Annotated in this window: 66 protein-coding genes and 1 pseudogene; 58 read left to right on the forward strand and 9 right to left on the reverse strand. The window is 44.3% G+C overall.

Annotated elements, in window-relative coordinates:
- Positions 1–44: 44 nt before the first annotated feature.
- The 5 genes from CHI14_RS29735 to CHI14_RS15340 all read left to right on the forward strand — a co-directional run bounded on the left by CHI14_RS29735 (position 45) and on the right by CHI14_RS15340 (position 3,122).
- Positions 45–302, forward strand: a complete 258-nt coding sequence (locus CHI14_RS29735; protein WP_283163836.1) for an AbiH family protein — start codon at positions 45–47, stop codon at positions 300–302.
- Positions 303–505: 203 nt separating this feature from the next.
- Positions 506–1,240, forward strand: a complete 735-nt coding sequence (locus CHI14_RS15325; protein WP_170948151.1) for a DUF4145 domain-containing protein — start codon at positions 506–508, stop codon at positions 1,238–1,240.
- 421 nt (positions 1,241–1,661) lie between these two features.
- Positions 1,662–2,216, forward strand: a complete 555-nt coding sequence (locus CHI14_RS15330; protein WP_095289386.1) for a hypothetical protein — start codon at positions 1,662–1,664, stop codon at positions 2,214–2,216.
- Positions 2,217–2,594: 378 nt separating this feature from the next.
- Positions 2,595–2,780 carry a hypothetical protein gene (locus CHI14_RS15335; protein ID WP_095289387.1) on the forward strand — a complete coding sequence of 62 codons (186 nt, stop codon included), beginning with the start codon at positions 2,595–2,597 and terminating at the stop codon, positions 2,778–2,780.
- Between the two features lie 36 nt (positions 2,781–2,816).
- Positions 2,817–3,122, forward strand: a complete 306-nt coding sequence (locus CHI14_RS15340) for a hypothetical protein (protein ID WP_095289388.1) — start codon at positions 2,817–2,819, stop codon at positions 3,120–3,122.
- Positions 3,123–3,331: 209 nt separating this feature from the next.
- Here CHI14_RS15340 and CHI14_RS15345 read toward each other — a convergent pair whose 3' ends face one another.
- From CHI14_RS15345 to CHI14_RS15355, 3 genes are all read right to left on the reverse strand, one after another.
- Positions 3,332–5,011 carry a type 2 periplasmic-binding domain-containing protein gene (locus tag CHI14_RS15345; RefSeq protein ID WP_095289389.1) on the reverse strand — a complete coding sequence of 560 codons (1,680 nt, stop codon included), beginning with the start codon at positions 5,009–5,011 and terminating at the stop codon, positions 3,332–3,334.
- A 108-nt stretch (positions 5,012–5,119) separates the two neighbouring features.
- On the reverse strand, positions 5,120–6,727 hold the full coding sequence (locus CHI14_RS15350) for a response regulator transcription factor (RefSeq protein ID WP_095289390.1): 1,608 nt from the start codon (positions 6,725–6,727) through the stop codon (positions 5,120–5,122).
- Positions 6,728–6,945: 218 nt separating this feature from the next.
- Complete coding sequence (locus tag CHI14_RS15355) at positions 6,946–8,739, reverse strand: cache domain-containing sensor histidine kinase (protein WP_095289391.1); 1,794 nt, start codon at positions 8,737–8,739, stop codon at positions 6,946–6,948.
- Between the two features lie 186 nt (positions 8,740–8,925).
- Between CHI14_RS15355 and CHI14_RS15360 the strand changes: the two genes are divergently transcribed.
- The 5 genes from CHI14_RS15360 (at position 8,926) to CHI14_RS15385 (ending at position 12,948) form a co-directional block, all read left to right on the forward strand.
- Positions 8,926–9,876, forward strand: coding sequence for an ABC transporter permease (locus CHI14_RS15360; RefSeq protein ID WP_095289458.1), 951 nt, complete (start codon positions 8,926–8,928; stop codon positions 9,874–9,876).
- Positions 9,877–9,894: 18 nt separating this feature from the next.
- The gene (locus CHI14_RS15365; RefSeq protein WP_095289392.1) at positions 9,895–10,767 is read left to right on the forward strand and encodes a carbohydrate ABC transporter permease; all 873 of its coding nucleotides are present in this window, start codon (positions 9,895–9,897) and stop codon (positions 10,765–10,767) included.
- A gap of 175 nt (positions 10,768–10,942) precedes the next feature.
- Positions 10,943–11,485: a stalk domain-containing protein gene (locus tag CHI14_RS15370; RefSeq protein WP_095289393.1), complete on the forward strand. Its 543-nt coding sequence runs from the start codon at positions 10,943–10,945 to the stop codon at positions 11,483–11,485.
- 122 nt (positions 11,486–11,607) lie between these two features.
- Complete coding sequence (locus tag CHI14_RS15375) at positions 11,608–11,850, forward strand: hypothetical protein (protein ID WP_095289394.1); 243 nt, start codon at positions 11,608–11,610, stop codon at positions 11,848–11,850.
- A 456-nt stretch (positions 11,851–12,306) separates the two neighbouring features.
- Positions 12,307–12,948 (forward strand): FusB/FusC family EF-G-binding protein, encoded by a 642-nt coding sequence (locus tag CHI14_RS15385; RefSeq protein ID WP_095289395.1) that lies wholly within the window; start codon positions 12,307–12,309, stop codon positions 12,946–12,948.
- A gap of 91 nt (positions 12,949–13,039) precedes the next feature.
- Here the strand turns inward: CHI14_RS15385 and CHI14_RS15390 are convergent, their stop codons facing one another.
- Positions 13,040–13,621, reverse strand: a complete 582-nt coding sequence (locus CHI14_RS15390; RefSeq protein ID WP_095289396.1) for an NAD(P)H oxidoreductase — start codon at positions 13,619–13,621, stop codon at positions 13,040–13,042.
- A gap of 338 nt (positions 13,622–13,959) precedes the next feature.
- On the opposite strand from CHI14_RS15390, the gene CHI14_RS15395 reads away from it, so the two are divergent.
- From CHI14_RS15395 to CHI14_RS15515, 25 genes and pseudogenes are all read left to right on the forward strand, one after another.
- The gene (locus tag CHI14_RS15395; RefSeq protein ID WP_164764330.1) at positions 13,960–14,262 is read left to right on the forward strand and encodes a winged helix-turn-helix transcriptional regulator; all 303 of its coding nucleotides are present in this window, start codon (positions 13,960–13,962) and stop codon (positions 14,260–14,262) included.
- Between the two features lie 58 nt (positions 14,263–14,320).
- Positions 14,321–14,836 carry a hypothetical protein gene (locus CHI14_RS15400; protein ID WP_095289398.1) on the forward strand — a complete coding sequence of 172 codons (516 nt, stop codon included), beginning with the start codon at positions 14,321–14,323 and terminating at the stop codon, positions 14,834–14,836.
- 200 nt (positions 14,837–15,036) lie between these two features.
- On the forward strand, positions 15,037–15,609 hold the full coding sequence (locus CHI14_RS15405; protein ID WP_095289399.1) for a hypothetical protein: 573 nt from the start codon (positions 15,037–15,039) through the stop codon (positions 15,607–15,609).
- Positions 15,610–15,687: 78 nt separating this feature from the next.
- Positions 15,688–16,230: an AAA family ATPase gene (locus CHI14_RS15410; RefSeq protein ID WP_095289400.1), complete on the forward strand. Its 543-nt coding sequence runs from the start codon at positions 15,688–15,690 to the stop codon at positions 16,228–16,230.
- A 60-nt stretch (positions 16,231–16,290) separates the two neighbouring features.
- Positions 16,291–17,271, forward strand: coding sequence for a serine hydrolase domain-containing protein (locus CHI14_RS15415; RefSeq protein WP_095289459.1), 981 nt, complete (start codon positions 16,291–16,293; stop codon positions 17,269–17,271).
- A gap of 66 nt (positions 17,272–17,337) precedes the next feature.
- On the forward strand, positions 17,338–17,712 hold the full coding sequence (locus CHI14_RS15420; protein WP_095289401.1) for a hypothetical protein: 375 nt from the start codon (positions 17,338–17,340) through the stop codon (positions 17,710–17,712).
- Positions 17,709–18,470 carry a class I SAM-dependent methyltransferase gene (locus tag CHI14_RS15425; protein ID WP_095289402.1) on the forward strand — a complete coding sequence of 254 codons (762 nt, stop codon included), beginning with the start codon at positions 17,709–17,711 and terminating at the stop codon, positions 18,468–18,470. The genes CHI14_RS15420 and CHI14_RS15425 overlap by 4 nt, the downstream gene beginning before the upstream one ends.
- A 37-nt stretch (positions 18,471–18,507) precedes the next feature.
- Complete coding sequence (locus CHI14_RS15430) at positions 18,508–18,942, forward strand: GNAT family N-acetyltransferase (RefSeq protein WP_249281129.1); 435 nt, start codon at positions 18,508–18,510, stop codon at positions 18,940–18,942.
- A 73-nt stretch (positions 18,943–19,015) separates the two neighbouring features.
- The gene (locus CHI14_RS15435) at positions 19,016–19,492 is read left to right on the forward strand and encodes a GNAT family N-acetyltransferase (protein ID WP_249281130.1); all 477 of its coding nucleotides are present in this window, start codon (positions 19,016–19,018) and stop codon (positions 19,490–19,492) included.
- A 36-nt stretch (positions 19,493–19,528) separates the two neighbouring features.
- Positions 19,529–20,014 carry a GNAT family N-acetyltransferase gene (locus tag CHI14_RS15440; RefSeq protein ID WP_249281131.1) on the forward strand — a complete coding sequence of 162 codons (486 nt, stop codon included), beginning with the start codon at positions 19,529–19,531 and terminating at the stop codon, positions 20,012–20,014.
- 247 nt (positions 20,015–20,261) lie between these two features.
- Positions 20,262–20,765, forward strand: a complete 504-nt coding sequence (locus CHI14_RS15445) for a CHAP domain-containing protein (protein WP_095289404.1) — start codon at positions 20,262–20,264, stop codon at positions 20,763–20,765.
- A gap of 90 nt (positions 20,766–20,855) precedes the next feature.
- Positions 20,856–21,398, forward strand: a complete 543-nt coding sequence (locus CHI14_RS15450; RefSeq protein WP_095289405.1) for a GNAT family N-acetyltransferase — start codon at positions 20,856–20,858, stop codon at positions 21,396–21,398.
- 59 nt (positions 21,399–21,457) lie between these two features.
- Positions 21,458–22,078, forward strand: a complete 621-nt coding sequence (gene yqeK / locus CHI14_RS15455; protein WP_095289406.1) for a bis(5'-nucleosyl)-tetraphosphatase (symmetrical) YqeK — start codon at positions 21,458–21,460, stop codon at positions 22,076–22,078.
- Between the two features lie 49 nt (positions 22,079–22,127).
- Positions 22,128–22,520, forward strand: coding sequence for an NIPSNAP family protein (locus tag CHI14_RS15460; protein WP_095289407.1), 393 nt, complete (start codon positions 22,128–22,130; stop codon positions 22,518–22,520).
- A 190-nt stretch (positions 22,521–22,710) separates the two neighbouring features.
- Complete coding sequence (locus CHI14_RS15465) at positions 22,711–23,256, forward strand: HAD-IIIA family hydrolase (RefSeq protein WP_095289408.1); 546 nt, start codon at positions 22,711–22,713, stop codon at positions 23,254–23,256.
- Between the two features lie 498 nt (positions 23,257–23,754).
- Positions 23,755–26,196 carry a DUF6242 domain-containing protein gene (locus CHI14_RS15470; RefSeq protein WP_170948152.1) on the forward strand — a complete coding sequence of 814 codons (2,442 nt, stop codon included), beginning with the start codon at positions 23,755–23,757 and terminating at the stop codon, positions 26,194–26,196.
- 4 nt (positions 26,197–26,200) lie between these two features.
- Positions 26,201–28,936: an InlB B-repeat-containing protein gene (locus CHI14_RS15475; RefSeq protein WP_212676998.1), complete on the forward strand. Its 2,736-nt coding sequence runs from the start codon at positions 26,201–26,203 to the stop codon at positions 28,934–28,936.
- 341 nt (positions 28,937–29,277) lie between these two features.
- Positions 29,278–29,751: pseudogene (locus CHI14_RS30845) on the forward strand (NUDIX domain-containing protein).
- A gap of 4 nt (positions 29,752–29,755) precedes the next feature.
- Positions 29,756–30,073, forward strand: coding sequence for a hypothetical protein (locus CHI14_RS15485; RefSeq protein ID WP_141236687.1), 318 nt, complete (start codon positions 29,756–29,758; stop codon positions 30,071–30,073).
- Positions 30,074–30,155: 82 nt separating this feature from the next.
- A complete protein-coding gene (locus tag CHI14_RS15490) occupies positions 30,156–30,515 on the forward strand; it encodes a hypothetical protein (RefSeq protein WP_249281132.1) in 360 nt (119 codons plus the stop codon).
- A gap of 130 nt (positions 30,516–30,645) precedes the next feature.
- Complete coding sequence (locus CHI14_RS15495) at positions 30,646–31,683, forward strand: glycine-rich domain-containing protein (RefSeq protein ID WP_095289412.1); 1,038 nt, start codon at positions 30,646–30,648, stop codon at positions 31,681–31,683.
- A 15-nt stretch (positions 31,684–31,698) separates the two neighbouring features.
- A complete protein-coding gene (locus tag CHI14_RS15500) occupies positions 31,699–32,199 on the forward strand; it encodes a DUF6985 domain-containing protein (protein WP_095289413.1) in 501 nt (166 codons plus the stop codon).
- 15 nt (positions 32,200–32,214) lie between these two features.
- Positions 32,215–32,754 (forward strand): hypothetical protein, encoded by a 540-nt coding sequence (locus CHI14_RS15505; protein ID WP_349290379.1) that lies wholly within the window; start codon positions 32,215–32,217, stop codon positions 32,752–32,754.
- 408 nt (positions 32,755–33,162) lie between these two features.
- Positions 33,163–33,294 (forward strand): hypothetical protein, encoded by a 132-nt coding sequence (locus tag CHI14_RS30670; protein WP_283163830.1) that lies wholly within the window; start codon positions 33,163–33,165, stop codon positions 33,292–33,294.
- 60 nt (positions 33,295–33,354) lie between these two features.
- Positions 33,355–33,642: an SHOCT domain-containing protein gene (locus tag CHI14_RS15515; RefSeq protein ID WP_095289415.1), complete on the forward strand. Its 288-nt coding sequence runs from the start codon at positions 33,355–33,357 to the stop codon at positions 33,640–33,642.
- 131 nt (positions 33,643–33,773) lie between these two features.
- On the opposite strand, the gene CHI14_RS15520 is transcribed toward CHI14_RS15515, so the two are convergent.
- Positions 33,774–34,742 (reverse strand): cation diffusion facilitator family transporter, encoded by a 969-nt coding sequence (locus tag CHI14_RS15520; protein ID WP_095289416.1) that lies wholly within the window; start codon positions 34,740–34,742, stop codon positions 33,774–33,776.
- 341 nt (positions 34,743–35,083) lie between these two features.
- Here CHI14_RS15520 and CHI14_RS15525 point away from each other — a divergent pair, with 341 nt between their 5' ends.
- The 7 genes from CHI14_RS15525 (at position 35,084) to CHI14_RS15555 (ending at position 40,631) form a co-directional block, all read left to right on the forward strand.
- The gene (locus CHI14_RS15525) at positions 35,084–35,761 is read left to right on the forward strand and encodes a response regulator transcription factor (protein WP_095289417.1); all 678 of its coding nucleotides are present in this window, start codon (positions 35,084–35,086) and stop codon (positions 35,759–35,761) included.
- Positions 35,758–37,134 carry a sensor histidine kinase gene (locus tag CHI14_RS15530; RefSeq protein WP_095289418.1) on the forward strand — a complete coding sequence of 459 codons (1,377 nt, stop codon included), beginning with the start codon at positions 35,758–35,760 and terminating at the stop codon, positions 37,132–37,134. Before CHI14_RS15525 ends, CHI14_RS15530 begins: the two co-directional genes overlap by 4 nt.
- A gap of 65 nt (positions 37,135–37,199) precedes the next feature.
- Complete coding sequence (locus tag CHI14_RS15535) at positions 37,200–38,324, forward strand: ABC transporter permease (protein ID WP_095289419.1); 1,125 nt, start codon at positions 37,200–37,202, stop codon at positions 38,322–38,324.
- On the forward strand, positions 38,321–38,998 hold the full coding sequence (locus tag CHI14_RS15540; RefSeq protein ID WP_095289420.1) for an ABC transporter ATP-binding protein: 678 nt from the start codon (positions 38,321–38,323) through the stop codon (positions 38,996–38,998). The genes CHI14_RS15535 and CHI14_RS15540 overlap by 4 nt, the downstream gene beginning before the upstream one ends.
- A gap of 154 nt (positions 38,999–39,152) precedes the next feature.
- A complete protein-coding gene (locus tag CHI14_RS15545) occupies positions 39,153–39,704 on the forward strand; it encodes an NUDIX hydrolase (protein ID WP_249281133.1) in 552 nt (183 codons plus the stop codon).
- A gap of 43 nt (positions 39,705–39,747) precedes the next feature.
- A complete protein-coding gene (locus CHI14_RS15550; protein ID WP_095289421.1) occupies positions 39,748–40,260 on the forward strand; it encodes a DUF4275 family protein in 513 nt (170 codons plus the stop codon).
- Between the two features lie 77 nt (positions 40,261–40,337).
- The gene (locus CHI14_RS15555; RefSeq protein WP_095289422.1) at positions 40,338–40,631 is read left to right on the forward strand and encodes an RNA polymerase alpha subunit C-terminal domain-containing protein; all 294 of its coding nucleotides are present in this window, start codon (positions 40,338–40,340) and stop codon (positions 40,629–40,631) included.
- A 21-nt stretch (positions 40,632–40,652) separates the two neighbouring features.
- Here CHI14_RS15555 and CHI14_RS15560 read toward each other — a convergent pair whose 3' ends face one another.
- Positions 40,653–41,591 (reverse strand): hypothetical protein, encoded by a 939-nt coding sequence (locus CHI14_RS15560; RefSeq protein WP_095289423.1) that lies wholly within the window; start codon positions 41,589–41,591, stop codon positions 40,653–40,655.
- Positions 41,592–42,008: 417 nt separating this feature from the next.
- Here CHI14_RS15560 and CHI14_RS15565 point away from each other — a divergent pair, with 417 nt between their 5' ends.
- The 6 genes from CHI14_RS15565 to CHI14_RS15590 all read left to right on the forward strand — a co-directional run bounded on the left by CHI14_RS15565 (position 42,009) and on the right by CHI14_RS15590 (position 47,443).
- Positions 42,009–42,617, forward strand: a complete 609-nt coding sequence (locus CHI14_RS15565; protein WP_095289424.1) for a histidine phosphatase family protein — start codon at positions 42,009–42,011, stop codon at positions 42,615–42,617.
- Positions 42,618–42,697: 80 nt separating this feature from the next.
- Complete coding sequence (locus CHI14_RS15570; RefSeq protein ID WP_095289425.1) at positions 42,698–43,354, forward strand: pyridoxine/pyridoxamine 5'-phosphate oxidase; 657 nt, start codon at positions 42,698–42,700, stop codon at positions 43,352–43,354.
- A gap of 77 nt (positions 43,355–43,431) precedes the next feature.
- On the forward strand, positions 43,432–44,001 hold the full coding sequence (locus tag CHI14_RS15575) for a GNAT family N-acetyltransferase (protein ID WP_095289426.1): 570 nt from the start codon (positions 43,432–43,434) through the stop codon (positions 43,999–44,001).
- A gap of 230 nt (positions 44,002–44,231) precedes the next feature.
- Positions 44,232–45,188: a radical SAM protein gene (locus tag CHI14_RS15580; RefSeq protein ID WP_095289465.1), complete on the forward strand. Its 957-nt coding sequence runs from the start codon at positions 44,232–44,234 to the stop codon at positions 45,186–45,188.
- A gap of 243 nt (positions 45,189–45,431) precedes the next feature.
- The gene (locus CHI14_RS15585) at positions 45,432–46,424 is read left to right on the forward strand and encodes a phosphodiester glycosidase family protein (protein ID WP_249281134.1); all 993 of its coding nucleotides are present in this window, start codon (positions 45,432–45,434) and stop codon (positions 46,422–46,424) included.
- Between the two features lie 2 nt (positions 46,425–46,426).
- Positions 46,427–47,443: a bifunctional glycosyltransferase family 2/GtrA family protein gene (locus CHI14_RS15590; protein WP_095289427.1), complete on the forward strand. Its 1,017-nt coding sequence runs from the start codon at positions 46,427–46,429 to the stop codon at positions 47,441–47,443.
- 151 nt (positions 47,444–47,594) lie between these two features.
- Here CHI14_RS15590 and CHI14_RS15595 read toward each other — a convergent pair whose 3' ends face one another.
- From CHI14_RS15595 to CHI14_RS15605, 3 genes are read right to left on the reverse strand one after another with little or no spacing between them, the layout of a single operon-like run.
- Positions 47,595–49,052, reverse strand: a complete 1,458-nt coding sequence (locus CHI14_RS15595) for a PTS transporter subunit EIIC (protein ID WP_095289428.1) — start codon at positions 49,050–49,052, stop codon at positions 47,595–47,597.
- A gap of 30 nt (positions 49,053–49,082) precedes the next feature.
- Positions 49,083–49,589, reverse strand: coding sequence for a PTS sugar transporter subunit IIA (locus CHI14_RS15600; RefSeq protein WP_095289429.1), 507 nt, complete (start codon positions 49,587–49,589; stop codon positions 49,083–49,085).
- Positions 49,586–50,470: a PRD domain-containing protein gene (locus CHI14_RS15605; protein ID WP_249281135.1), complete on the reverse strand. Its 885-nt coding sequence runs from the start codon at positions 50,468–50,470 to the stop codon at positions 49,586–49,588. Before CHI14_RS15605 ends, CHI14_RS15600 begins: the two co-directional genes overlap by 4 nt.
- A 376-nt stretch (positions 50,471–50,846) precedes the next feature.
- Here CHI14_RS15605 and CHI14_RS15610 point away from each other — a divergent pair, with 376 nt between their 5' ends.
- The 10 genes from CHI14_RS15610 to CHI14_RS15655 all read left to right on the forward strand — a co-directional run bounded on the left by CHI14_RS15610 (position 50,847) and on the right by CHI14_RS15655 (position 56,870).
- On the forward strand, positions 50,847–51,557 hold the full coding sequence (locus CHI14_RS15610) for an AAA family ATPase (protein ID WP_095289430.1): 711 nt from the start codon (positions 50,847–50,849) through the stop codon (positions 51,555–51,557).
- A 44-nt stretch (positions 51,558–51,601) separates the two neighbouring features.
- Positions 51,602–52,561, forward strand: a complete 960-nt coding sequence (locus tag CHI14_RS15615) for a translation factor GTPase family protein (protein WP_212676999.1) — start codon at positions 51,602–51,604, stop codon at positions 52,559–52,561.
- 14 nt (positions 52,562–52,575) lie between these two features.
- Positions 52,576–53,058, forward strand: coding sequence for a DinB family protein (locus tag CHI14_RS15620; RefSeq protein WP_095289432.1), 483 nt, complete (start codon positions 52,576–52,578; stop codon positions 53,056–53,058).
- Positions 53,059–53,178: 120 nt separating this feature from the next.
- On the forward strand, positions 53,179–53,667 hold the full coding sequence (locus CHI14_RS15625) for a cysteine hydrolase family protein (protein ID WP_095289433.1): 489 nt from the start codon (positions 53,179–53,181) through the stop codon (positions 53,665–53,667).
- Between the two features lie 192 nt (positions 53,668–53,859).
- Complete coding sequence (locus CHI14_RS15630) at positions 53,860–54,375, forward strand: hypothetical protein (protein ID WP_095289434.1); 516 nt, start codon at positions 53,860–53,862, stop codon at positions 54,373–54,375.
- Positions 54,376–54,425: 50 nt separating this feature from the next.
- Positions 54,426–54,887: an NUDIX domain-containing protein gene (locus CHI14_RS15635; RefSeq protein WP_095289435.1), complete on the forward strand. Its 462-nt coding sequence runs from the start codon at positions 54,426–54,428 to the stop codon at positions 54,885–54,887.
- Between the two features lie 32 nt (positions 54,888–54,919).
- Positions 54,920–55,561, forward strand: a complete 642-nt coding sequence (locus CHI14_RS15640) for a hypothetical protein (protein WP_095289436.1) — start codon at positions 54,920–54,922, stop codon at positions 55,559–55,561.
- Between the two features lie 11 nt (positions 55,562–55,572).
- Entirely contained in the window at positions 55,573–55,872 is a 300-nt protein-coding gene (locus CHI14_RS15645) for a hypothetical protein (protein WP_095289437.1), read from the forward strand.
- Between the two features lie 52 nt (positions 55,873–55,924).
- Complete coding sequence (locus CHI14_RS15650; RefSeq protein WP_095289438.1) at positions 55,925–56,407, forward strand: GNAT family N-acetyltransferase; 483 nt, start codon at positions 55,925–55,927, stop codon at positions 56,405–56,407.
- Between the two features lie 61 nt (positions 56,408–56,468).
- Entirely contained in the window at positions 56,469–56,870 is a 402-nt protein-coding gene (locus CHI14_RS15655) for a hypothetical protein (RefSeq protein ID WP_095289439.1), read from the forward strand.
- Positions 56,871–56,882: the final 12 nt, after the last annotated feature.

Raw genomic sequence — 56,882 nt, forward strand, 5'->3', positions numbered from 1 at the left:
ATTCAGCACCTAGGCAAACTTAATATAGCGATTTAATCAGAATTATCACGTTAGTTTATTTTTTTAAGAAGCTTTCACAAGTTACTCAAATTCATATTATTGGAACCTCGCTTGGTGGCGTCGATATGCCGTACTTTAACGAAATTAAAGAGAGTACAGAAGAAAATACTATTTGGAATATATACTGCCACTATCCACAAGATATGAGTATATTCGTAGAGAAAATAAAATCTTTAGGGGTAAATGAAGAAAATATTATAGCATTAGACACTTCAAAATTTTTCGATTTTAAAAAACCTTAACGGAATATTAGATAATTCAACACTTAAGGCAAGTACGTCATATAACATAATATTCACGCTGCTGGGATTTGCTCTTGGATCGGCATTCGCCGGATACTCAGCATGCGCTGAGTCCTGAATACAGGAAGGTTAGGTGAAATTGCCAAGAGTTTAAGATTTTCGCTTTCAATTTTTATTTACAATATTAAATGGAGGTTGATAATATGGGTGAAACTATTATTGCAAAAGTATATTGTAGCTATTGTAATGGAGTTAGAAATCATACTTCGGTTATAGAACCATATAAGAGGAAATCTGGGATTGATGAAGATACTCAATGGGAGGAAAGCTACTATATTGCAAAGTGTATGGGATGTGATACTGTTGCTTTCATCAAAGAGTATGGTGATGAGGAAATGTGGGAAGAGAATCATCTTGGGGAGAGAGAATATTGTACAGAGGTTACTGTATATCCAGAGAAGCCTAAAACGGAGGATTCTATCCTAACATTCCCTACACTACAGCTAAATGCAAAAGATTTTGAAAAGCTTCCGGAGGATATTCTAGAATTGTACAATCAAATAATTTATGTCTACAACTTAAAGTACTACTTACTTTGTGCATTTGGTTTACGAACCCTCATTGAAGCTATATGCAAACAAGTTGGTGTAACTGACGGCACATTATTTGATGACAATAAAATTCCAAGGTTACAAAAAGACAGAATGACAGAATGTAGATCTCAAAGTCTTGAAGGTAGGATCTATGGACTTTATCAGAAAGACTATATTCTTTGGAAGCATGCATTGATTCTTCAAAAAGTTCGAGACGTTGGAAATTCAGCGGCCCATGAAATAAAAACTCCAACTAAAAAAACAGTAAAGGATAGTATTGGAATAATTGAGAAAGTACTTGAAGATATTTATGATTTAGATAAATATCAAATCACCTCTACGTAGTTTAATCTAGATAAGATTCTAAATAAGTATGTAACTTAAGTAAATTCTCCTAGTATTATATTCACACATTAGGCATATGACCACCGTCCGGCAGTGGGATCTCGGGTAAGCAGAAGCCAACCAGACTCACCTGGTGTTCGTCAGGAAATGTGAATACGGGAACGCTATGGGAAAGGGAATAACGATTTTTTGTGCTTGCCTTACCGGCAATAGAAGAGGATGAGGTAGGGAATCTTACCTATGAAACTTATTTTCACCTACTAAAAAGCCTACTTTCCTTTTTCACGTAAAAGCAAACTTGAAGAATTTTCAAAGTGGTTATTAAAATCAGAAAAGGTATTGGTAATTACGTCATCTAATATAATATTCTCGCTTTAACATAAGCCCTTTAAACTAAAGAACATAAAAAGGAGTATATTAAATGCAAAATATTTTGTCTGAAACGTTAACCTTCACTTCTATAGTAGCAATATTAATTGCAATTATCAAAGGAGTATCATTAATAAAAAAACCAAAAATAGAAAAACAAATATTAGTTGATGAGCAAAAGATTATACTACATATTACGCAATTCGTTATATTAACTTTATTTTGTTCAGTATTTATATTAAGTTTTTTAGAGCAATATACAGGTGATAAGATATCGAATTATAAAAACGACAGTAACGCAATGCTGCAAATCCTCTCTAGCGGATTAATGCTTGGATTTTTAGTGGCTTATATTATTTATCTTATATATACTCTGGCGATTATGAACTCAAAAAAACATTACATTAATCATTCGAAATATGGAAAAATATATATAATAAAGTCATTAGATGCTGAAAGAATACTCCTCTCTAATTTTGATTATGAAACAGAGGGCAGATTCCAATTAATATTAAAAAAAGATGATGTATTTGAATATAAAATTTTAAGAGATGGTAAGAAACATTTGAAAATAAGAAAGAGAACAACAGAAAACAAAAATAAGTAGAACTGTATTCAATTAGCTTTGTACTTGATATAACGATATTTTCACGCTATGGAGTATCCTTTCCTTGATGGTGTAAAGATTAATTTAACGCAGCGTATTGATGTCGATAATGCAGATTTTTTTAGAGAATAATTGCTCTTATGGGGTCAAAAGAGACTGTGTTAGGAGAAAAAAGAATACTTGGAGAACAGAAGCATTTTGTCGCTGTTAAGGAGATTAATCAGTTGTTTATTTTAATTCGGAATTCGCATTAAAACACTAATATTTTCTTGTACAATTAGTACGAAATGAGAAAATATACTTCATTCTGAAAAGATTAATGCATTAAAATGACTGCTAACATCTAGTGCAGTTTAGACCCATCAGAGAGGTGCAAGTATGAGCCGGTTGCTTGACTTATTGGAAGAGGAACGGCGCAAGCTTAATCAGCTTGGTGAGGCATCCTTGAAGCAAGCGATTCCGTTGTGGGACAATCCCGCGGTTCAGGAACAGAGCCGAAGGGTGGATGAACTGGTGGCACAAGTGAGTGAAATGAAAGCGAAGCATAACCGAGTGGTACGTTAATGAGCGAAGTACATAATGCGTGGGGGAGGAGAAGCTATGGATTTTCCACCGTGGATGCAGCGAGCGATTCAGGCCAGGCTGGATGAGGTATCTGCCCAAATCGAGCATGACCCTGAACTTAATCGGGTACGTGGGGAAACTAACGAAGCATTTGAAGCTTTGTTTGCTGGCAAGGATGTTGAGCTAACAACTGAATATGCTGAATGGGAGAATCGTTACATTGTTAGCAAAGGCATAGAGAATGAACGGTTGTATATGCATGGGCTGCGAGATGGTGTTCAGTTAACGGTATCCTTGCTAGGCCAGTCGATGTTGGTGGAGAAAGGGCATGAATCTGACTAACGCTAGTTGATTTACGGACTTAGCAGTGTGAGAAGCCCGTGCATGCTTACATAGATTAACTTGGTAAGCATGCACGGGCTTGATCCACTAAAGCGAACCCATAAGTTATGGGGGAGCGACCCCGTTCTTCACTTAAAAACCCGAGCTGAAGCGTGAATAACTCGCTTCGGCTCGGGTTTTAATGCTTTACTTTTCACAACATCAAATTCCTACTTTGCACTTACCGACTTAAACCAATCATTCACTTCTTGCGTGATCTGATCTCCGCCATTGGATTTCCAGTTGGCGACGAATTGGTCAAAGGCATCGATCGGCAGCTTGCCGTAGATGATTTTGTTGAAGGTTTCCATCTCGGACTGGCGAAGCAGGTTCCATTTGGAGACCATGGTTGGTGTGGCTGCGCCGGTGAAGTAGTTTTGTTTGCGGATGTCGAGCTGCGACATCACGACTTTGGCAGCGGCCCAGTTTTCAGGTTTGCGGAACTCGGCCATTTGTTTCTCGTATGGGGTCTCGGGCTTCTCGCCATCAGCCAGCTTCACGAGGGTTTTCATGTACAGATCCGGAATACGAGCCGGACCAGTCAGGAACGGGAATTCGTTGGAGAAGTCTTTGATCTTCTCTTTGTCACTGGTCGGTTGACCGTCTACGATGTCCCAGTCATATCCTTTGGCAAAGCCGTACTCATATGGACTGCCCGCAGCCGGGTTGGCCAGGTTATCAAGCAGGTAGTTGTAGTATAGGAAAATGGCTTCCGGATGCTTCGCATCCTTGTTGATCATGATACTCGCGTTGACGCCGGAGTTTTGCCACTTTGTACCGATCTTGCCGTCTGGACCAGCCGGAATAGGGTAGGCTTTGTATTTCGCTCCAGGCACATTCTTGAGCAGGTCCGGTGCAGGCCAGTCGGGTACCCAGTTTGCGCCAGGCAGGATACCAGCTGTACCCGCAGTCCAGCTTTCAGCAGACTTGCCTTCGTCCCACAGCGCGGAGTCGGTGTGGATATACCCTTTGTTCATCCATTCATTCAGCTTCGCAAGGGCTTGTTTGGCACCGGGATTAATGGAGCCGTACTCCAGATTGCCGTTTGCGTCTTTGTTCCATTGTTCCTGGATCGTGCCGTAAGCTCCGAACAACCAGTCGAGCGAGCCCATCCAGGTGTTGGTGTTATTTTTCAGCGAGATCGCCAGTGGGAATACTTTATCCGGAGACAGGCCGTCCGGGTTCTCGTTTTTGAATTTGTCCATGATATTCTCAAGATCTGCGATGGTCTTAGGTGCTTCGAGGTTCAGCTTCTCCATCCAGTCTTCTCTGAGCCAGAGCAGGGTATCGTCGTTATCGGTGTACTCTAGGATCGGCATGTTGTATCTCTTGCCATCCTTGGTGAACGGGTACCACAGCTCGGGATGCGCTGCAGCGTGATCCTTCAGGATTTGGTTGGCGTACTTGTCGAACAGTTCATCGATGGCGATGAATTGACCGGAGTCGATCAACTGATTGGTGAGTACCGCGTTCGTTGGAACGGATACGAAATCAGGTAATTTCTCGCCTGAAGCAATGGCCAGCTGCAGCTTCTGTCTGTATTGATCGTCATTAGCCGGATACCATGAATCCTTATGCTTCATGCCCAGCGTTTCGAGCATCCAGCGATCGTGAACGTTGTTCTCTTTGGTGTCACCTTGCACATATTTCTTCGGCATACGAACCGAACTGAACTCAATGGGTGGGTCGTATTTTCCTTTGGCAAAAGCAGCTTCAGCTTCGGCTGACCCGACTGTCGCCGGCGTATCGTCCGTACCATTCTGACTGGCTGAATCGCCACTGCCGCACGCAGTGATGGTGATGAGTGCGATGACCATGAGCAAGGACCACCATGTTTTGAATTTGATCATTGTTCAATCCCCCTACGGTGTATGATCTTTACAAGTGTAACTGTACCAATTCAGGCGGGAGGGCATCTATATGAGTTTGTTAGTTTCGATAGGACTCTATTATGCTGTTTAATGTTGGTCTCTATATTCCTGCGGGGTTACGCCGAATTGACGCTTGAACACTTTGATAAAATACGCCGGGTCCATATAGCCAATCTCCAGGCTGATTTCATATACTTTTTTGGTGGTCGTGACCAGCTTGTGGCAGGCCCGATCCATGCGCAGTCGTGAGATATATTCACTGATACCTTCGCCCGTTTCGATCTTGTAAATCTTGGACAGATGGGTCGGGTGCAGATTGACATGATCGGCGAGCACACGCAAAGAGACATCCAGATGCAGGTTTTTATCCGTAAACTCCTGAACCTTCTTCACATACTCGGACCGGATATCCTTGATCTCGTTGGACGTGCCTTCCTTGAGCTTGGCGAGTACGCCGAGCGACCATTTGCGTAATTTGCCGATGGTAGAGAATGCCTCTCCGCTCTGAAGATACTCAATATCACTGCCCATGAGGCTCGTCAGGGTCAGCTTGTTTCGGTGGGCGAGGTTAGTGAACGAAGCCGTGATGAGAAAACCAGCCTCCATGCAATGCTCCCACGATTCGGACCATTTCTCATCCAGCTCTGCGCAGACAGCGAGTATTTTCTCTTCGGCGGCATCCCATTGTCCACTCTCCAGCAGATGGATGAAGGTGGGCGGGGTGTACAGCACGTCCAGTGGACCTTGAGCTGAAGGCGTCTCCACATCGCTGACGCGCATGACGAATTCGCGCTCGTCCCCAACGATCTGGCGGAAATACGCGGAAGCCTGACGGAAGCGATCATAGAGCTGATCCGGAAAGGTGAACCACTCGGTCATGACAATGGAGAGTGAGCCTTTCAGAAACTGTTTTACTTTGGATTGAAGCTGAATGGACAGCTTCTCCAGAATGGTCTCTTTTCCAATATCGTCATTCCGTTCCTTCAGCTGCAGTAAAAACACCACATACCCGTGCTCCTCCTTCACACCCCACACGTGCATAAACTCACCCATAATTTCCTCCGCCATGTTGATAATGGCATATTCGATCAGGGTCTGATCATGGCTGTCATAATGTCCGAATTCTTCATCCAACCGAACGAGCATGAGTGCGGCGTCCCCGGCGTGAAAGGGCAGATCATAATTGGTGAGTTTCCGCTCCCATTCGCCGGATGAAAACCGGTGCCCCTGCAATGCCTCCAAAAGAAGTCGTCCGCGCAAGTGTGGCAGGTTCTCTCGTAAAGTAAACTGGGTTCGACTCAGTGAACTGACGAGCTCCCATTCATGATTCAATTGATCGATGGCTTTCTGAACGGCGCCCATTAATTCATCGTCTGTCGGGGGTTTGAGCAGGTAGTCTACGGCCTCGTACTGGATGGCTTTTTTGGCGTAATCGAATTCCGAATAACCCGATAACAGAATGCATTTTATTTTTTTGTCCCGGATCCGGATGCGTTCGATCAGTTCAATGCCTGTCATTTCCGGCATCTGAATGTCCGAGATCACGATATCGATGGGGTGGGTGTCGATCAGTTGTAAGGCTTCATGCGCGGAGTACGCTCTATGAACTTGCTCGATTCCCAGGGTGTGCCAGGGCTTGGTCATGGACAGGTTATCGACCCAGTGTGCTTCATCGTCTACGATCATCATTTGCATATTGTATCGTCTCCTTGTTGGTTGAACTAAGGCTCATTTACACTTGCCACTCCGATGACAGAACAACCTTCCGATCGCTGTTACCCCCAGATTTTTATGAATTACTTTGTAAAGGTGAAAATCCGGGGATAAAGGCGAACGCTTCGCTTCTTCAGGTTTTTTCTGTCCTCTACGTTCACGTGTGAATGTTTGTTCAAATGAAACAGCTCGGCTTGTATTTAATATTTATGATCTTTACCCTCCTTCGGCATCTCCCAGACGATTTCGGTGCGGAATCCGCCAAGTGGGGATGGGCCGAATTGAAGGTGGGACTGGCTGCCGAACAGATGCATGATTCGCTGATTCGTATTCCAGAGACCACAGCCCATTTCCTCCTGCAGTGGCTCCTGCATTTTCAGATTCAGCGCTTCGTACTGTTCTGTGCTTAAGCCGGGGCCGTCGTCGTCGATATAGATTTTGCCGAAACCATCTACGCTCTCCCCTGTAATGCGAATCTCCCCGGATGAATAGGACTTCGCCACACCGTGTATGACGGAATTCTCGACCATCGGCTGAAGCATTAGTCGCGGTACAGACTGAGCAAGCATGTCTTCAGGGATATCGATGTGATACTCAATTCGTCCATTGCGCAGCTTCTGAATATCCAGATAGTTGATGAGCAGCTTGATCTCGTCCTGAAGCGAGGACGTCTCCCGTTCCATGCGGGTGGTGTACCGATAATATGCACTTAGATTATGCGCCATGGACACGACGGCCTGCTCGTCCTTCATCTGGGCCATATTGATGATGTAGCCAAGACAGTTATATAGAAAATGGGGATTGATCTGCGCCTGCAGCTGCTTCAGCGTTGCTTCTTTGGCTCTGATTTTCTCATGGAATACATTCTCGATCAGATCTTGAATCTGGTGAGACATATCATTGAATCGATGAAACAGGAATGAGAACTCATTCTGATCCTTGCTATGCAGCCGTACGGAATAGTCACCGCGCTGCACGCGGCGCAGGCCCTGTATCAACTTTTTGATCGGAAATTGAATGTTTCTGTACAGCAGAATCGAAGCGGATATGCCCACGACAAACAGCAGCGTCATAAAGAGATAGAACAAATTTCGGCTGAGTGAAATCGGCTGCAAGATCTGATATAGCGGGACCACGTCGACCAAATGCCAATCTAGATAGGATGATTTGACTGCGCTCACCAGATACTTTTTCCCATTCAGTTTCACAACGTCCTGTGTAGTATCCTCCAGGGAGTGTGTATCCAGATATTGAATAAGTTCCTCCGATAACTGACTGTCCGCGCTGCGATTCATAATGGGGGCATTGCCCTTGTGATAAAGGAAGGGATCTCCCTGCCCACCTGCCTTGTACGTATCGAGCATGTTCTGAATATTCTCATAACTGAAGCTGGCCTCAATGACAAGATTGCTGCCGGTCAACATCCCCGGTTGGGCTAAGGAATCAGTGTAAAACCAGTAAAAGGACTGCATGCCTTCCTGCGATTCCGCCCCTTGATCCCCGTATGTCCATTGTCCGCTCATATTCCGTTTCAGATAATCCTCATCATAGCCGGATGAACGATTGTAGTTGGCGATAACATCCTGGTTCTGCTGTGAGTATACGGCATATCGGGTGTTCCATATATCTGTGACGCCGGATTGGAGCACCATCTTCTCCTGAATGGCATAGCGGGTCTGCATCTGATCATACCGATCATCCCAAATGTTCAGACCATTAAATGCGCGGACATTGGGGTCTCTTGAAAGGATCAGACTGAAATCCATCATCTGATTAATGCGGGAATCGATCTGACTGGCTAGAAACGTGAGCTGTTTCGTATTCGAGATCTGCAGCTCTTTGCTGACCACGTTATAGGTGACGTTGTTCGAGTAGGTGTACATGATAATAATCGGGATGAACAGCAACACGATTAAGCAGTTGATTTTGGCAAACAGGCTGAAGCGGGAACGGGTCCTTTTTTCGAATAATATAAAGCGCTTCCATATATGCATAAAAAGTCTCCTTCATATTCGTGTTCGTAGAGGCTGGTATCCACCAGATTCCTAACAAAACCCTATCCGGCCTAACAATGTTATATAGTCAGAGCTCAGAATGGCCTGATACTATTTATAGCAGAGAACCCCATTAACACACAAAACTTTTTTTGGGAACAGGAGAAGGGCACTATGGAGGCTAAAATGGAGGGTCAACGGGTCCCACAGGCGAATGTGGGGAACAAGCTGGAACAGAAGAGAAAGAAACGCTACAAACAGCCGTGGGTACTGCACTTCATGGTGCTGCCGGCGGCCATTATGGTTTTTATTTTTTCGTATATTCCGATGTCGGGTATATTGATGGCGTTTCAGGATTACAAGCCTGCGCTTGGATTCGCGGGTTCGGAATGGGTGGGACTGAAGCACTTCAGGTACATGTGGGAAAATGATTATTTCCTGCAGATTACGTGGAACACGCTGTTCTTTGCCTGCTCCAAAATCATCATGAATCTGATCATACCGTTTGTGTTCGCACTGTTGCTTAATGAGGTACGGAAGATGGCGCTGAAAAGAACCATTCAGACACTCGTGTATCTGCCACACTTCTTGTCCTGGGTAACGCTGTCCGGTATCCTGATCGATATTCTGGCACAGACGGGCATTCTCAATCAGTTCCTTGTCTCGGTATTTGGCATCAAGCCGATTTTCTTCCTGGGGGATGGCAACTGGTTCCGGTTCACGATTATCGCGAGTGATGTCTGGAAAGAGTTTGGTTTCAACACGATTATCTTCCTTGCGGCATTGTCCGGCATTAACCCGTCACTGTACGAAGCAGCTGAAGTGGATGGGGCGGGACGATGGAAGCAGACGATTTATATCACCATCCCGGCGCTGATTCCTATCGGAATCGTAATCGCCACACTGGCACTGGGGAATGTGCTTAATGCCAACTTCGACCAAATCTTCAACTTATATAGTCCATTAATCTACCAGCAAGCGGATATTATCGATACGTTCGTGTATCGTGAAGGTCTGCTGAGTGGGCAGTTCAGTTTCGCTACCGCGGTGAATCTGTTCAAATCGGTCATCAGTCTGATCCTCATCGTGATCTCTTACCGACTGGCCTACCGATTCGCCGGATACCGAATTTTCTAGAAAGGATGATGACGAGCCATGTATCATAAAACGCTACCCTATCGCATATTCAGCATCTTCAATAATGTGTTCCTGACCATCCTTTCGCTGCTCTGCCTGCTGCCTCTATATCACTTGCTGATGGTATCGCTTAGCGCGTCCGCACCTGCGAATGCCGGTCTGGTGACATTCTGGCCGATTGGTTTTACGCTCGAAGCATATGCGAAGACGTTCGATAACGCCAATTTCCTGTCCTCCCTGTGGGTGTCCGTGGAACGGACGGTGCTGGGAACCGGGCTTGCACTCATCGTGAATACGATTGCTGCCTATGCGCTCTCCAAGGAGACACGTGTGTTCCGCGCACGTAACCTCTATCTGTGGTATTTTGTCGTCACGATGCTGTTCAGCGGAGGCCTCATTCCGGGGTATATCCTGATTCTGAAGCTCGGGCTGATGAACACATTGTGGGCACTCATTCTGCCGGGACTCGTCGCGGTGTTCAATATTATCCTGCTGCTGAATTTCTTCCGCACGGTGCCGAAGGATCTGGAGGAGGCGGCATTTATCGATGGAGCAGGACACTTTCAGTCGTTTATCAAAATCTATCTGCCTGTCTCCGTGCCTGTGATCGCCACCGTGTCTCTGTTCATGATGGTTGGTCATTGGAACGCATATTTCGACGGGATCATCTATATCCGTGATTCGGAAAAGCTGCCGCTCGCGACATTCATGCAGACGATCATCGTGCAGGCTGACATGACCAAGCTTGATCCGGAAGCGATTGCGAACCTGTCGCAGCGAACGATTCGGGCGTCCCAGATTTTTATTAGCGCGCTGCCCATCCTGCTCGTATATCCGTTCCTTCAACGTTACTTTGTAACGGGGATTGTGGTGGGGGCTGTGAAGGAGTAGCCGCGTGGAGCGGATGGAATAGGGTTGTGAAAAGGGAGTTGCTGAACTGGCCTGAGGCCAGGGAGGTGGCTCTTTTTTAGTTGAAAAAGATGTAATTACCTTAATTTGAATTAAATGGTACTATGGGAGATGGTTCTGAGCGTAAGTCATTCACTAATAAGGGGATGTGTATGAAGTGAAGAAGAAGATGATTGTTACCCTTGCTTTGACGTTATTGAGCGGATCCATGGCTTTTACAGCTACAAGTGCACCAAAAAAGATCGACATCGTACTTAATGAGAAAGAAATAAAGACTGAAGCAGGTGCCGAAGCTCACCAAAAATCAATTGAGATAAAGATTGACGAACAGACCTTCCAGTTAGTAGAAGGAACTGATTATATCATCTCTGAGGGTCATATACTGGTTTCGCCAGTCTATATCATCAGTGTGCTAGATTTCGCTGTGCCTGGTAAAGGGATATGGTGGGATAACAAAACCAAAAGTGTAATTTTTGCATATGTAGACATAGATGATTATCCCAAGCCCAGGTTAACCTTCAAGGTGGGAGAAAGCCACTTTACCGAGTTTGACAAGCAAATTGAATTAAAGAGTAAAACTGTAATGATGGAGGGAAGAGTCTATTTACCGCTAAGAGCCATTAGTAAAGCCTATGGTAAGGAGATTCATTGGGAATTCAATGACGGCCAAAACGTGGTTCAAATAACTACGAAGAATTAGTAGATGTTGAAAGAAAGATCAGCATTTAATTGTGAATATAGAGATACTAAGTGAGATTCCGGTAAGTGCTGAGATGTACTGCATCGTATAATAAAACCATCAGAATGATTGGAGGGATGCATGTGAAATGGCAAGAGGTTCAGCAGATTTTCCCAAACCAGTTTGTGAAGTTTGAAATCCTTCATTCTGAAGAGACAGAGAGTCAAGAAGTTATAGATGAGGTCGCTATAATTAGTCCTGTAAGCGATGAGGAAGCTACCCGTGAATTGTTAAATAGCCGAGATAACACCTTAGTCTACCATACCTCCAAAGACACAGTTATTGTTAAGGTACGGAAGAATGTAGGTCTAAGGAGAAACTTATAAATGAAGATTGAATATAGAGAGGGCTGCTTTTTACGAGGGAATACAGGTAGGCGATTTTATTATAAAAGATATTCCGTTAGATTTCACTTCATTTAGATATCATACATTAACGGTTTATTAGGGCTCGACATACTTATAAAAGGCGAATTCCATATAGATTTAGTAAACTTTAGACTGCATCATGTTTGAAATGAAGAATAACGAATCCCGTTGCCCACGCAACCGAGTCCTGTTATAATTCCGGTATATCTATTGCATTGGGGGTTATACCGTGGCAATATTGGCAGCGCCGGATTGCTCGTTCGCTAGAAAGGCCTTACGCAAAGCCTGTTAGGGGCGGACTTTGTGTAGGGCGCGACGAGAAGAACATCGATCGCCCTGAATGAAGCATAACGTATCATCCCGCAGGCTTTGCACCTTATTTGTTTTACCAATAAAAATAAGGGGCTGAAAGCCATGCAAACACCATTTATTCAAAATTATCAATTCAATGTGATCACAAAACAAGCCAATTTCCTGCTCAAAGCACTGCGTACAGTTGCGGATCGCAAAGTCCTGGAAACCGTGCGTTATACGGCCGTAACGAATGCTATAGAAGTCTTCGATGAGCTGACTGCCGAACAGAAGCAGCTGTTGGAGCAGTTATCTACCTATGAGGCTGCGCATGAGCTGCAGGATTATCTGGACCGGTTGGAAGGATTCCTGATTCCATTCCCGCAAGTGTCGGCGAAGCAGATTCAGAAGCTGTTTCCGAAGGCGAAGAAGCTCAAGCTGCCTGATCTGGAAACGGTCGATTACGCACGTACGACCTATCTGAGATGGACGGATATAGCTACCAATCGCCTGTTCATTGTGTACCCGTACGAAGAGAAGTTTCTCGGCATCGAGGGACGGATTACGGCTACGAACAAAAAAGGGTACTGCATGTTCTGTAATCGGCATCAGGAGCTCGGATTCTTCAACGTGAAGACGAAGGGCCATTCGCCGGATAACCTGGCTTCCATTGGCCAGTACGTATGCATGGATAGCACGGCTTGCAACCATAGCATCACTGACGTCACCATGCTGGAGAAGTTTCTTCTTTCGACAGTAAAATAATTCATAGAACAGACAGGGTCGCTCTTCGGAGCGACCTTTTTGGGTTGATTATGCGTGTGCGTCTCATTTCGATTACCCGACTTGCGTATGGTTAGCGTATGTCCTTATCATATTTCCGTCCCAATTGATACGCCTGGTTAAGCAGGTTCTCATAGTGCTCAGGCTTGGCATCCAACGTCTCGTACAGAAATTCAACGCTGGAGTTAGAGACGCCGCAGTAATCTGCAATCCCCACGTTGAGCAGGTTCGTGATCGATTCATCGTAGTTTCGCTTCTTCATCTGTTCTTCGGTCACGCCTGCAAGTGCGATCCACGTGATCTTCTGATGGTGAAGCTTGTTCGAACCGTAGGCAAATCCGTTGTTCATGACACGATCCACATACCCTTTCAGCATGGCTGGCAGATGCCACCACCAGAGAGGAAACACAAAAGCCACAGCATCATGCTTCTTCAATCGCTCCATCTCCGTTTTAACCTCAGGGGAAAACATTTGATTCGGTTGGGTGTAGTCAGGTTCATCCATGCCTCGGAGAATAGGATCGAAGCCAATCTCATGTAAATCCAATATCTCAACATCGTGACCAGCCTCAGTAAGACCTTGCAGGAAACGATCGGCGGCCTGAAATGTAAGGGAATCTTTTCTTGGATGAGACACAACAACTAATACGTTCATGATTATATTTCACAACCTTTCTACAGCGCTTGTTTGGTAGCCACGCTTCATGGCTGATGCTATTATAAACAGGGATGATATATTCTGGAAGAACGCACTTTGAAGTTCTATAGGAAGATTGAAGTGCTATAGGAACATGAAAGTACCCTAAATAGACCCTGAATTGTGCCTTATTGTGGGGCTGAAATAATACATGAAAAAGAAGGAAACAGCCATGTTTTACCTTGGATGTAGCCTTTGGATATAGTCTGATGAAGGAGAGATATACGTTGACAGAAGACCATAAAGCTGGCGCTCCCAAAAAGTATAAAGTAGGTGTCGAGGCGGCCTTGGAAGTAATGGGTGGAAAATGGAAGCCTCTGATTATTTACCACTTGATGACAGGAAGGAAACGTTCATCCGAGCTTAGGAAGCTGATACCTGAAATTACGCAAAAGATGTTGACGACGCAGCTAAGAGGCTTGGAAAAAGACGAAATTGTGCAAAGAAAGGTGTATTCGGAGGTTCCCCCTAGAGTGGAATATGAGTTAACAGACTACGGTTGGGGATTAAAACCGGCCTTGGACCATTTGTGTTACTGGGGGGAAGAGCATCTGGATAAGGTGTACGGGGATAAGTCCAAAGTGTTGGAGGAGTTTTGAATTTCCGGAGTGTTGAAGAGTTAAGTACAAGCTGGGGACAGGAAAGGAGAATGAAGTAATGAAAACAATAGAAGAATTCCTAACAAGCGATTGGTATAAAAATGTTACGGCTGAACTTGTTCAGCTTAAACCAGATATCAAGTTTGTTGAACATGCCAGTTATGAAGCAGAGTTATTAATGGATTCCTTTAGAGAACGGATGTATACTCTGCACGGCTTCGGCATCTCGTCTCCAACAGAGGAAGAATGCGTTCAGTGGATCATGGAGCAATTGGCCCAGGACAAGGAAAACATTATGTCTTATGTTGTTGCTCGTCTAACATTCAGTGAGCAGCTGGACGATGACCCTGATGGGGAATTTCGGGAAGGCGAGGAGCTTGATGAGGGGGATAAATCTGAAGTAGTCGAGATTTTGGGTTTTACAAGATCAGTCATCGCTGACACCATTATTGAATATGATCTGGTCAAAAATCATCCCAAACTGTTAACCGGATATTTCAAACGCACACGAATTCCAGGCGCAGCTAAATTCTCAACACAGATTAAAAAAGTATACGCTTCAATCAAAAACTAAACCTAAACCGAGCAACTGCACACATATTTGAGCGAGAAGTTGTATTCGTTGTGCAGTTCCTGAAGTTTGTAAGCGTAGTCATTACAATTTATAGTTTTTCTCTTTTTTACTTCCAATGATTTGCTATGTTACGGACAGACTCGTGCACAACGAATAGTCAATATACTACCAGTTATCATGATATTAAGGGAGGTCACCGAATGAACAATACATGGACCATTTGCATATCAGGAGATTATGATTTGAATTTTCTTATGTTTGTGGCAAGTGCACATGGACTGTTGACAGATGAATTCGGAGAAGATACGTGGCCTGGGAGTCAATTTTCTAATGGTGGACGAAGTAATGAAAAGTTCAAAGGGCTATGGAATGAGCTATGGAAACAATGTATCTATAAAAAAGGACAAATTAAAAGTGGAATCCAGAGAAGTTTGATGTTGGATGCCCCTGAATTTTCAATGGCAGATAAGGATGTGAGGACTGTTCTGGTTAATATGTGGCCTTCATTTATTAAATGGTGGAACATGCCTGCGGGCGGCCAAGCGGCGATGAACTACTGGGAAGGTGCGCCAAATCTTTTGTCTTATGTACAGGAATTTGAAAGTCAGGTTGGAAGAAAAATCAAACCTTTTAAGTTAGATATTGATCTAGTGTATACAGGTTTAAGAGAACCCATTGAAGTGAATGAACAATATATGATCATGCCAGTTAAAATTGATTTTTTATTGAACAGGAATTGGTGGATGAAGAGATTCGAAGAATACGGAGTCTAGTCGAAGGAAACGAGATTCCTCATTATGACCAAGGGAGAAAGTAATGCAGTTAAACTCTTCTAGAAAAGGAGTGATCATATGATTGTTATGATTAATGGAGCGTTCGGTTCCGGTAAAACGTCGGCTGCAAAGATGCTCCAACCCTTGATCAACAATAGTATGATATACGACCCCGAAGAAATAGGTTATATGATCAGAAAACTCATTCCAGAGGAATGCTGGGAAGAGAATGAGCGCACGGATGATTTTCAGGATATCGAACTATGGAGAGTTCTAACCGTGAAGACGGCTGTAGAAGTAAGGCGGAAATATAACAAGCACCTAATCGTTCCCATGACCATTTATAAGGAAGAGAACTTTAACCACATCTATAACGGATTCAAAGCCATTGACGATGAGGTATATCATTTTTCGCTTGTGGCTACTGAAGAAACGATATACAAGCGGTTAGCTAAACGCGGAGATGAATTTGGAGGCTGGCAGTATCAACAAGCGCCGAAGGTTGTTTATGCTCTGAAGGATGATAAGTTTGGAATACACCTGATAACGGATCATCTTGAGACTAGTGAGATTGTAGATATTATATGGAGGAAGATAGACCAACATCATAATCATACCTAGCTAACGGATAGATAAAAGTGAAGAATGGTGGTGTGAGTCTCCTTGCTGAACTTACAGAAAATGGAGAATACAACATTCAATGAACTAAATGATTATGTTTTACGGGTTAAAAATGAGCTATCTGCTACAGCAGCTGCAACCTGCATTATTCATCATGACCAAATCGTGAATGAATGGTACTCAGGAGTACATCGTAATTCCACAGGCAGTCGATTAGTGGATGAGGAATCTCAATTTCATGTGGCATCGGTTCGAAAGACATATTTAGGACTTGCCATCAGTCTTGCCTTATATGAAGGGAAGATTTGCAGCATAGATGATGATGTTGCCGACTATTTGGATGATGTGGATACCGTGGTAGTGGGAAACACAACGATAAGACATCTGCTAACACACACCCATGGTTTAGGTGATCTGCATCATCGATTGTTTTTGCCAGGGACGGACTGGAAATACAATAATGTTGGAGTCAATCTGCTCATTAAGATCATTCAAAAATTATATCAGATGCCACTATCTCAACTACTTGAAGAACGTGTATTTACACCCATGGGTTTTAGTCATACCGGTTGGAGAAAGGAACCGAATGAAAAGTTAGTTTGGCTCCTCAATGAACAATATAACGATAATCAAGGCGATGAAGCCAACTTATTTGTGAGTACCAAGGAATTGGCATACTGGGGTTATTTGCATTTGAAAAGGGGCGCCATGCATGGGCAGCAAATACTGCCGAGAGGAGTTTTTGAGCAAGCGACGACAATCATTAGTCCTCCAGATCTCGAACACCAATTACCGAGAAATGGTTTCTTTTGGTTTGTGCAGGATGAGCCGCGTGCTATGACGGAGCTCGGGGATGAGCTTCCTTCCGGTTCTTTTCAATCCTTGGGCATCACCGGCTGTGCCTGCCTTGTCATTCCGGAGTATAGAACGGTAGCGGTAAGAATGTATAATCAAACCGGACCCAATCCAGCAGGATATGATTATTTAGAGGATATCAAAACATTTGGAAATCTGGTTAACACATACGCCCAAGATCTATAATCCTGATAGCTGATCTACAACATCATTCAAGGATATAGACAGTGGCGAAAGGAGGACAGTCCTATTATGGAAAACGTATCAGAACGAATTCAATTGCAATCCATACAATCCCTTCAATCAACCATCCTTAAATCCGAAAATGCCCTGGCTCAGATGACTCAGAAAGGGGCAAATACAACTTTAATAGAAAAGAGACTCAAGGCTCTTCGTATTGGCTTATCTATGCTGGAGAATGTGTGGAATCACAAACCTCATCTATATACCCGGGGAGATGTGACTGAAGCTCGCAGTGTTCTTACGGGTTTAATGCCATCCATTGACAACTCACTTGCTAAGGCTAAGGAAGGCAGTCCTCAGAGAACTCTTCTAATAAGGAGAATCCAAGCATTGGAACTGGCTGTTCAGGCGATGGATGATCTAATGAAGGAGGAACATCAGTGAACAGTTATTATGGAGAACTTTGTACGAAGATATATGAAAGCGATAAATCGTTAGCGGAAGGTAGAGAGCTGGATTTTTACCTTTCGTTTGTTGACAGAACAGATATGCGTGTGCTTGAACCCATGTGTGGAAACGGAAGGATGCTGATCCCTTTTATGCAGCGTGAGATACAAATAGAGGGATTCGATATATCCGAAGATATGCTGAAGGTATGTAGAGAAAAAGGTGACCGATTAAATCTGAAGCCTCATGTATATTATCAAAAGATTGAAGATTTCGTAAGCTCCGACCAATTCGATCTGATTATGATTCCATTTGGATCGTTCTCGCTGCTTCCCAGTGAATTAGTGAACCAGAGCCTGGCCAATCTGCAATCTGCGCTTAAGGCTGAAGGGAAACTTCTATTGACGATTATGTTAAAAGGAAACGACGTGGAAGAGATTCCAGAATGGAGAGAAACGGATCGGAAGGTTGTAAACGATGAATTAATTGTTTTATCCAAAAAAGTTCAGTATCACAAAGAGCAATCCATGCTCGTAACGGAGCTGAAATATGAGTTAGTCAGAGACGACAAAATCGAAAAGACCGAGGTGATGAACTTCCCTCTTCGATTGTATGATATGAAGGAGTTTGAAGACATTCTTAGGACAAATGGATTTCAACATATTCATTTGCATGAAGTGAAGGACGGATATGGGGAAGGCACCTTTTTTCATGTGTTTGAATGTTCTTTGTCTGATCTTATTAGTGATGAATGATAGTTCAAGTTCTATAACATGATCAGGAGGTATTACATTGTCTATTCCTAATTTGCTCGTTCGTGAAGCCGTGAAGGAAGATGTACCATTTTTGATAGAATTGAATGATCAATTTAATGGAGTTCGTCGAAGCCGGGAAGAGGTGGAGAAGGACCTTTTAAATGGAAGAGAAGTTATTGTAGTAGCCGTAATGGAAGAGCGAGTCGTTGGATTTGCTTGCGGACAGATCTATAAGTCGTTTTGCTATGCAGAGCATCAGGCTGAGATCACTGAGATGTACATACAAGAATCTGCGCGAAGTAATGGATTGGCTGGAATGATGATTGAACGACTGGAAGGGATTTTTAATCATTCTGGAGTCAAACACATCAAAATTTTGACAGGAAAGAGGAATACGAAGGCGATAAAAACATATGAAAAAGCAGGTTATGACCGGGAGGATGAATTCGTATTTGCTAAGGAATTGAAGTGAATTTTCAGCAGTGTACTTAATATTTACTAAAAGGAAGGCGGGTTGAAAAGTGTCACGTTACCATTTTTACCCGATGACCAAGGATAGAGCCTTACAGATTTCAAAGTGGAGGTACGAATATCCGTATTCAATGTATGACATGGATAGTGGTGAGGACAGCATTTTGGAGTTGATGAATGAAGAATATTATTACGTGTTAGATGAACACGATGCTCTAATTGGTTTTATATGCGTAGGCGAATCAGCACGGGTCCCAGGCGGGTATGCAGCTGGTATCTATACAGATCGAAGTAAGTTAGATATTGGTTTAGGCTTGAGGCCTGACTTGACGGGAAACGGCAGAGGAAAGGGGTTTCTAACAGAGGTTCTTTCCTTTTTGAACAATCAATTTAGTGGTCGTGAGTATCAATTAGTCGTTGCAGCATTTAATGAGAGAGCCATCAAGGTATATGAACGGATTGGGTTTGTGAAAGAAACTCATTTTAAGAGCAAGTATGAAGAACAGGAATTAGAGTTCATTTCGATGAGCTATATTAAGAAGAATGTGTAAACAAAGACTCAGGAATTATTCAAAACGAGAATGGAGATGGAATTCATCTATTCCTATAGGTCTTTAATAAACGACGATTTAAAAGATATAAGCTCTTTCCCTCAGTCAGATGAAGAATTGTTCTATGTTAGTCCTCAATTTAAATATCCGCTAACACCAGATCAGATAGTGAAACTTCTTGAGAATCGATACGAACCTACAGTGATAGTTCACAAAGAGTCAGATCAAGTTATAGCCTATGCCAATTTGTATAATTATAAAGACGATGTATGTTGGCTAGGCAACGTTATTGTATCCAAGCATTTTAGAGGACAGGTTGCTTCTTCGTATTTGTTAGAGACGATGATAATGAAGGCTAAATCGATTTATAGAGTTAAGAATTTATTATTATCATGTCATAGTACGAATTCAAGAGGACTGGCATTCTATCACAAGCATGGATTTAAACCCATTGATATGAGAATCACGAAATTAGAAGATAGAAAAAGGATAATAACTATACAGATGAAGCTAGAGATTTGAATGGACATATTTCAACGTATTGTGGCACGTTGAGAATGTTTAGGTGTACAAATTCTTGGTTGCTACATGTATAAAAATGGAATAAAATAAAGTTTGAACCACAAACGCCTAACCTAAGATTAAGAGAAGTCTCAGGTTGAGGCGTATTTTTGTTCACTGGTGGGGAAAAACAGAAAATTACATACGGAGCTGGTATCGAGAAGCTAAAAGGCAGCGCAATTATAGAACTTATATAGGAGAATGCAAAATGAACAGAAGAATGATAATTGCTGAAATAGCTGAAGAGATAGCTTCAAGGCCGTTGATCGGAAATGAAAAGAAATGCGGTCCGGATTTGGAACCAATCTTGAGATGCTTTCCCAGGGAGGACAAAAGCATAGGTTTCGATTGGTGCGCTGCATTTGTATACCATTGCTGTACTCAGGCTGGTGTGAATTTACCCGTTAGATATTCAGAACCCGTCACACGTAATTTTGCATGGGTGGAAGCGTGGTTAGAATGGAGTCAGTTTTATGGCTTTTATCATCATATAAATGACAGGTCTTTCGTTCCAACACAAGGGGACCTAATCATTTTCGACAATATCGTAGGGAATGGTCCGAATGATCATATCGGAGTGGTGCTAAGATTTGAACAGGATAAGGTCATAACGGCAGAAGGGAATTTTAACAACAAATCAGGAATATTTAATAGAAGGCTAGATCAGATAAATGGATATATAAGAATCGACGATAAGTATGAATATGTTTGAAATGAACTAAATAGAAACGTACGCTTAACATAATATTTGCTCTACATGTCATTTGATCGACTCTAGATTGATGTTGATGGAGGGATTAATTTGTTTCCATTTCAAGTGAATGAATCGATAGTAATCAATTTAATTAAACCGCAAGAAAAAGATGAGTTGTACACATTAATTGATGAGAACAGAATGTATCTTCGAGAATGGTTGCTATGGGTGGATAAGCGACAATCCCCAGAAGACTTAGATCCAGTAATAGAGATGTGGAAACAAAATTATGAAGATCAGAATGGCTTTGATGCTGGCTTGTGGTTCGATGGTAAACTGGTTGGAATGATCGCATTACATTATATTGATTGGAGAAATAAGGTAACTAGTATTGGGTATTTTTTAGCGGCGTCAGCGGAAGGTCAAAGGATTGTTTCAAAAAGCATCACAAGGCTACTTGATGTCTTATTCAATGAAATGAAATTAAATCGTGTAATTATACAATGTGCAGAAACTAACCTTAAAAGCAGATCGATACCAGAACGGGTTGATTTCATCAATGAAGGGATTTCTAGAGAAGCGCAATGGCTTCATGATCATTATGAGAATATTGTTACATATAGTATGTTATCGAGTGATTGGAATCGGTAAATGTCACTAATCGTGTAGGGATGGACTGTTAGCTAAATTAACGTATAGGTGGTCAAAACATGAATCCAATTCTTAAGCCATATGTATTGAATGTGGAATTATCCAGTGATCTAAGTCAAAATATTCATTCTTTCTTCGAAGCACATAATGATCAAGAAACTCTGAAACACACATTAGACGTTGCCGCAGAAGCCAAACGAGTAGCTGGATTATTTGGAGCCGACCCTGAAAAGGCAGAACAAGCGGGGTTATTACATGATATTAGTAATGTGGTTCCAATTAGTGAAATGTTAAATCTGGCGAAGGCATTATCGATCGAAATCATGGATGAAGAATATAAGTATGATAGAATCATTCACCAGAAGTTATCTAAAGCTATGGCAAAAGAAATATTCCATATCAACGATCCTGAAATACTAAGTGCAATCGAATGTCATACCACGTTTAAACCACAATCAAGTTTACTGGATAAAGTACTTTTCATTTCAGACAAGATATCTTGGAATTTACCAGGAGAGCATAGTTACCTGCAAGAGATACGAGATAAAGTAAATGAATCCAAACTCAATGATGGAATACTCATCTATCTGAACCAAGTATGGGAACAACGTTCCAAGCTTAAATTAGTACATCCCTGGCTTATAGCAGCAAGAGAAGAATTGATGGACTTGAATAGATAAGTCCTTAACAATTGTTAACAAGCAACAAATTTACATGAGAGGTGCGAAAATGATATATCGGAGAAAAACCTATGTTCTAGCATCTTCATTTGTTACAGAGTTTAATGCTTTATTTAATGAAATCCTACTACCTTCGCAACTGAAATACGGAGCAAGACTAATTGGTAGATGGCATACCTTTATCGATGACGAAACGAGTGAGATTTTTGCTATGTGGGAATACGATACGATTGAACAATATGAAGAGATTGAAACGAAGATTAAATTGGATAAAGAGCATGTATCACGAGTTCAAGAGCGGTTTGATCAGATGGGTAGACATAGATATAAAGAAATATTTCGAGAAGGAATCAAGCAGGAATTTTTCATATCGACAGTTGATAGGAAGAAAACAATTTTACAGACACTCAGTGCTGATATTACCAATAGCACTTACGATTGAAAAATCACCAAAACAAATATTTTCAAATAAATCACTTTGTGGATACGGTTATCTATGCTCTATTGAAGAAGCAGTTTCTACATCCTTGATTTCTTCCGTTGTATTCCTTGGAAAATCAGCATGAACGCCATTAAGAAATGCAAAAATAACATGATTTTATTCCGGTAGTTAACGGAGAAAGGAATAAACCATGATCAAACCAAATTTGGACATACAAGCTGTTTTTATGGACAGAGATGGAACCATCGGTGGCACAGGACACTTTATTCATCCTAGAGATTTTGAGTTATACCCTAATGCACAAGAAGCTATAGCACTTCTAAAGAGAAATGGAATTAAGGTATTTGCTATAACGAATCAGTATCGGATATCGCGTGGAGAGGCAACGATCCAAGAGTTTGAAGAACAATTTAATGAATACGGATTCGATCAATCCTATATTTGCCCACATGAACAAGAATGCAGCTGCCGTAAACCCAAACCGGGCATGTTGTTAGAGGCTTCACAGCAACATCATTTAGATTTATCAAGATGTATCGTTATTGGTGACGTAGGTGATACGGATATGCTTGCAGCTCACGCAGTAGGAGCCATGAAGGTTCTTGTAAGAACAGGCTGGGGAGAATCTTCATTAACAACGTACAGAAACAAGTGGAAGGAAACAGAACCTGATTACATAGCAGAAGATATTTTAGATGCAGTTCATTGGATCATCCAAGCCAAACTGAAGAATTGAAATAGGAGAGAGTGCTCATGTTGAGCCCCATTTTATGCTGGAATAGGATGGTGCGGTTCTTGTGCGCGCGGAGAAGTATTTTAACGGGGATGAGGTATCTGAAGAGGATACAATACTCATCTATTTGAACCGTGTATGGGAACAATTAATGAAGTAGAGCTAAGCGGATTTCAGATTTGATATCATTTGAGCAAGCGCCATGGGAATGCATTCCATGGCTTTTTTTGATGGGTGGCTGGAAGATGAGAACGTCATGTTCAGAATCGGTTCAGAATCGTAGTTTATAATCTACGTGAAATTACTAATTGAAATGCACATGAGGGGGAACATGAACTGTAAGGAGCACTGAACCAAAAATGGCCTAAGGAAACTAACGAGTCGGGAAGAAAATTTAACAATCCATTAATTAGAGAAAGATTAGGCATAGGGGGTAAGAAGATGGAAACTTTAAAACGGGGGCTAGTGATGGTACTTGCATCCCTGATAATGGTGGTGTTCATGACGCCGAATTATGCGCAAGCTGTTTCTGGCGAATGGGAGCAGGTGAGTCCATTCCCTACGGCTAATTCGATCAGTGATGTAGCCTATGGCAACCACCAATTTGTTGCTGTGGGACGTAATCAAGTCATTATTACATCCACTGACGGAAAGAATTGGGTGGTCTCGGACCATCCACAGGCAGTGAATTCCAACCTAGCAAGTATCACTTACGGTAATGGTAGATTTGTCGCAGTTGGATCAAGTGGTTTGATAGTAACACTAGAAGATGGTGAGACTCAGTGGAAAACACAGAGACAGAGTATCACCTCTTACGCTATAACTAGTGTTGTCTTTGCCAACGGGAAGTTTTTAGCAGTAGGGGCCAATGGAATTGTTATGACATCCACAGACGGGATAACTTGGACGGGGCAGCCGGTAACCAGTACATATCATATGAGTGTTACTTACGGCAAGAATAAATTTGTTGGTGTCGGGCAAAGAGGATCTGTGATCCAATCTGCCGATGGAACAATTTGGAGCACAGCAACAGTCAACAATACCTATATGTTTAACGGAGTAACTTATGGCAACAACAAATTCGTAGCTGTTGGTCAAGGTGGTTTGATTGCCACATCCAGTGACGGTAACAGTTGGACACCCGCAACCAGCAATTCCTCTGTCACGTTTAACAAAGTGACTTATGACAGCGTCAATAATTTATATGTCGCAGTCGGTGGAGGAGGCACCATTGTGACATCGGTTAACGGAACAAATTGGACAGTTCAAACGACAGGTACTATCAAAGATCTTAATGGTGTTTTTGCTAAGGATGGTCTCATTTTTGCTGTTGGTTACAGTGGTGTGATCTTAACCTCTAATAATGGAATATCTTGGACAGACCAGTTGAAGGGAACAGCTGCAGGTCTTGAAAGTCTGACTTATGGCAATGGCATGTTTGTGGCAGCTGGTTATGAAATGATAGGATCGACGAGTCTGATAGGTGCAATTTACACATCTGAAGACGGACAAAATTGGGTGAACCGAAAAACGGCAGTTTTTCCATATAAACGAGATTATATTAGTAGTGTTAGCTATGGTAACGGGAAATTCATAGCCGTAGGCTATAAAGAGCTTTCAGGACTCTCAAATACTGCGCTTATTATGACCTCATCTAACGGAGTATCTTGGACAGAGAAACTATTAGATGATGGAGCGCTCTTGGATAGCGTATATGGTGATCATCAATATGTGACTGTAGGGGCTTTTGGCAAAATAATGACTTCACCGGATGGTGAAACTTGGACGAGCCGAACAAGTGGAGTGTCAGTTCCGCTTACGGATATTAGTTACGGTAATGGTTTATATGTTGCCGTAGGCGGCAGTACAGTTGTGACATCGCCTGATGGGGTTACATGGAAGGAACAACCGAGTGACTCTTCACGGTATATATATGACATCGCATACGGTAACGGTTTGTTTGTTGCCGTTGGACCAAGCGGGAAAATCATCACTTCTTCCAACGGGGAAAACTGGAGTCCTGTAACGAGTACGGTAAATAGTGTGCTCCAAGGCATAAATTATGACAGGAATGGATTTAAAGTTACTGGGAACTCTGGAGTCCTGCTTACTTCACCGGATGGTATCACTTGGACCAAGCAAATAAGCGGGACAAAGGTTGACCTGCGCGGCAGCATCTCAAGCGGAAGCGAGGATGTAGTGATAGGTTTGGATGGACTTATTTTGCGAAAATCGGTTATGAACAGCACGCTCAATCCTACAACCGCTTCTTTTGACAAAAACAGTTTATCTGCAGATTACAAGGATATTGAAACAGAAGTCGTCTTCAATGGGAATGAATTGACTGGAATCGAAAATGGCGCCGAGAAGCTCGTATTGGACAACGATTACAAGATTATTGCGGGTACTGTGACGATCAGTAAGGAGTATTTGGCCAAACAAGCAGAAGGAACAATAGACCTGAACTTCATCTTTAGTACAGGAGCTTCACAGAAGCTGGTGGTGACTATCAGTGACACTACCCCGAAGGTCGTGACGGTTAGCTATTTACCAGGGGCACATGGATCAATTGATAGCTCAAGCGAGCAGGTAGAGATTGGCGGACATCCAGTAAACGTGCCGACAGTCACGCCTGCTAAGGGGTACCATTTTGCAGGATGGAGCAGCGATGGTGGCATCACTAAGCTTAGTAGTCATGAAGTAGGTGCCTCCACAGCAACAACGAATGTAACGTATACTGCACAGTACACAGCGTTTGTTATGGGGGATGCAGATGGCGACGGTAAAGTGACTGCTGCTGACGCACTTTTGTTAACCAAATACATGAAAGGCAAGATTACACTTACGCCGGAGCAATTGCATGCGCTTGACATGAATGGTGATGGAAAATGGGACGATGAGGATGTTAAAGCGATTCTTGCCATCGCCGTGGGAAAGGGATGATATGATGGCTTGGAAAAAATGGATCTCAATAATGATGGCAGTCGTTGTATTTTTGACTTTTGGAACAATGGGTTATGCCGAATCCAGTTCGGATGCAGCTTCAAACTCCATGAAGGTAAGCAGTGAACAAGGGTATCCCGGAGATTTTGTTGACGTTTCGGTATATTTAACACCGGAGGATTTGATCAACCACTATGACATTTCGATTGGATTTGATGAATCCAAGTTGGCGTTAGTACCTGGAAATGAAGTGACAGATGAACTGGGGATCATTACTGATGAAGGAGGTTTTGAATCCGATTATTCTAGTAATGGGATGATCAACATCAAGGCTAATCCAGTATACATTACAGAAGCGGACACCAAGGCATTCACCCTTCATTTCAAGATCGTGGACTCTGCAGAGCCTGGCGATTGGAACTTGAATGTGCTCAAACATGATCTATACGAGGGTAACGAGCTCGCTTCCACCACAGTCGAGGCTGGGAAAGTGACAGTAATGACACCAAGTACAGCTAAGCATAATGTGACATTCGACTCACAGGGAGGCAGTATTGTAGAGAGTGTGACTAACGTGGAAAGCGGCAGAACAATCAGTGCTCCGCCATCGCCAACGAAGGCAGGCTACACGTTTGCAGGCTGGTACAAAGATGAGTCCGTTGCGGATGCGTGGAACTTCGAAGAAGATACGGTAATGTCCGATTTGATGCTGTATGCGAAATGGACGCGGCACGCAGTGCAAATTGAGATTGGCTCGGTGAGCGGAACAGCTGGCTCTACGGTGGACGTACCAGTCACAGTGACCGACTCAACTTATGGAATAGCGGCCTATAGCCTACAGCTTGATTATGACACAGAAGCTTTGGAAGTAACGGGTGTTACTGGAGATGCTGGTGATTATTTTGATTTCAATTACGATAACGATACAGGCTGGCTCAAAACAGTAGGGGTAGATAATGATGGGGGAGATACGCCGATCCTGGCCGGAGAGAGAATGTTCACGGTTAGCTTTAAGGTGAAGAGCGAGGCAGTGTTAGGCGAGAAGGCACTGACAGTGCAGACGGAAGATTCCGCTTCATTCTCCATCATGGATGAATCAGGGCTAGAGATGAACAAAATGCTGACCCCTGGCAAGGTAACCGTAATCGAGGGACCTGTACAACATACAGTTACATTTAACTCGCAGGGAGGCAGCGAGGTTACCAGTATCTCTAATGTAAATAGTGGCATGACAATCAGTGCTCCGACAGCACCGACGAGAACGGGTTACACATTTGCAGGCTGGTACCAAGAAGCAGCGGGTACGAATGTTTGGAATTTTGCGACGGATATGGTCACCTCGGATATGACATTGTATGCGAAGTGGACAAGCAATGGTTCTAACAACTCAAACAACTCAAACAACTCAAACAATTCGAATAATACAAATAACCCTGGCATGCCATCCGTTCCAAGCACGTCTTCTGGCGATAAAGAAGATGGATTTAAAGTCATTGTGGACGGTATTGTGAAAGACCAAATTGCTACAGGATCGACAGCCAAAGAGAACGGGAAATCCGTACTGACAGCTACGATTGATTCGTTCAAGCTTCTTGATCAGCTCAAGCAGGCGGCTGACAAATCTACCGTGGTCATTCCCGTAACCGCAAGTATGGACAAAGTACTAGTGGTTTTGACGGGTGAAGCAGTAAAAAGTATGGAAAACAAGCAATCAATTTTGGAGGTACAGACGCCTAACGGTACCTACAAGCTGCCTGCCGGGCAAATAGCTATCGATGACGTATCCTCAAAACTGGGCAAACAGGTTAAACTATCTGACATTGTTGTTCATGTGGAGATTGCCAAGAGTGATGAGGCCGTAGCCGCTCTTGCAGTAACTGCTGCTGCTCAAGGAGGCTTTGAGGTTGCTGCCTCGCCGGTCACATTTAATGTAACAGCTTTCTATAGCGGTAAAACGGTAGCTGTTGAGCAATTTACCAGCTACGTGGAACGCGAAATTCCGCTTCCTGTTGGTATTGATATAAGTAAGGTGACGACGGCAGCCGTGCTGAATTCAGATGGCAGCATACGCCATGTTCCGACCTTTATCACCAGTCGTGAAGGGAAAAGTTATGCGACCGTAAACAGTCTAACCAACAGCGAATATTTTCTGATCTGGAGTCCGAAGACTTTCGCAGATGTGGAAAGTCACTGGTCGAAGCAGGCCGTTAATGATATGGCTTCCCGATTGATTATCAAAGGTAAGGATAAGAATCATTATGAACCTAATGCTGTCATTACCAGAGCAGAACTTACAGCTATTATGGTTCGCGCATTGGGCTTATCTGAGACTGGCAGCGAGAGTGTGTTCACCGATGTTGTGCCTAGTGATTGGTATGCAGGTGGTATCGCCAAGGCTGTTGAATATGGCTTGATTGAAGGCTATAAGAACGGGACTTTTGCTCCGAACCAGAACATTACTCGGCAGGAAGCAATGGTGATCATGAGCCGTGCGATGAGATTGGCAGGTCTAGAAGCAGACGTAACTAATTCAGACTCGCTGCTGTCTGCGTTTGCAGACCAAGCAACGGTTGCATCCTGGGCGAAGCAGGCCATGGCTGCAGCTGTGAAGAGCCGACTTGTGGAAGGATCGAATGAAGGTTTAATGCCAACAAAGAATCTTACCCGAGGCGAAACGGCAGCGTTAGTACAACGACTTTTAATAGAAAGCAAACTAATCGACAACCCAAATAACAAATAAAATAATACGTTAATCAAGTACAAAACCAGTTTCTATGTTTTGAATAGAGGCTGGTTTTGTTCTATTCCCAAGCTTTTCTGGCGATGGAAGCAGAGCATGGTTCTCTTTCTAAATGTAAGTCAGTTGAAGTTTCACCATACTTGGGGAACACTTCTTGTATATATTTGTAATGAAATATAAAATATATCATATTGAGTTCGGTGACGATATCGTATGTCAGGACCATATCATAGTTTCAAAGAATTTAAGTCTGACAATTGAAGCATAGGACTGACAATAAAACGAAGGAAGATTGTTGTTCAGTTGTAGCATTTATATGTCTAACGGGAGGTACTGCAATTATGAGCATATCTGATTACTATAAGAACCTTAGAGCTAAGATTGGGAATGAGCTCATATTTATGCCAGGTGTGGCTGGTATTATCCGAAATGAACAAAGAGAGATCCTATTTGGACGTAAACACAATGAATCAACTTGGGGATTAATTGCAGGGGCAATTGAGATTGGAGAAACACCGGCTCAAGCGATGATTAGAGAAGCATTGGAGGAGACAGGTCTTGTCATTCAGCCTGAAAAGATCATTGGCGTCTACGGCGGATAAGGTCAACGTTTTACATATCATAACGGACATCAAGTTGAATATTTAACCATTGTATTTGAATGCAGAATCCAATCGGGGCAATTAACATCAAATAATGAAGAGATGAAGGATTTGCAATTTTTCCCTGAGCATGAACTTCCACCTTTAGTCAATCATTATCCGGATTATATTTTCAGTTCCAATCAAGAAGAACGAGCGCATTTTGATATATAATCCAATGAACTTATTAGCTAAGAAAATGAATGGAATCGAAGTTGAATGGACGACCAGTACGTTTGGATATGTATCGATTCCGGTATTTGTGACAGGTATAGTGGCTTATTTCTTTCCCGATATTCTTTATAAACTATTTGTTCTGATGAGATATCGAGGAATAAAGCCGAATAGCGAATTTGAAGAAAACTTGCCGAGCATGGAACTCCCTAAGACGATTGAAGTAATATTAAAAGTATTAGGGTGCATCATGGCGATTCTGGGTTTCATATGGTTCTGGTTTTCAGAAGAATTTTACCGATTGTGGTTTGAAGAATACTGACCGATTTACGTCAATAAAGTATAAGAAAAGAAACTACCTTTAGATGTGGGGATGTGAATTGGTGATATTAGTGTCTTCGATATTGTTTACTGTCCTAATTCTGATTGTCATTCTCTTTCAAGTGGCACTCGCTGCAGGTATGCCGTGGGGAGAGGCGGCGATGGGTGGGAAGTTTCCCGGGAAATATCCTACACCAATGCGCTTTTCCTGTTTGCTGCAGATCACTATTCTCGTATTCATTGGTTTAGTTGTACTGAGTAGAGCGGGTGTGTTATTGCCTGAGTGGTCTTCATTTGCAGATACAGCAATTTGGTTTATTGTTGGGTATCTGGTGCTGGGAACAATCCTAAATCTCATAACACGCAGCGTGTGGGAACGAAGAATCTGGGCTCCGGTAACGCTACTGCTTCTTATTACCAGTTTGATTATTGCCTTATCTTAACAATGAGTAGCTAAACCAAGGGCCCTGGCATGTATGCCTAAGGGCTCTTTAATATATTCGAATCGTCATTTATACTAATGGTAGTTTCACCCATACATAGAAATGAACAACGGAGAGGAGAGGCTTTATTATGCCTATCTACTACTACATTGCAGCAGGGTTACTGGTGGTTGCAGCCTTTGTTATTCGGCGCAGGATCAGAGTTTTTCGTTCGAAGGGAAGACGCAGCAAGTACTCGAAAGTTACGTATAGACGCAAAAAATTGCCTGTGAATCTAGGACTGCGTAATGACATTTCTTATGAGAAAACCGTTCGACAATTGGAAAATAGCTTTAATAAGCATTTTTCGAATAAACTTAGGCTTCGTATGGAGCAGGAACATCCCCACATAAAAAAACTGGAGTATCGATGGAAGCTGCTCGAGCTTAAAAGATACTTCGTTATGGCATCTCTGCTGAAACAGGTCCCGATGTTTAGCGATGAGGTAGACGAGTTATGGCACGAAATGCTGATGTTTACCAAATCCTACGCTGATTTTTGTACAGAATTTATGGGTTCCACGGTACATCATGAGCCGGCAGTTTCCCGCCGTGAGAATCCAGGCGCACGTGCATGGTTTGACTGGGTATATTGTCAATTATTCGAGTTCACTCCATATAGCTCCGCAATCTGGGGGGAGTTCTTCAATTACCCAATATCTGGTGAACTGCAGAAACTGATCGCTCAGGGAGATCGAACTGAATTGGTGAATCAATTTTTCCACGCGAGACGCATGCAGGAAGATCCTGAAGCAGCACAGGTCATTTCTTATTTGATGGATAGGCTGCAGAGATCGGCAAGTCTAAACGAACAAGAGCTATCCCTCGAATCCTCGGGTACAGCCGATGTGGCTCTTATCATGGCGAGTGCCATGGTATATCACTCCATGTATCATGAGGCAACGTACGGAGTGCACATGGGTCGTCTCGAACAGGAACTTATCCCACCGGAAAAGGCAGCCCAAGGGGCTTCGTCAAGCAGCAGTTGTTCAAGCAGTTCAAGCTGTTATGCCGATCACTGTAACGACAGCAGCGGTTCCTCTGGAGATTCCGGGTCATCTTCGGGTTCGTCTTCCGATTCTTCCTGCAGCTCATCCAGCTGCTCATCTTGTGGCGGAGGCGGAGATTAATGAAGGAGGGATCGTATGACGGAAAGATTTCATTTGGAACGTGTTGGCGTAGAAGAGCCATCAGATGAGAATCGGGTCTCTGGATACGGGCTGCTTGAGTTGTTCCAATCCGAGGTGGAGTATCGATTTAATACGGAAGACATCAGTGTAGAAGAAGCAGAGTGGTATATCCAAAATGTGCTGAATCGCTTGCCGGATGAAACGGTTAACGACATATGCAACCGGGCATATGAATGGAAAACAGAGAAAATGTCGAGTGATACGGCGGACTACCCTGCAGGCTTGGCCGAAGTGGAGGGCAGGGGGATTCTCACGTTCATGGCGGTTGGCGAAGTTGAACTTTATCGGAATCCGGCTGATCCGAAGGATAAGATCCTGGGAGCCATACTAGGTGGCAGCACAGATTGGGACACGGAGAATGGTATGGAGATTGTTATGCTTGGTCATCAGGTTCTTGAAGTGCGTGAGTATTTGGGGTATGGCGAATTTGCCATCTGGACTGAATCGGATGAGTAGTAATGGTTATAAGGGGTGAGCACAATCGGAAATACCATTTCAATGCCTGAACATGCTGTACCAGTGATCGAATCCATCGGAATGTCCAATGGGTTAACATCAGTGTTTATAGAAGTGCTCTCCATTAGTGGCTCGATGCTCGCCAGGACGAACCGTGAAAGGGAGATGACCATCTGGTTGGCCCAGAGGGATCAGTCCGTCGTGGGCATCGGAACGGTCGGCTTCGACATCGATGAGATGCCTTGGTCCATAGATACCTTTGAAGAGGAAAAGGATTTTATGCTCCGCATGATTATACATGCTATTGCTGGAGCGGGGTGGGAGAGGTTGAGTTTTAAACCGCGAAAAGAGTCGCTCATACCCTGCTTGGAGCAATTTCAGACCATGATTCATGCGTTCAATAAAGAAGATGTTAATCTGGACAACTATCTGGAATGGTCCGAGATTGAAGAGGATGATGATCGACCGACAATCCCGCCAGGATACCCGAAATGTGCAAAACATGATGTGTACTTGTCTTGCCATGGCTGCGTTTTATGTAATAATGGAAGTTAGGGGAGACGACAGACGATCTGAGAACCATATAATGAATTGAGATGGATCAGCATGATAAGCCCTCAAATTAACTGCAGTCTTAGTTTATTTTATGATTGTTGTACCGTAAGGAGGATTAGCATTGCGAAGCTCGAAATTCACACCGTATTTAAGTTTTATTGGATTTGGTTTATTCATTCTTACACTGATCGTACATTTGAGTTTTAGATTTAGGTTAGGTTTAGATGAAGGTTCACTTATGCTCTTATCGGTAGCTAATGCGGTACTACTCGTTTTCACTTTGTTATGGGGTATATTTGGGGCAATTGAATTTGCTCTGTTATGGAGAGAGAACAAAAGAATAAGAACTAGGTTCGAACGTGGAAGAATGAGTAAAGAAGAATAAGAACTAGGTTCGAACGTGGAAGAATGAGTAAAGAAGAATATGGGGAGCAGGCTAAGAGATTCAAAACAAGCTTCGTAATTAACATCAGCTATCTTGTTATTCTTTTGTTCCAACTTGGTTATGTCATTATGAATTGGGACGAAGTAGATATTTAGTTTTTTAACAAGTATTTAAGATTTCAATAAGAAGGTACATAATGTTTAGGAGGAATTATTTTGAAAGTATTGTCGATCATTGGGGTCGTGTTGTTCACATCAACGTTTTTTGCGATATTCAGTTTAGGGCCAATAGATCCAGATGGAGCAGCAATATTTGGGCTGTTAACGATGTTGTATGCAATACCTTTTTCAATTGTTGTTTTGGTTAGAGCAAATAAATTAAAGAAGCCGCCCGTTAATGTTCATGAACAACTTTTGCAATTAGGAGAGTTGAAGGAAAAAAACATCATAACTGACTTTGAATTTGATCAAAAGAAACAGAAACTACTCTCTAAGTACAAGTAATCCAGAAGTTTTGGTAGATTAGTGTTCGGGCCAACGGATAACAGAAGACAGATATACACAAAACAAAAACAGGGCATTCCCTTGAGGGAATCAGCCCTGTTTTTGTTTTATTGCTAAATCTTGCACCATTCTCAATGGTGATGATGTGCGTGCGCATCAGGTGCGTCGCCCTTAACCGTACATAATACTGAACTGTCGTGAAGGTGGTTCTCAGACTCTACCTGCAAGGTGACATGCTTGATATCTTTGTGCTCCAGCATATGTTCGATCTTTTGCACAAGCGTTTCAGCTTCATAGATGGTCAATGTTCCATCGACCACAATATGAGCGGTCAGTGCATTCAGGTTACTAGTGATGGACCATACATGCACATCGTGAACACCATGGACACCGTCTACTTTTTTTATCGTTTGCACAAGATCATTGACATCCACATTCGCCGGAGTGCCTTCCATCAGAATATGCAGGGAAGATTTGGTTACGAAGAACCCGCTTCGCAGCACCAGCACGGCCACAATTACGCTTGCAAGTGGATCTGCCCAGCCCCAGCCGAAGAACATCATTAGCAGTGCTGCCGCTATGGCCCCGATGGACCCCAGCATATCGCTGATGACATGCAGGTAGGCACCTCGCATATTGAGGTTATTCTCCGTGTCGCTGCCGCGCATCATGATCCAAGCAACAAGAATGTTTACGAGCAATCCAACGATGCTGATGATCAGCATGCCGAACGTGGCTACTTCCGGTGGATGGATGAAGCGCCCGATCGCTTCGTAAAAGATGTACAGGGAGATGGCTATTAAGGTAATTCCGTTTAAGGTAGCGGCCAAAATCTCAAATCGTCTATAACCGTAGGTTTTGCCAGTATTGACTGCTTTTTCACCAAAGGTAAACGCCAGTAAGGCAATCCCCAAAGCGACTGCGTCTGACAGCATATGTCCTGCATCGGAGATGAGGGCCAGACTGTTGGTCACAAAGCCGCCTACAGCTTCTACGATCATATACAGCGTAATGATAATGAAGGAAAACAGTAGCACTTTCTTGTTGTTGGGATGAGCATGATGGTGTCCATGGTCGTGATTGTGGTGATGTCCGGACATACGAGATCCTCTCCTTTGGAGCATGGCTCCGTTATGTAATAATGATGATTGCTATTGTGGCTTAGGATATCCCTTGCATGAATCTAATTAATCAAATGAATATATGAGCGTTCGTTCATATGTTATGGTTTTATTATAGATGTGCCTAATAATAGTGTCAACCAGATTCAACAAAATATAAACACGAAAGCATTGCTTCCAGTGGTGTGCTGGCGAACGCCTTGGCTTTTGTGCTACCATCTGTGCAGGATCCATGTGCGGAAGTACTCGTTACAAAAAATTCGAACCAATGGATATGATCATTATACATTCAACTTAGAAACAGAGGGGCGGACAACGATATGAAACACCTGCTTCTGGCGGACGATGACGCCAACATTAGAGCACTCCTTCGGCATGTCATGACCAAAGAGGGGTATCAGGTGCATGAAGCGCAGGATGGGATGGAAGCGGTCAAGCTAATCAAAGAAACACCGATTGATCTGGCGATCCTGGACGTGATGATGCCAGGCATGGACGGACTGGAGCTATGTGATTTCATCCGGCAGCAGTATGACATACCGATTGTGCTGCTAACGGCAAGGGACCAGCTATCCGACAAGAGGGAGGGCTATCTGAAAGGCACGGATGAATACGTGACGAAGCCGTTCGAACCCGAAGAGTTGATTTACAGGGTCAAGGCACTGTTTCGCCGTTATCACCGCACGTCAAGTGATATCATCCGCATGAATCGCATTGTGATTGACCGGAATAACGTGGAGGTATCTGATGGTCAATCCATTCTGTTTTTGCCCATGAAGGAGTTCGAGTTGCTCTCCCAGCTGGCACAATATCCAGGTCGTTTATTCTCGCGAGATGAATTAATTAGACTTGTCTGGGGCGCAGATTACGAAGGGGATGACCGTACGGTGGATGTGCACATCAAGCGGTTACGTGATCGGTTTGCTGATTATACAGATGACTTTGTCATTCATACCGTACGGGGGATCGGTTACAAGATGGAGGTGAAAACCCGGTGAGGACTTTGTATGTTCGAGTCTTCCTCATTACGATCGCTGTCATTGTAGTCAGCGGCATGCTGGGTTTTCTTTTATCCAATATCTATTATCATGCGAAGCTTAAGTCTTTCAATGACGAGAAGCTGGTAGGCATCGCCATGCAAATGAAGCAGTTTGTAGAGCGGGAGCCAGACATGATGCAGCCGTATCTGGACAATGCCGCAGCTCTCGGTTACGAGATCTATGTGACAGATGGCAAGGGGAATGATGAATTCTACGGTAGCGAGTTCCGCGAGAAGGATCTGGACAAGCGAGCTGTAGATATGGTGCTTGACGGTGAGGTCTACCATGGTGTTGCCCAGTTTCCAAGTAAACCCTTCATTACGGGTTTCTTTGACAATCAGTTAAGCAATACCGTTGGTGTTCAACTACAGATCGGAAATACAAGTTATGGCCTGTTTATGCGCCCGGACGTCATTTTGCAATTTGGCGAACTGCGTATCTTTTTTGCGCTGATTGGGGCACTTACAGTAGGTATTAGCATCTTGATCTTTCTCATCAGTACGCGCTACTTGGTCAATCCAATTGAACGTCTGTCGGAGGCAACCAAGCGTATTGTACAGGGGAACTATAATCTGAAATTACCAACGAAGAGGCGAGATGAGATTGGACAGCTTGCTCAGCACTTTATGACTATGAGTCGTGAGCTGGAGCGGGTAGATCAGGCTCGTCAACAGTTTGTATCGAACGTCTCGCATGAGATTCAATCGCCACTAACCTCGATCCAGGGTTTTGCCCAACTGCTCTCAGATCGGGATCTTCCTGAACAGGAGAGGGAGCACTATGCATCCATTATTGAGGAAGAGAGCCGCCATCTCTCGTTGCTCAGTAAACAGCTGCTTCTGCTGTCATCCCTCGAACAAGGCCAAGAGGATCTGATTATAGAGAAGTTCTCTCTGCGCGATCAATTCCGTCAAGCCGTTCAGGTGCTGCAATGGCAGCTGGAAGAAAAGGAACTGCTGCTCCGGATATCAGTACCCGAATCCATCCAGCTGGTTGGTAATGAAGTACTGTTCATGCAGGTATGGATGAATCTGCTGGGTAATGCAGTGAATCATCTTCCGCAAGGAAGAAGCATCGAGATCCGAGCAGAGCAGACCGATACACATTGCGTAATCCAAATACGGGATACAGGAGATGGGATTGCGGCAGAGCATCTGCCATTCCTGTTCGATCGTTTCTATAGGGTGGACCGTGCACGGGAGCGTTCTTCTGGTCGAACCGGGCTCGGGCTGGCCATTGTGCAGAAAATTGTCCGGATTCATGACGGTACAATTGAAGTCTCCAGTTCGGCCGAAGGTACGGTCTTCATTGTGACTCTTCCGCAGATGTAATCTGTTATTCATTTGCCGTTCATTTTCACCTCCTATACTTGGTTTATCAAGAGGAGGTCAGAGATATGTACTTGGCTATTAGAGAGATGAGGTTTGCCAAAGGGCGGTATGCGTTAATTGCTACCATTATGGTACTGGTTTCATTTTTGGTACTGTTTGTTACAGGTCTTGCGCAGGGGCTGGCGTATGACAACGCCGCGTCGATCAAAAATATGGCAGCAACCCATTTCGTTCTCGAACAGGATTCTAATCATCGTTTTACCCGGTCACAGGTGAATCAGGATCAGCTTGAACAGTCGCGCTCGGTGGTAGGACAAGAAAATGCAGAGCCGCTGGGTGTGAAAATGACAACCGTTAGTCCGGCTGACGACACCAAGAAAATAGATGTCACTCTGTTTATGGTGAACCCAGAAGGCTGGCTTGCGCCAACCGTCACTGAAGGAGTTCCGATTGCGGAGCAGAAGGACGGACAAGTTGTAGTGGATCAAAAGCTGTCAGAGTCCGGCGTGACCATTGGGACCGTTCTGGTCGATCAAGCGTCGGGGATAGAGTGGACAGTCGGTGGATTTGTGCAAAATGAGTCCTTTAGCCACTCGCCGGTCGTGTTCCTGAATGAACAGGAATGGCTTGCATTGCAAGGAAGTTCGCGTACCAGTCCAGATACAGCGGGCAATAATGTTTCATCATACAATGCCATTGCCATTAAGGATGCTGGTGTGAAGGTTGACAGCCTGAGTGCTGCACTGCCGAATGCGGAAGTGATTACGAAATCCGAGGCGGTATCGGCCATTCCTGGCTATAAGGAAGAGCAGGGCTCGCTGCTCATGATGATCGCCTTTTTGTTTGTCATCTCGGCGTTTGTACTCGCGGTATTTTTCTACGTCATCACCATTCAGAAAACGAGTCAATTTGGCATTTTGAAGGCCATTGGGACGCGCAATGCGTATCTGGCTGGCAGTGTGTCATTACAAGTATTACTTTTGTCCGTCGGCAGTTTGGTGATCAGTGTTCTGCTAGTCCGACTGTTTGAGTCCATCCTGCCAGCTTCGATGCCGTTTCAATTAGGCTTGTCCACCCTGGCACTAACCTGCATTGTATTTGTAATCATGTCTGTGGCCGGTTCGTTATTCTCGGTGTGGAAGGTTGCCAAAATTGATGCGCTTGATGCGATTGGGAGGACAGCAGCATGAGAAACCGATTGATATTACAGGGAATTACACAGACTTTTGAGGATGGCGGGGTTAAACGTACGATTTTGGATCAGCTGGATCTTGAAGTTGCCGAGGGAGAACTTGTTGCGGTTATGGGTCCTTCCGGGTCAGGCAAAAGTACATTCTTATCCATAGCAGGTGCACTCCTTGAACCAACGGAGGGGCAGGTTCTGCTGGATGGTGTATCGATCATGGGCAAAAATAAGCAGGACATTTCCGATGTGAGGCTTCAGCAGCTCGGTTTTATTTTTCAAAGCGCCAATCTCATTCCTTATCTGAAAGTGGAAGAACAGCTGATGGTCGTTGCGAAGCTTGCCGGAACGGACAAGAACAAGGCCGCGAAGCGAGTGGATGAGCTGCTTCATAAGGTAGGCTTATCTCACCGTCGTAAAGCATATGCCGAGAAGTTGTCTGGCGGGGAACGTCAGCGGGTTGCCATTGCGCGGGCGTTGATGAATGATCCGGCTGTGCTGCTGGCGGACGAACCGACAGCCAGCCTGGATGCGGAACGGGGGCTCGATATTGTTGGCATGATTGCGAAGCTGGTTGCAGAGCAGGGCAAGAGTGCAGCAATGGTTACGCATGATGAGCGGGTTCTTCCGCTGTGTAATCGGGTTCTCTTTTTGGAAAACGGGAAACTAGTGCACAAATAAGGCGCATACCTTGAGACGATATTGTTCTCTGAATCTATGATGAGAAGGTCACCTATTCCATGAGGGAAGGTGGCCTTTTTTCTATCCTTTCATCTATAATTGGAGAAAGAATGATGTGGAAGATTTTACTTTATCCAGAGAGGGGCTGATGCGGATGCAAAGCTTAAATATTGAACATTTTCCGGCACTGAGTGCCTCCATTCATTGGGGGACGGTGTCAGCGGAGTTCAGGATGAACGATATCGTGGATGAAGTGCTGGTGAGCAACGTGAGTATTATCCCGTTCGTCGGGAAGAAGTGCGTTGTGTTTCAACTGGATAATGGCAGATGGGAGCTGCCGGGAGGAACATTGGAACCTGGAGAGAGATATTCGGATGCATTAAAGCGTGAAGTGATGGAAGAGTTGGGTGCGGAGCTGAAGTCCTATCAGATATTCGGTCAGTTCTATTGCACATCCGGCGCCACTGAACCGTATCGACCACATATTCCGCATCCTCATTTTGTGAGAGTGATTGGATATGGAGATGTTGAACTTGTAGGTGATCCGCTGAATCCGGTGGATGGAGAGCAGGTTGTTGCCGTAGAGCTTGTAGAGATTACTGAAGCTATTCGAAGATTCCAGGAGCAGAATAGACATGATATTGCGGAGATGTATCAATTGGCATATGTATTGCGGGAAGAAGATAAACGTAAGGAACAGGTATGATGTCCAAGTTCCACATCCTAATTAATTCTAAACGGAGGTCAACATGATTCGGGAACAGATCGATAAGATGTTAGACGTTTTGCCTGAAAGTGAACTGAATGTGGCGTACTCGCGGATCGAGCTTGTATATCGTAAATATATGTTTGAGCAAAATCTGGAGAATAAGGGCGTTCAGGTGACGGAGCTGTGTGAGGAATCGGAGGGCATTACTCGGCAGTGGGATGAGGTATTTGCCGGCAATCTGGATGACGAGGCAAAAGAAGCGATCTACTACAGCGAATATAAATGGCATATGTTTAGTTATAAGATACAAGCGTGCTTAACGGGCGATTCAGCACGAGATGCGTTTGATGCCGAGCTCAAAAATGACTTATATGTTATGTATCAACATACGCCGTTCATCCAGGTCTATGAGAATGCGAATGCAGTCGTTGCAGCGGACTTCGATTCTGAACAAGATATCTATATCTTTGACCAGGAGTTTACCTGGACCTACGTACATACGCACGAAGACATGTGTGGGCCTTATTTTTATAAAATTAGTCCATTAAAGTAACATTACTCAGCAGAATGGATTAGTTGGTGTTGAATTACTTACTGATAATCTACTAAAGTCAGGAGGAGAGATCTCATATGACAAACGACAAAGGAACACGAAGAACATGTGAACATGGACATTCGTATTACAAAAAAAGTGACTGCCCAACTTGTCCGATCTGCGAATCTGAACGTAAACCGAAAGAAGGATTCCTGGCCTTATTATCTGCTCCTGCCAGACGTGCCTTAGAAAATGAAGGGATTACAACGTTGGCTGAACTTTCGAAGTATACCGAGAAAGAAATCCTGAAGCTTCACGGCATAGGGCCGTCTGCGATCCCCAAACTTAGACAAGCACTGGAGGAAGAGGGTCTGTCCTTTGCGAGATAACCCTCTCCACTCCAATGACCACTAATCCAGACGGGAAACTAATTCCTCGATCGTCAACTGGTACAATACATTCCCTTCACTTAGGAGCAGTCGCTGCTCGCGAAAATCCTGCCGTGCCTGCTTGAATGGGTTATTGGCTTCGTTAACCAATTCAATCTTTTGCCCCTTCGTCAGCCGTCCTGGCTTATCCATTTTTTTGAGAACAAACGTCCCGTGTTTACCGTATCCGGCATCGAACAAAAAGTGATAACCATCCGTACTGAATCCGGAAGAACCTGATATGTTCGGTTTCACAAACGTGACCTTGGAATCCACAGTCCCCCCTGAGATACAACCCAGTTCGAAATCGGTGTAATAATAAAACCATACCTGATCCTCATTCACGACATTAAGTGCGTAACAGTCGGCGATATCAGCTGCGCGGTTTTCATAGAGTTTGTTACCTTGCTCATCCCAGGCCAGCAGACCGCAGGAACCAATTGGATCGCTCCATCCGTAATTACCGAATATGCCTTCATCAAAGTAACTGGTCCAGATCGTTCCATTCGCTGTCACCTGGACACTCTGAATCCCGTCCCCTAACAGAAAATCCCGAATTGGCTTTCCATTCATATCACACACTCTGGCATTCAGGTCATACTGATCATTACCATAGTAGGTACAGCGCGCACCGACAAGCAAAAGATGATCATGCAGCGGCTGTACATAATGATAATTGTAGGTTTGTCTCCAGATCACGACCTCTTCTACATGTTTCTCAGATACAATCAGAACTTTGTAGGTGTAGGTTTGATTTAAATGGGTCTTAACGAACATGTCCTGTTTTCTCTTCGGCACTTGATTTATTAGCAGAACGTACACCTTCCCATCGGCACCCCACTGCGTGGAAACGATCTCGAAGCCATCCATATATGCTGAGAGATCAGCAAAAGGCATAAGTTTTATGTTTTGTTTGGACATATCCTTGTCCTCCTTCATTCCGTTATGCAGAGTCTGCATCTGCACTTGATGGGTAAAGTATGACGTACAAATGAAGGGCTGAACATGGCATAAGTATAGCGAAGAGGTCTTCTTTTGCCTCTACATTGTGGACTAATGAATGGTTGATATGCTGTATCGGTATATTTACATTTATAGTATAATAAGGATTTATATCAAATTTATGTGATACACAAGAATGAGAGTGACAGATTAGGCGTATCAAGAGAGACGCGAAGTCTACATAGAATTACGAGAAGAAGTATACAAGGGACAAGGGTCTAAGTTGAAGGCGTAGAACTTGTAGTGAACTTCAGGGAAGTCACAGAGCTTGGGGCCAACGAGGGAAAAGTAATCTGGCGAAATATTTTAACGTGAACAGGTTAAGGAGGAATAGCCTTGAAGATCTTTCTGGTAAGACACGGCGCGGATGACGAAGGGTATCGAGGTGGATGGAGCCAGCGAGGGCTCACGGAACAAGGGATCATTCAATCAGAACAACTAGGTAATTATCTGCAGCATCATGCTGAGCAGTATGATATCCATACGATTATAAGTAGTGATCTTCCTCGTGCAGTACAGACGGCTAGGGAGGTTGAGAAGAAATTAAATATTCCGGGCAGCTTTGTGAAAGATTGGCGAGAGATGAATAATGGTTATTTGGCGGGCATGCTCCATGAGGAGGCTGAAATGAATTACCCAGGAGTTTATTTCAATGCTCTTGAAATGGATTTTCCTTTTCCAGGAGGAGAAAGTCCACGGAATTTTTATAACAGAATCTGTGCATCTTTCGATACACTCTGCAGAGACATGGAGGAGCAAAAGATAAAGTCCAATGTTCTGTTGATTACGCACGGCGGAGTGATTAATATCCTCTATTACCTGCTCGATAAGCGGGAATGGAGCAATAAATCCAGCTTTCATCCGATTGATCATACCAGTATGCACACGATTGAAAAGAATGTGAACGGTTGGAGATTGAGCAGCATGAATATGGTGAGCCATTAGGATTGAATTTGGTTCAGAGGAGTTTCCAGTACATTACAATTGCGCTACAATGGAATGAATTGGAAGGTGGGAGTGATCATATGAGCGGTGAACCGAGTGAATTGTTACGAAGTTTGCAGGCATTGTCTGGGCCGTTTCCTCCGTGGGACATAAATCATTTACCAGATCGTCCTGGTGAGTTATTTTTGGACTGGTTGCAAGTGGCGATCACGGCCAAGGTGAAGGAACCTCATGCCATGACAATTTCAACCGTAGATCAAGATGGCTATCCGGATGCGCGCGTATTGATTTTGAAAAATGTCATAAATGAGGCGTTTTACTTTGCATCCAGTTCCGAGAGTCGGAAAGGAAGGCAGTTGGAGGTTAACCCGCACGTGGCACTGACATTTTATTGGCCTGCGCTCGGGAGACAGATTCGTATAAGGGGTACAGCCGCGGATATGGGAAATGAAGCAGGAGCAGATGACTTCCGGAAGCGCTCGGCTGGAGCCAGAGCGGTTGCCATGACAGGGTGCCAGAGTCAGGAATTGGAGAGCGAGGAAGTATTGGATAGCTCCATTGAAGCTCAGAAGGAACGGATTCAACGTGACCCGGATGTTGTTTCGCCCCATTGGCGGTTATATGCTGTGAATGCTCGAGAAGTGGAGTTTTGGCAGGGGGATTCGGGGCGGAAGCATACTCGAATTCGGTACGAGCTGCAAGACGGGCAGTGGAAGCAGCACAGATTGTGGCCATGATTTTTATATTGAAAGAACGTACATGATAACCGAACTTTAGTATGTTTTTTAATCTAATATTCTAGGGAGAGACGTGTATGAATACGATTGAAAGCTATTTTGACCCATTTCCCGTATTGGAAACCGAACGCACCTTGCTTCGCCCTCTCACCTACGATGATCTGGACGATATGTACAGCTATTGCTCGGTTCCTGCCGTTGCCGAATTCACTACGTGGGAAGCTCACCAGAGCAAGGAGGATACCAAGGGTTTTATCGATTTTGTCATGAACCGTTATGAGGCGGACAAGCTCGGGCCATGGGGGATTGAGGATAAACAGTCCAAAAGGCTGATTGGCAGCTGCAATTATTTAGGCTGTGATAGCAATAGTATGAGAGTAGAATTGGGCTATGTGTTGTCGGACCAGTATTGGAATCAGGGCATTATGACAGAAGTAGTAAGCAAGATCATCCAATTTGGATTCGAGGAAGTAGGATTGGAGCGAATTCAAGCCAGATGTATGGTGGATAATACAGGTTCGGCCAAGGTAATGGAGAAGGTAGGCATGAAGTTCGAGGGTGTTTTGCGAAATTATATGAAGGTGAAGAATGAGCTTCGGGACTTGAAGATGTACTCCATTCTAAAAGAAGATTTCCATTCGATATAGTACATGATGTGTTTGAGAGAGGCAGCTTCCCAAGGGCAAGGCATCATATTTTATATCATCTAATTCAAATGCTTGTACGAATCTTACCCACTCCCGATGATCGGAGAGATGGGTTTTATTTTTTTTTAACATACTCAGCGTACATAATGTCATATCCGAACACTGTATGCTTCCGCTATAATATCCAGGTTGTAATCACATGGGATCAGGGAACCAGGAGGTATATGGAATTGACCGCAAAAAATAGATATAAATCACTCGAGCTGGAAACACCCGGTGTATACGAGCTGGAGGGACTGGAAGTCGGAGTGACTTCCAATTGCAATTACAAGTGTGACTATTGCTGTGCCTATAACCGGGACGATGGACAATGTATTAATGCACAGGAAGTTATTCGGATCATCGGTGAGCTCCCAAGGTTGAAACGCGTGCGTTTGTCCGGGGGAGAAGTAACCCTCAAGTATCAGGATTGTCTGGATATTGTAACGTACTGTGCAGCTCATGGAATTGATACGCAATTGAATACAAACGCCAGTTTACTGACGGAAGAGCGAATTCATGCGTTACGTGCTGCAGGGTTGTCCAATATTCATATTTCGTTCAACTATACCGATGCGAATGCCTATTCCGCCTATTATCGTGTTCATCCCCGCATGTATGAGAGGCTGGAGCGGAATATCCGGTTGTGTACAGAAGCTGGACTGGAAACGGTGCTGGAAACCCTGCTGTTTGAGGGAACACAGGCGAATATGCTGGCCATTAGCCAAAAGATCTATGATCTTGGTGTACGGATTCACGAGATTCAGAACAGTATCGTGATGTCGCACAGCGATTGGAGCAGCATTGTTTCCAGGGAATCGCTTGTTCGATCCGTAAATGAGCTGATTAAACACAAAAAGAAAGACACCACCTTATACTTCACCTGTATGGATCGCTTTGCTGATTTGTTGGGGCTACACGAGCAGCCAGGGGTGTACTTTTCCAATTGTGTGGACGGGACGAAACAGCTGCATTTGCATGGCAACGGAGACATTCTCATCTGTGAGCTGTGTCATCCGGTTGTGATCGGCAACATCTATCAAGGTACATCATTGAGCGAAATTTATGCCAAGCAGCCGCCCGCATTAGCGGATTTTCTGGAGAAGCGGCCATGTCCTGCGTACGATGCACTATTTGCAGCAGAGTAGGTGAAGACAGGAGATGAATCTATCGGGTCTCATGATTAAAAGGAGTCTGGTCACATTCTTGTTTATGCCAACCATAAGTTAAAATCGCTCATAAATGTATCAATTTGTTTGAAGGTTATCTACCCCCCCTAAAAGGGAGGAGGTGACCTTCTTTTTTTGCCTTTGGATAGGTTTCAGATTCATTTAAGCTATCCCGCCTATCATGGCTTTAAGAACTTAGATGATGAAGAGGTGGCTTCAATGATGAGAATGTATGATAAACCCAATCCGAAAGATCCACATAGAAAAGCAATCCCGAATAAAAGGCGTAAATGGCTCATTGCCACGCTTGTTGTTATTTTTGGAATCGGCGGAATTGTCTACAGTTTGGCTGACCGTTACCTGATCCGGCATGTGGAAGTGGTCGTGGCGGATGATAACGCGTCGGCCACTAGCAGCAGTACAAATGATACGTCAACCGCAGCGGCAGAGGTCAACGCAACCTCAGATGACTGGAACTATTCCAGTGACGATATGCAGGTGAACATCGAGAAGGTGCAGACCGGCTCCGGTGCAGATCAAATTACGTATTACGTTGCAGATGTACAGATGACGGACGCAAGCAGCCTGAAATCGGCTTTGGCGGATAACAGCTTCGGCACCAATATTACGGAGAACACCTCAGAGATTGCAGCAGCGAACAACGCGATATTCGCCATTAATGGTGATTACTACGGTTTTCGTAGTGATGGCGTAATTATTCGCAACGGTACGGTATACCGGGATGATCCGGTTCGTGATGCGATGGCACTGTTTGCTGATGGGACGATGAAGACGTATAACGAAACGGAGGTTTCCTCTTCGGAGCTGCTGGCCGAAGGTGCGACCAATACACTGTCGTTTGGACCCATTCTGATTCAGGACGGGGAGATCGTAAGTGATTTTAGCAGTGTAAAAATCGATAATAACTTCGGTAATCGTTCCATTCAGGATGCGAATCCGAGAACGGCCATCGGTATGATTGCCCCGAATCATTATGTATTTGTTGTCGTGGACGGACGGCAGGATGACAGCCGGGGGATGACGCTGGCAGAGCTCGCGGATGTAATGAAGGGCCTAGGAGCAACAGAGGCCTATAACCTTGACGGCGGTGGTTCATCCACAATGTATTTCATGGGCAGAGTCGTGAATAATCCTCTGGGTAGAAATCAGGAACGCGGCGTAAGTGACATCCTTTACCTCAAGGAGGGACAATGATCATGACCATATTAATACCATCCTACGAACCGGATGTTCGTTTGTTAAATCTAATTTTGCAATTACAGACGTTTCAACTGGGGCCAATTGTGATTGTGGATGATGGCAGCGGCCAGGAATTCCGAGGGATTTTCGAGACAGCTGAGGCGTATGGCTGCACCGTGCTGACTCATCCGGTGAATCTCGGCAAGGGACGAGCACTGAAGACAGGCTTCCAATACATCAAGGAATTCGGACCACAAGGTGGGGTCGTCTGTGCAGACAGTGACGGTCAGCATCTACCGCATGATATCCGGCGTATCTTCGATGTGCTGCTGGAGCAAACCACACCAGGTATTGTACTCGGAAGCCGCCGCTTCAGCGGTACGATTCCTGCACGCAGTCGTTTTGGTAATACCGTCACACGAGCGGTCTTCGCTCTCACTACGGGGACCAAAGTATATGATACACAGACCGGTCTGCGTGGTTTTCCCTATTCGATGCTGGACTGGTTATGTCAGATCCCGGGGGATCGTTTTGAGTATGAGATGAACATGTTATTAACCGCACGCAAAGAGGGATACGAAATCACCGAGGAGTTTATTGACACGGTATATCTGGATCATAACAAATCCTCTCATTTTCGCCCGCTGGTAGACTCGTTCCGCATTTATATGCCGATTCTCATGTTCAGTACATCATCGGTACTGTCCGCGCTGATTGATTTTGGACTGCTGTTCGTCATCCAGTATTTCACGCATAATCTATTTCTGTCGGTTGTCACAGCAAGGTTATGCAGTTCCATTTTTAACTACACGATCAACCGGAAGTATGTATTTTCGGCCGGCGGAAGAACGTCGAAGGTACGTCAGTCTTTGCCCAAATACTTCTCTTTGGTCATTCTGGTGCTCTTATTGAACTATGGCCTGCTATATTTCTATAACGAAAAACTGATCATTCCCTTGATCGCAGCCAAGGTATTGACGGAAGTATCTGTTTTCCTGTTCAGTTATTGGGCACAGCGAAGATTTGTCTATTAACACAGAGAGAGTGAGCGTATAGCTTGCTCTCTTTTTTTCAATCAAAACCGTTTCAAAAGAATATTCTGCGCTTCTTGGTAAACAAAAAAAGGTCGAGAACAGGGTAGCATACCCTTGTTCTCGACCTTATAAACTCATAGGAGGACGAGCGTTACATCAGCCTCTTAATCTCATCCTTCAGGATTTCGGACTGAGTGCCAAAGATGACCTGCACAGCTCCGCCACCGAGCCTCATGACGCCGGAAGCGCCAAGCTGTTTGAGCGCCTGGTCGTTGACGGCTTTGTCGTCCCTAACAACTAGCCGGAGGCGAGTGATGCAGGCGTCGATGCTCTCGATATTGTCTGCGCCACCGATCTCCGCGAGCACTTTGCCAGCCTTGGTGTCGGCAGACGCCGCTGTCACGGCCGAAGCATTAGTGGGGGCATCGGCATCATTAGCGTCATCCTCGCGTCCCGGCGTTTTCAGGTTAAACTTGACAATCATGAACCGGAAAAGGAAATAATAGACGACCGCAAATGCGAGTCCGACCGGGATCATGAGCAGCGGATTGGTCGACAGCTTCATATTCACGAGGTAATCGATCAGACCTGCCGAGAAGGCGAAGCCCAGCTTAACATCCAGCAGGTACATGATCAGGGCCGCTGCACCGGTAAGAATAGCATGTACCACGTACAGCAGAGGCGCCGCGAACATGAAGGAGAACTCGAGCGGCTCGGTAATACCCGTTAAGAACGAAGCCACCGCTGCGCCGATAAAGATCGAAGCGACCATTTTGCGCTTTTCAGGCCGAGCTGTATGAATCAAGGCAAGCGCCGCCGCCGGAAGCGCGAACATCATAATCGGGAAGAAGCCGGACATGAACATGCCTGCCGCAGGGTCTCCGTTGAAGAAGCGGGTCAGGTCGCCGTGCACGACTTCCCCGGCTGCATTGGTATAATCTCCGATTTGGAACCAGGCGATGGAGTTGAGGACATGATGCAGACCGAGCGGGATAAGCAGGCGGTTGGCGATCATGAACACCATGGAGCCAACGCCGCCAAAGCCTACAATCCAGGCGCCGAAAGCGCCGATGGCATCCTGAATCGGGCTCCAGATCATGCCGAAGAGGATGGCCAACACCAGCATGGAGCCGGCGGTGACCATCGGCACAAAGCGTTTGCCGGAGAAGAAGCCGAGCCAGTCAGGAAGCTTGATATTATGGTATTTTTTATACATATAGGCTGCAAGCAGTCCGGCAAATATCCCGCCTAATACGCCCATATCCAGCTTAACATCGTCAGGAATATAGCCGAATACACCTGGAACGACTCCCAGAATCCGCGTCAGCACCATATAAGCGATCAGGGCAGAAAGCGCGGCGACCGCATCCCCCGCCAGTCCGATTGCCACCCCAATGGCGAAGATGAGCGCAAGGTTGCCGAAGATCGCCCCCGCTCCCTCATTCAGGAATGGAACTACATACTGATTAAGAAATCCCCCGATCACGGGACCGAGCGGAATGTCCTTTTCATAATTAAGAAGACCGAGGCCTTGAAGAATTCCTGCCGCAGGCAGGGTTGCTACAGGAAGCATCAGGGATCTTCCCAGCTTTTGCAGTGCTTTGAGCATATTGTTCTTCCTTTCTTTTTTTGATTTAGGTTATTTGGACAAGCTGACTTTCATGATAGTTCCCATGCCTGCTTCTACGCGGCCATACTCCGGGTACGACTCCCATTGCTGTTCAGCCGCATTCGCAACGATGACAGGGGTGATGACTGGATAACCGGCCGAAGCGATCGCATTCAGGTCAAATTCAATCAGGGTCTGACCGATAGTGACCTGATCCCCGGTCTGAACTAGTGGGGTGAAGCCCTGTCCTTGCAGGCTGACAGTATTCATACCGATATGCAGCAGCAGCTGAAGCCCGGAAGCATGCTCAATCATTATGGCATGGTGCGATTTGATCAGGTGCACCACAGTGCCGTCGATAGGGGCGACCAGCCTGCCCTCCTGGGGAATCACTGCAACTCCCGGTCCCATAAGTCCTTGCGCGAACGCTTCGTCAGGCACTTCTTCCAAACTGACACAGGTTCCGGTGAGCGGGGAGGCGACGGATATTGTTTCAGATGTTTTGGCAGATTTGTTGTTTTTCCATTTCCAGATCATTGTGTGTTGTCCTTTCTGTTGTTGGTTTTGGCATGGGTTTGAAAAAGCCGATATAAATGCATGGCGAGAAAAGCCGTTTCTTCTTCGGGTACCTCTGTACCCAAATCCTCGGCCATAACAGCGCTCAGTTTTTTGGCCAGCTGGTATTCGGACGGATATTCATTTTTCACATATTGTGCGAAGGTGGGGGCCGTCATCGGCTGCTGATACAGGCGTTCCATGGAGAAGCGCAGGTGTATCATGAGTCTTGCCTGGCTAAGGCTGCCCTGGTCAAAGCGAACGCCACCCTCCTCTTCAATAATGGACTGAAGCTTGCTGATCACATTGGATACCTTAACCAGCTGTCCGACAGGGACGTGATTTACGGAGGAGTACACATGGTATGTCAGGAACCCGGCCTCATCCTCCGGTACCTCTACGCCAAAGGCCTCTCCGATCATGGCCGCCGCTTCAGAGGCGATTTCGAATTCCTTCGGAAAACTGAGCTTGGTCTCCGTAAGGAAAGGATTCAGAATCTCCATCCCGTTACGGATACGATATAAGGTGAACTGAATATGACTCGGAAGAGCGAGGTAGATCTTGTCATTCAGCTTGCCGGGAAACTGATCAGCGATGAGACGAATAATCCGGTCAGAGATGTCGATGACATTTGGGTCTAAGTCCTTCATCAGCTCCTGCGCCTGCCCCCACTCCTCCCGGTCTTCCAGCCGGAACCTTTTCTCAATTCGCGGATCATCGGCCTGGATGGTGCTTTCCACTTTGAATGCAAATCCCAACCCTTTGCCGATCAGCACGTACTCCTTGGTATTCTGGTGCGACCGGGCCAGAACAATATTGCTGCCGACGACCCGCTCTACCTGCAGCATCATTTCTTTACTCAAGGTTCACCGCCTCCTTGTTTCTAAAGTTAACGCTTTCATTTCAGACCTCCGGAACGCAAAAAGAGCCAAGAAGCGAATATAGTCTCAGGTTCGCTTCTTGGCTCATGCCCTCTGGGGTGGTAACACGCCAATTCATTATATATTTTATGCAGAACGTTCTTCGTACATAATATAGAACCTGATCTGTCACCGTCAACCATAATTTTTGTCATCCATCTGTTCGTCGTTTAATATAGGGAATGTGTAAACGAAAAGGAGCCTGCCGTATTGGATAAAAAAGGAGCCATAATCACCATTTAAGGTGCAGTGAGCCTAACCCGTTGTTGATCACGTTCAGGTAGATGGAGCCAAATCTTACAAGAATAGGAGTGTGCCTATGTATCTTAGAAGTGTGGAGCTCATGATGGATAAGGTCGAGAATCGCAAGAAGTATCCGTTTGATATCCCAGCCATAGAATCCTTGAAGCGGTTGGAATTCAGTAATAATATTACTTTTTTTGTCGGTGAAAATGGATCTGGCAAATCCACTCTGCTGGAGGGAATCGCTCATCAATGTGGATTCAATGCAGCCGGAGGCGGTAGGAATAACGTCTTTGAGATGCATGCTTCGGAATCTTCATTAGGGGATTATCTGCGACTCGCCTGGATGCCAAAGATTACGAATGGTTTTTTTATGCGATCTGAATCCTTCTATCAATTTGCCTCACATGTCGATGAGATGGGTTCTCTTGAATACTATGGCGGGCGTTCGCTGCATGAGCAATCTCATGGAGAGTCCTTTCTTAATCTGTTTGTGAACCGCTTCAGATCGAAAGGCATCTACCTGCTGGATGAGCCCGAAGCCGCACTGTCTCCTGCCAGACAGCTATCCTTGCTGCGCATTCTTCATGACCTTTCCGGGACATCCCAATTCATTATTGCAACCCATTCCCCCATATTGCTGGGCTATCCCGACGCTGATATATTGAATTTTGATGATAGCTGCATTCAGAAAATGGCTTATGAAGATACGGAGCATTATCAGATCACGCGAAGCTTTTTGGAGAATCGCCATCGCATGCTGGACGAGCTGTTCAAGGATTATTGAAGGAAGTGATTCAGATGTGTGCAATCAATCTGTCTGATCTATATATGACGGTCACCATTCAGCAACTAAAATCAAAAGAAGAGGCTAAGGAAATATTGCTGGCTTTGAAAAAGTTTGCAGAAGAAGGTTTGAATTTTGTGGTATACACCCGCGATACTCGGAAGGAGATCATTATTGCTGGCAAGGGCGAGAAAGATCTCCATGAATTGATATCACGTTTTAGAGACGAATACGATTTGGAAATAGACGCTTTAGAACCGCAAGTTCTTTACAAGACATCGATACAAGAAACAGCTCAATCCGAAGGAAGGTACATAAGACACTCGGGAGGGATTCATCAATATGGTCATTGTTGGATTAAGCTTGAACCCAAATCCAGAGATGGCGGTTTCGAGTTCACAAATGATATTGTCCATAATCATGTAATTCCTCATGAGTATATTCCTTCTATCAGGAACGGAATCGAAGAAATGATGGTTAGAGGTATACTTGGCCATTTTCCGGTGGTAGATGTAAAAGTAACACTGTTGGATGGATCGTTTCATTCATTCGATTCTAAAGGAATGTCGTTTAAAATTGCTGCGGCTTTGGCATTCCGTGATGGCTTTGAACGAGCAAACCCTATACTTCTCGAGCCTATAATGAGAGTGTCCGTGACGACAATGAAATGTGAGATTTCGGATCACTTGTCAGTATTAACTTTACTTAGAGCACGTAATATTAATGTTAATTCCGAAGATGGAAAAAACGTAATTGAAGCAGAAATCCCTTTGAAATCTTGGTTGAGTTTCAGCAAACAAAGTCACGAATTTAATGTAGTAATGGATATTAATGTGATTGAGTTTGGATATTACGACGAAGTTCCTGAGTATCTTTACGAATCAATAATTCAGGAATCGAACTTGGAAGGGGCCAATTATACGGATTTATTTCGCTGGGAGAAGTGGGGCAAGGATAATGAGGAAAGGTATTTAAACGATTTTGTAGAGACGTTTTGGAACTAGGAGGAGAGTTAATCATGAGTTTCAAATTGGTATTGCTGGACCAACTGGCTGCCTGTCATCATGATAAGAGCTGGTTTATACCGCTGGATGAGATGTTACGAGATGTAACCGCTTCTCAGGCTGCATGGACGAATGATGAAGGTCAATCCATCTGGAGGCTGGTGCATCATCTGATATTCTGGAATGAGAGATGGTTGGATCGTTTTATCCAAGGTGAAGTAAGAATGGATCATCATATAAACAATGATGAAACGTTCTATGTGGACCCTTCCCGCGTTAGCGAAGAGGAGTGGCAGAAGAGTATTGAACGAGTCGGATCTACGTTTGTTCAATGGATTCAGGCCGTACAAGAAAGTGATGATGCAAAACTGGCACTGACCATCCCTTCTTATTTCAATGCTCCGTGGTGGAACGTCATATCTAATGTGAGCATTCACAATGCGTATCATATTGGGCAAATTATGATGCTGAAAAAGAAAGTCATAGCCTCAGCATAACAATAAGTTGCAGCAGATATAGAGGAGTCCCGCCTACAATAATTGAATACATATATTGGGAGCATTCTTCATTTAGAAGCACCAATAAGGCAGTAAATCAAAATTTCAAGGAGTGTTCGGATGAAAATAGGTTTTCTAATCGTGGATATGCAAGAGAGTATTGTGCGAGGTCGAGTGGAACAAAAAGGTATAGACCACGCTTGTGAGTATATCAACCATGTTGCAGATGTGCTTCGTTCGAGTGATCATGTGGTGGTCCATGTGCAAGATGTCGAAGGTATGGAAGGATCTTCTCCGGAGGAATATCGGATTATTTCCGAGGTGAATGTCGATGAGAAGGATCTCACCGTTACCAAAGAAAGTTCCAATGCATTCTGGCAGACAGAGCTGGAGCCCATATTGAAAAGTCATGGTGTTGAGCTCGTGATCATTTCCGGTTTTGCCGCAGAGGAGTGTGTTCTATTCACTTATAATGGAGCGATGGAGCGAGGATTCAGACCCGTTATGCTGCAAAATGGGATTCTCAGCACACATCAGGAAGCAGTGACTTCTACCTACAGAGATCGGAATGTAATTTCATATCCTGTGGTAGACTATCTAATCCAATAAATGAGAATATCCATGGATGCGACGAGGTCGTATCCATTTTTGCTATACCTTGCTGAACCATCAGACAGGATAGGGTTTTTGATTGGATTGATACTTCATATTACATCTGGAAAAGGGCAAGAAGTTTACGGACATATGGATCTTCGCATTTTCCAAAACATGGGTTATGATGGGTGGATAGGAAGCTAAGAGATGAAATTGAAGAGGTTGGGAGATGCATATATGCCGATGATTCATGACTTTGTTATTGAGAATAAATCGGATGTAAATGAGGATGTTTATACTTCTTATTCATGGGATAGAAACGGAAAAATACATAAAAACGGACTCACGCGAAACAACCAGGCCCACCTGGACGACAACTTCATTTCATTTATACATGATTCACTCCAATGGTTAGAGACCACGAATCCATCCACCGGTGAGAAGTCAAGGGGACTGAACAATTACGGCATTACAGTGATTGAAGATCAACAAGTATTGCAGAGGCTTTATCAGATCTTGAATGCATGGATAGATCTATTCGGTTCAGCACCTGATTCAATCATACTCAGAGGGAATTTCTGTGTTGATGTTGGGGATAGGAAAGGGTACTACGAGAAATTAGTGTATAACAAATCTGACTTGATAACTGAATTAAAAAAGCTTGCCAGTATGGCAGTACATGCTGCTGAACATGGAAAGTGTATTGTGCATTTTGGAATATAGGATTAGAGTGTTCATCTCTTTTTCAATTGACGAGTGAAGGAGCAACGGAGATGACAAGTCGAATTGTGGTTACAGGCGGGGCCATTATCAGAGATGATCGTGGGAGAATTCTGCTGCAGCGTAGATCTGATTATGGAGACTGGGGATTGCCTGGTGGGGGTATGGAGCCCGGAGAGCGTATCGAAGAAACCATGATCAGAGAAGTGAAGGAAGAGACTGGTCTGGATGTGATTTCGTATGAACTGGCTTCCATCTACACGGGGGAGAGAATGAAGTATACCTATCCGGATGGCAATGAGGTCGTATTTGTCATGTTCCTGTTTAACGCCAGAGTTAATTTAGACGGAAAACTAGCTGAGGATGGGCGAACACTATGTTTTGAAGACCAGAATAACGAATCGTTGCAATTAACGTTTACAAGTTTGGATGAAATCGAGATCGATACGATTAATAAGGTGCAGAAGCCGGCTATTATAGATTTGATTCAAGAGAAGCAGGGAATTCTGCGTTAAGGAAAATCGAATAACAAAATGGAGTGATACTTATGCCTTGGCCCATGGTACATTTTGCGGTTGCATCTGAAATCCGTTCTAATCCATCCCCGGAATTCTTGCTGGGAAGTCTGGCTCCTGATTCAATTCACGTGAGAAGTGATGTGCGCAGTGAGAAGGCAAAAACACATCTAATGATCGAAGAAGGCAGATTCGCAACAGATGAAGAGCTTCGGACGTTTTGGGAGTCCCATAGGCAGCAGGCGGAACTTGATCCTGCATTCTGGCAGTATTTGTGCGGATACATCGCCCATATTTATACGGACCGTGTGTGGACCTTTGATATCTACCCTGCATATGAAGAACATCCTGATGGCAGGAAGCGGTATACGCAGGAGGTAACGAAGCTGGAGTTTATGATTTTGCGGAATCGTTCTGGGGCTCATGAGCTGCTGAATAAACTGAATGCAGGAAAGGCCTATGATTTGGGTGGTTTGCTTGAACAAGAGGTAGTTCAGTACAGGAAAGTGAAAGTGGATTTCTTGAGTAATCCTGCGCATGAGCCCGCGGAAGATTTGAGCATTTTATCTATGGACGTTCTAGAACATTTCATTCATACAACTGCTCTAAGACTAAAACAATTGTTTGCGGAATGGAACGTATTTGAAGATTTACACACCAAAACCTCAAGCTAGGGAGTGCTTTGTTGAAGGTATATAAGAAAGAAGTCCGTAAAATGACGGTCAATGAGGTTTTATTCCTCTATGTTGTGGATGAGCAAGCCTACGATATAATTATCCGTATATATTCGAATGCGTTTAAATCTACCTTCGTAGAGTTTGTGGTCCCTTGGGAAGAATCATGGGATATTTTACTCTATGAGCCCAAGCTGATTTCCAAACTCGTTCAATATGCGATAAACCAAGGATGGGACTTCCATCAGAGAAATAATCAAATGAAATTCGACAACGCGACAAGTATCATAAGAGTATGGATGGCAGAGTAGAGTAGATCCATTAGGAAAGTGTTGCTCTATATAAAAAATGAGGTGACTGCATATGCACCAATTGATTCGCCTTACCGAATATCACGAGAGATATGATGAAGCATTGGCCAATTTTTCGCTGACCGGAGAGCAGTTCTCCTTTACTGCATTGCCTGCAGAAGTGATCGAGGAGGCCATCTCCAACCCGGATAAGGTTCCCATTGTGATTTTAAAAGAGGAAACACCGGTGGGCTTCTTTATTTTACATAAAAAATCGGAATACGCCGAAGGAAAGAAATATTCGAATGCAATCTTAATAAGAGCATTATCCATTACGTTGGAACATCAGGGGAGAGGGTACGCACGGGCTGCCATGCAGGTCATTGGTCCATTGCTTCAGCAGATTGAGCCAGGGACGAAGGAAGTCATCCTCGCTGTAAATGAACAGAATGTTGCAGCCCAGAGCCTGTATTTGAAGGAGGGGTTTCGTGACACGGGCATTCGCAGGATAGGAGCACATGGTCTCCAGTTCGTTTTTCATAAAAGAATGGATTAACAGAATCATAGATAACCAAGTCTGTAGTCTGTACAAGAGATGATCCTGGGAGGTCACATGGATGTATGCTGTCATTGCCAATGTTATCGAAGACAACCAACTCCGGACAGGAGCCAAGGTATATATTTTATACTGTCATGGTATGGATGAACGTTCATTAGTCTATGGTATGGCCAAAGGCGGGAAGAGAATCGAGAAGTATATTTCCTACAAAAAATTAAAGAAATTTAGATCACAGTGGGTTCCTGAGCATATCAGACATCGGGTGCAATGGTCGTATGAACACCGGGCAGATGCGGATCACAGAGCTCAAACGCTGGATTTTATGTGGACGAACGTCAGGGCATTTAATTCCGCCGGTGACCTAATTAAGGAAGGCCTGTCGCAAAACGAAGTGTATCAAACGTATAGTCACATAAAGTTTATTGAGCAGAAGATTACGCTTGTCGAAAGGAAGAAATAACGCGGTGCTTAA

This window comes from Paenibacillus sp. 7516 (assembly GCF_002272715.1).
Classification (GTDB): Bacteria; Bacillota; Bacilli; order Paenibacillales; family Paenibacillaceae; genus Paenibacillus; species Paenibacillus illinoisensis_A.

Bases quoted from the DNA above. Each gene is read 5' to 3' on its own strand.
- CHI14_RS15325 (WP_170948151.1), top strand. From the start codon at position 506: ATGGGTGAAACTATTATTGCAAAAGTATATTGTAGCTATTGTAATGGA.
- CHI14_RS15330 (WP_095289386.1), top strand. From the start codon at position 1,662: ATGCAAAATATTTTGTCTGAAACGTTAACCTTCACTTCTATAGTAGCA.
- CHI14_RS15335 (WP_095289387.1), top strand. From the start codon at position 2,595: ATGAGCCGGTTGCTTGACTTATTGGAAGAGGAACGGCGCAAGCTTAAT.
- CHI14_RS15340 (WP_095289388.1), top strand. From the start codon at position 2,817: ATGGATTTTCCACCGTGGATGCAGCGAGCGATTCAGGCCAGGCTGGAT.
- CHI14_RS15345 (WP_095289389.1), bottom strand. From the start codon at position 5,011: ATGATCAAATTCAAAACATGGTGGTCCTTGCTCATGGTCATCGCACTC.
- CHI14_RS15350 (WP_095289390.1), bottom strand. From the start codon at position 6,727: ATGCAAATGATGATCGTAGACGATGAAGCACACTGGGTCGATAACCTG.
- CHI14_RS15355 (WP_095289391.1), bottom strand. From the start codon at position 8,739: ATGCATATATGGAAGCGCTTTATATTATTCGAAAAAAGGACCCGTTCC.
- CHI14_RS15360 (WP_095289458.1), top strand. From the start codon at position 8,926: ATGGAGGGTCAACGGGTCCCACAGGCGAATGTGGGGAACAAGCTGGAA.
- CHI14_RS15365 (WP_095289392.1), top strand. From the start codon at position 9,895: ATGTATCATAAAACGCTACCCTATCGCATATTCAGCATCTTCAATAAT.
- CHI14_RS15385 (WP_095289395.1), top strand. From the start codon at position 12,307: ATGCAAACACCATTTATTCAAAATTATCAATTCAATGTGATCACAAAA.
- CHI14_RS15390 (WP_095289396.1), bottom strand. From the start codon at position 13,621: ATGAACGTATTAGTTGTTGTGTCTCATCCAAGAAAAGATTCCCTTACA.
- CHI14_RS15395 (WP_164764330.1), top strand. From the start codon at position 13,960: ATGGGTGGAAAATGGAAGCCTCTGATTATTTACCACTTGATGACAGGA.
- CHI14_RS15400 (WP_095289398.1), top strand. From the start codon at position 14,321: ATGAAAACAATAGAAGAATTCCTAACAAGCGATTGGTATAAAAATGTT.
- CHI14_RS15405 (WP_095289399.1), top strand. From the start codon at position 15,037: ATGAACAATACATGGACCATTTGCATATCAGGAGATTATGATTTGAAT.
- CHI14_RS15410 (WP_095289400.1), top strand. From the start codon at position 15,688: ATGATTGTTATGATTAATGGAGCGTTCGGTTCCGGTAAAACGTCGGCT.
- CHI14_RS15415 (WP_095289459.1), top strand. From the start codon at position 16,291: ATGGAGAATACAACATTCAATGAACTAAATGATTATGTTTTACGGGTT.
- CHI14_RS15420 (WP_095289401.1), top strand. From the start codon at position 17,338: ATGGAAAACGTATCAGAACGAATTCAATTGCAATCCATACAATCCCTT.
- CHI14_RS15435 (WP_249281130.1), top strand. From the start codon at position 19,016: ATGACCAAGGATAGAGCCTTACAGATTTCAAAGTGGAGGTACGAATAT.
- CHI14_RS15440 (WP_249281131.1), top strand. From the start codon at position 19,529: ATGGAATTCATCTATTCCTATAGGTCTTTAATAAACGACGATTTAAAA.
- CHI14_RS15445 (WP_095289404.1), top strand. From the start codon at position 20,262: ATGAACAGAAGAATGATAATTGCTGAAATAGCTGAAGAGATAGCTTCA.
- yqeK (WP_095289406.1), top strand. From the start codon at position 21,458: ATGAATCCAATTCTTAAGCCATATGTATTGAATGTGGAATTATCCAGT.
- CHI14_RS15460 (WP_095289407.1), top strand. From the start codon at position 22,128: ATGATATATCGGAGAAAAACCTATGTTCTAGCATCTTCATTTGTTACA.
- CHI14_RS15465 (WP_095289408.1), top strand. From the start codon at position 22,711: ATGATCAAACCAAATTTGGACATACAAGCTGTTTTTATGGACAGAGAT.
- CHI14_RS15470 (WP_170948152.1), top strand. From the start codon at position 23,755: ATGACGCCGAATTATGCGCAAGCTGTTTCTGGCGAATGGGAGCAGGTG.
- CHI14_RS15475 (WP_212676998.1), top strand. From the start codon at position 26,201: ATGGCTTGGAAAAAATGGATCTCAATAATGATGGCAGTCGTTGTATTT.
- CHI14_RS15485 (WP_141236687.1), top strand. From the start codon at position 29,756: ATGAACTTATTAGCTAAGAAAATGAATGGAATCGAAGTTGAATGGACG.
- CHI14_RS15495 (WP_095289412.1), top strand. From the start codon at position 30,646: ATGCCTATCTACTACTACATTGCAGCAGGGTTACTGGTGGTTGCAGCC.
- CHI14_RS15500 (WP_095289413.1), top strand. From the start codon at position 31,699: ATGACGGAAAGATTTCATTTGGAACGTGTTGGCGTAGAAGAGCCATCA.
- CHI14_RS30670 (WP_283163830.1), top strand. From the start codon at position 33,163: ATGAGTAAAGAAGAATATGGGGAGCAGGCTAAGAGATTCAAAACAAGC.
- CHI14_RS15520 (WP_095289416.1), bottom strand. From the start codon at position 34,742: ATGTCCGGACATCACCACAATCACGACCATGGACACCATCATGCTCAT.
- CHI14_RS15525 (WP_095289417.1), top strand. From the start codon at position 35,084: ATGAAACACCTGCTTCTGGCGGACGATGACGCCAACATTAGAGCACTC.
- CHI14_RS15535 (WP_095289419.1), top strand. From the start codon at position 37,200: ATGTACTTGGCTATTAGAGAGATGAGGTTTGCCAAAGGGCGGTATGCG.
- CHI14_RS15540 (WP_095289420.1), top strand. From the start codon at position 38,321: ATGAGAAACCGATTGATATTACAGGGAATTACACAGACTTTTGAGGAT.
- CHI14_RS15545 (WP_249281133.1), top strand. From the start codon at position 39,153: ATGCAAAGCTTAAATATTGAACATTTTCCGGCACTGAGTGCCTCCATT.
- CHI14_RS15550 (WP_095289421.1), top strand. From the start codon at position 39,748: ATGATTCGGGAACAGATCGATAAGATGTTAGACGTTTTGCCTGAAAGT.
- CHI14_RS15555 (WP_095289422.1), top strand. From the start codon at position 40,338: ATGACAAACGACAAAGGAACACGAAGAACATGTGAACATGGACATTCG.
- CHI14_RS15560 (WP_095289423.1), bottom strand. From the start codon at position 41,591: ATGTCCAAACAAAACATAAAACTTATGCCTTTTGCTGATCTCTCAGCA.
- CHI14_RS15570 (WP_095289425.1), top strand. From the start codon at position 42,698: ATGAGCGGTGAACCGAGTGAATTGTTACGAAGTTTGCAGGCATTGTCT.
- CHI14_RS15575 (WP_095289426.1), top strand. From the start codon at position 43,432: ATGAATACGATTGAAAGCTATTTTGACCCATTTCCCGTATTGGAAACC.
- CHI14_RS15585 (WP_249281134.1), top strand. From the start codon at position 45,432: ATGAGAATGTATGATAAACCCAATCCGAAAGATCCACATAGAAAAGCA.
- CHI14_RS15590 (WP_095289427.1), top strand. From the start codon at position 46,427: ATGACCATATTAATACCATCCTACGAACCGGATGTTCGTTTGTTAAAT.
- CHI14_RS15595 (WP_095289428.1), bottom strand. From the start codon at position 49,052: ATGCTCAAAGCACTGCAAAAGCTGGGAAGATCCCTGATGCTTCCTGTA.
- CHI14_RS15600 (WP_095289429.1), bottom strand. From the start codon at position 49,589: ATGATCTGGAAATGGAAAAACAACAAATCTGCCAAAACATCTGAAACA.
- CHI14_RS15610 (WP_095289430.1), top strand. From the start codon at position 50,847: ATGTATCTTAGAAGTGTGGAGCTCATGATGGATAAGGTCGAGAATCGC.
- CHI14_RS15615 (WP_212676999.1), top strand. From the start codon at position 51,602: ATGACGGTCACCATTCAGCAACTAAAATCAAAAGAAGAGGCTAAGGAA.
- CHI14_RS15620 (WP_095289432.1), top strand. From the start codon at position 52,576: ATGAGTTTCAAATTGGTATTGCTGGACCAACTGGCTGCCTGTCATCAT.
- CHI14_RS15625 (WP_095289433.1), top strand. From the start codon at position 53,179: ATGAAAATAGGTTTTCTAATCGTGGATATGCAAGAGAGTATTGTGCGA.
- CHI14_RS15630 (WP_095289434.1), top strand. From the start codon at position 53,860: ATGAAATTGAAGAGGTTGGGAGATGCATATATGCCGATGATTCATGAC.
- CHI14_RS15635 (WP_095289435.1), top strand. From the start codon at position 54,426: ATGACAAGTCGAATTGTGGTTACAGGCGGGGCCATTATCAGAGATGAT.
- CHI14_RS15640 (WP_095289436.1), top strand. From the start codon at position 54,920: ATGCCTTGGCCCATGGTACATTTTGCGGTTGCATCTGAAATCCGTTCT.
- CHI14_RS15650 (WP_095289438.1), top strand. From the start codon at position 55,925: ATGCACCAATTGATTCGCCTTACCGAATATCACGAGAGATATGATGAA.
- CHI14_RS15655 (WP_095289439.1), top strand. From the start codon at position 56,469: ATGTATGCTGTCATTGCCAATGTTATCGAAGACAACCAACTCCGGACA.